49 protein-coding genes and 1 riboswitch (1 of these 50 running past the window's edge) are annotated in these 57,671 nt (G+C 68.9%); of the genes, 23 read left to right on the top strand and 26 right to left on the bottom strand.

The window, feature by feature from the left end; all coding sequences use genetic code 11:
• Together M6444_RS17675 and M6444_RS17680 are read right to left on the bottom strand one after the other, a co-directional pair.
• On the bottom strand, nucleotides 1–698 hold a 698-nt coding region (locus tag M6444_RS17675), incomplete at its 3' end, for a fumarylacetoacetate hydrolase family protein (protein ID WP_298330428.1).
• A gap of 82 nt (nucleotides 699–780) precedes the next feature.
• A complete protein-coding gene (locus M6444_RS17680; protein ID WP_298330431.1) occupies nucleotides 781–1,662 on the bottom strand; it encodes a hypothetical protein in 882 nt (293 codons plus the stop codon).
• A 108-nt stretch (nucleotides 1,663–1,770) separates the two neighbouring features.
• Between M6444_RS17680 and M6444_RS17685 the strand changes: the two genes are divergently transcribed.
• Together M6444_RS17685 and M6444_RS17690 are read left to right on the top strand one after the other, a co-directional pair.
• Nucleotides 1,771–2,973 carry a cupin domain-containing protein gene (locus M6444_RS17685; RefSeq protein WP_363326416.1) on the top strand — a complete coding sequence of 401 codons (1,203 nt, stop codon included), beginning with the start codon at nucleotides 1,771–1,773 and terminating at the stop codon, nucleotides 2,971–2,973.
• A 471-nt stretch (nucleotides 2,974–3,444) separates the two neighbouring features.
• Entirely contained in the window at nucleotides 3,445–3,783 is a 339-nt protein-coding gene (locus M6444_RS17690; RefSeq protein WP_298330436.1) for a hypothetical protein, read from the top strand.
• Between the two features lie 25 nt (nucleotides 3,784–3,808).
• On the opposite strand, the gene M6444_RS17695 is transcribed toward M6444_RS17690, so the two are convergent.
• From M6444_RS17695 to M6444_RS17705, 3 genes are all read right to left on the bottom strand, one after another.
• Nucleotides 3,809–6,022, bottom strand: a complete 2,214-nt coding sequence (locus M6444_RS17695) for a hypothetical protein (RefSeq protein ID WP_298330439.1) — start codon at nucleotides 6,020–6,022, stop codon at nucleotides 3,809–3,811.
• Nucleotides 6,023–6,038: 16 nt separating this feature from the next.
• Nucleotides 6,039–6,575, bottom strand: coding sequence for a hypothetical protein (locus M6444_RS17700; RefSeq protein WP_298330442.1), 537 nt, complete (start codon nucleotides 6,573–6,575; stop codon nucleotides 6,039–6,041).
• 233 nt (nucleotides 6,576–6,808) lie between these two features.
• Entirely contained in the window at nucleotides 6,809–8,005 is a 1,197-nt protein-coding gene (locus M6444_RS17705) for a hypothetical protein (protein ID WP_298330447.1), read from the bottom strand.
• A 295-nt stretch (nucleotides 8,006–8,300) separates the two neighbouring features.
• Between M6444_RS17705 and M6444_RS17710 the strand changes: the two genes are divergently transcribed.
• Entirely contained in the window at nucleotides 8,301–11,618 is a 3,318-nt protein-coding gene (locus M6444_RS17710; protein ID WP_298330450.1) for a ThuA domain-containing protein, read from the top strand.
• A gap of 21 nt (nucleotides 11,619–11,639) precedes the next feature.
• Here the strand turns inward: M6444_RS17710 and M6444_RS17715 are convergent, their stop codons facing one another.
• Nucleotides 11,640–12,566 (bottom strand): hypothetical protein, encoded by a 927-nt coding sequence (locus M6444_RS17715; protein ID WP_298330452.1) that lies wholly within the window; start codon nucleotides 12,564–12,566, stop codon nucleotides 11,640–11,642.
• Complete coding sequence (locus M6444_RS17720; protein ID WP_298330454.1) at nucleotides 12,566–13,486, bottom strand: ABC transporter ATP-binding protein; 921 nt, start codon at nucleotides 13,484–13,486, stop codon at nucleotides 12,566–12,568. Before M6444_RS17720 ends, M6444_RS17715 begins: the two co-directional genes overlap by 1 nt.
• Nucleotides 13,487–13,641: 155 nt before the next feature.
• On the opposite strand from M6444_RS17720, the gene M6444_RS17725 reads away from it, so the two are divergent.
• The 5 genes from M6444_RS17725 to M6444_RS17745 all read left to right on the top strand — a co-directional run bounded on the left by M6444_RS17725 (nucleotide 13,642) and on the right by M6444_RS17745 (nucleotide 18,575).
• Nucleotides 13,642–14,820 carry a sensor histidine kinase gene (locus M6444_RS17725; protein WP_298330457.1) on the top strand — a complete coding sequence of 393 codons (1,179 nt, stop codon included), beginning with the start codon at nucleotides 13,642–13,644 and terminating at the stop codon, nucleotides 14,818–14,820.
• Nucleotides 14,817–15,515: a response regulator transcription factor gene (locus M6444_RS17730; RefSeq protein ID WP_298330459.1), complete on the top strand. Its 699-nt coding sequence runs from the start codon at nucleotides 14,817–14,819 to the stop codon at nucleotides 15,513–15,515. The genes M6444_RS17725 and M6444_RS17730 overlap by 4 nt, the downstream gene beginning before the upstream one ends.
• 20 nt (nucleotides 15,516–15,535) lie before the next feature.
• The gene (locus M6444_RS17735) at nucleotides 15,536–16,312 is read left to right on the top strand and encodes a Cof-type HAD-IIB family hydrolase (protein ID WP_298330463.1); all 777 of its coding nucleotides are present in this window, start codon (nucleotides 15,536–15,538) and stop codon (nucleotides 16,310–16,312) included.
• Nucleotides 16,313–16,384: 72 nt separating this feature from the next.
• Nucleotides 16,385–18,103, top strand: coding sequence for a ubiquinone-dependent pyruvate dehydrogenase (gene poxB / locus M6444_RS17740; protein ID WP_298330466.1), 1,719 nt, complete (start codon nucleotides 16,385–16,387; stop codon nucleotides 18,101–18,103).
• Between the two features lie 22 nt (nucleotides 18,104–18,125).
• Nucleotides 18,126–18,575 carry a hypothetical protein gene (locus M6444_RS17745; RefSeq protein ID WP_298330469.1) on the top strand — a complete coding sequence of 150 codons (450 nt, stop codon included), beginning with the start codon at nucleotides 18,126–18,128 and terminating at the stop codon, nucleotides 18,573–18,575.
• Here M6444_RS17745 and M6444_RS17750 read toward each other — a convergent pair.
• From M6444_RS17750 to M6444_RS17760, 3 genes are all read right to left on the bottom strand, one after another.
• Nucleotides 18,572–19,168: an AAA family ATPase gene (locus M6444_RS17750; protein WP_298330472.1), complete on the bottom strand. Its 597-nt coding sequence runs from the start codon at nucleotides 19,166–19,168 to the stop codon at nucleotides 18,572–18,574. The two genes, M6444_RS17745 and M6444_RS17750, sit on opposite strands and share 4 nt — an antisense overlap.
• Nucleotides 19,169–19,552: 384 nt before the next feature.
• Complete coding sequence (locus M6444_RS17755) at nucleotides 19,553–20,152, bottom strand: nicotinamidase (RefSeq protein ID WP_298330475.1); 600 nt, start codon at nucleotides 20,150–20,152, stop codon at nucleotides 19,553–19,555.
• Nucleotides 20,149–21,447 carry a nicotinate phosphoribosyltransferase gene (locus M6444_RS17760; RefSeq protein WP_298330479.1) on the bottom strand — a complete coding sequence of 433 codons (1,299 nt, stop codon included), beginning with the start codon at nucleotides 21,445–21,447 and terminating at the stop codon, nucleotides 20,149–20,151. Before M6444_RS17760 ends, M6444_RS17755 begins: the two co-directional genes overlap by 4 nt.
• A 185-nt stretch (nucleotides 21,448–21,632) precedes the next feature.
• Between M6444_RS17760 and clpS the strand changes: the two genes are divergently transcribed.
• The 5 genes from clpS (at nucleotide 21,633) to M6444_RS17785 (ending at nucleotide 24,378) form a co-directional block, all read left to right on the top strand.
• Nucleotides 21,633–21,929, top strand: a complete 297-nt coding sequence (gene clpS / locus M6444_RS17765) for an ATP-dependent Clp protease adapter ClpS (protein ID WP_298330482.1) — start codon at nucleotides 21,633–21,635, stop codon at nucleotides 21,927–21,929.
• Complete coding sequence (locus M6444_RS17770) at nucleotides 21,893–22,525, top strand: DUF2017 domain-containing protein (RefSeq protein ID WP_298330484.1); 633 nt, start codon at nucleotides 21,893–21,895, stop codon at nucleotides 22,523–22,525. The genes clpS and M6444_RS17770 overlap by 37 nt, the downstream gene beginning before the upstream one ends.
• A gap of 137 nt (nucleotides 22,526–22,662) precedes the next feature.
• Complete coding sequence (locus tag M6444_RS17775) at nucleotides 22,663–23,076, top strand: M67 family metallopeptidase (RefSeq protein ID WP_298330487.1); 414 nt, start codon at nucleotides 22,663–22,665, stop codon at nucleotides 23,074–23,076.
• A 65-nt stretch (nucleotides 23,077–23,141) separates the two neighbouring features.
• Entirely contained in the window at nucleotides 23,142–23,423 is a 282-nt protein-coding gene (locus M6444_RS17780) for a MoaD/ThiS family protein (RefSeq protein ID WP_298330490.1), read from the top strand.
• Nucleotides 23,424–23,430: 7 nt separating this feature from the next.
• Nucleotides 23,431–24,378 (top strand): cysteine synthase, encoded by a 948-nt coding sequence (locus tag M6444_RS17785; protein WP_298330493.1) that lies wholly within the window; start codon nucleotides 23,431–23,433, stop codon nucleotides 24,376–24,378.
• Nucleotides 24,379–24,568: 190 nt separating this feature from the next.
• On the opposite strand, the gene M6444_RS17790 is transcribed toward M6444_RS17785, so the two are convergent.
• Nucleotides 24,569–25,495: a hypothetical protein gene (locus M6444_RS17790; RefSeq protein WP_298330496.1), complete on the bottom strand. Its 927-nt coding sequence runs from the start codon at nucleotides 25,493–25,495 to the stop codon at nucleotides 24,569–24,571.
• Between the two features lie 512 nt (nucleotides 25,496–26,007).
• Between M6444_RS17790 and murI the strand changes: the two genes are divergently transcribed.
• Genes murI through rdgB form a run of 5 tightly spaced genes read left to right on the top strand, consistent with a single transcriptional unit; the run spans nucleotide 26,008 to nucleotide 29,727 of the window.
• A complete protein-coding gene (murI, locus tag M6444_RS17795) occupies nucleotides 26,008–26,838 on the top strand; it encodes a glutamate racemase (protein WP_298330498.1) in 831 nt (276 codons plus the stop codon).
• Between the two features lie 2 nt (nucleotides 26,839–26,840).
• Nucleotides 26,841–27,593, top strand: a complete 753-nt coding sequence (locus tag M6444_RS17800) for an MBL fold metallo-hydrolase (protein ID WP_298330621.1) — start codon at nucleotides 26,841–26,843, stop codon at nucleotides 27,591–27,593.
• Nucleotides 27,593–28,333 carry a PIG-L deacetylase family protein gene (locus tag M6444_RS17805; RefSeq protein WP_298330500.1) on the top strand — a complete coding sequence of 247 codons (741 nt, stop codon included), beginning with the start codon at nucleotides 27,593–27,595 and terminating at the stop codon, nucleotides 28,331–28,333. The genes M6444_RS17800 and M6444_RS17805 overlap by 1 nt, the downstream gene beginning before the upstream one ends.
• Nucleotides 28,334–28,384: 51 nt before the next feature.
• Nucleotides 28,385–29,107, top strand: coding sequence for a ribonuclease PH (gene rph / locus M6444_RS17810; RefSeq protein ID WP_298330503.1), 723 nt, complete (start codon nucleotides 28,385–28,387; stop codon nucleotides 29,105–29,107).
• Complete coding sequence (rdgB, locus tag M6444_RS17815) at nucleotides 29,104–29,727, top strand: RdgB/HAM1 family non-canonical purine NTP pyrophosphatase (RefSeq protein WP_298330506.1); 624 nt, start codon at nucleotides 29,104–29,106, stop codon at nucleotides 29,725–29,727. The genes rph and rdgB overlap by 4 nt, the downstream gene beginning before the upstream one ends.
• Nucleotides 29,728–29,803: 76 nt before the next feature.
• Here the strand turns inward: rdgB and M6444_RS17820 are convergent, their stop codons facing one another.
• A complete protein-coding gene (locus M6444_RS17820) occupies nucleotides 29,804–30,556 on the bottom strand; it encodes an SDR family oxidoreductase (protein WP_298330509.1) in 753 nt (250 codons plus the stop codon).
• A 180-nt stretch (nucleotides 30,557–30,736) separates the two neighbouring features.
• On the opposite strand from M6444_RS17820, the gene M6444_RS17825 reads away from it, so the two are divergent.
• Nucleotides 30,737–32,326 carry a molybdopterin-dependent oxidoreductase gene (locus M6444_RS17825; RefSeq protein WP_298330512.1) on the top strand — a complete coding sequence of 530 codons (1,590 nt, stop codon included), beginning with the start codon at nucleotides 30,737–30,739 and terminating at the stop codon, nucleotides 32,324–32,326.
• 24 nt (nucleotides 32,327–32,350) lie between these two features.
• Here the strand turns inward: M6444_RS17825 and M6444_RS17830 are convergent, their stop codons facing one another.
• The 10 genes from M6444_RS17830 to M6444_RS17875 all read right to left on the bottom strand — a co-directional run bounded on the left by M6444_RS17830 (nucleotide 32,351) and on the right by M6444_RS17875 (nucleotide 44,883).
• On the bottom strand, nucleotides 32,351–33,451 hold the full coding sequence (locus tag M6444_RS17830; protein WP_298330515.1) for a glycoside hydrolase family 172 protein: 1,101 nt from the start codon (nucleotides 33,449–33,451) through the stop codon (nucleotides 32,351–32,353).
• A gap of 120 nt (nucleotides 33,452–33,571) precedes the next feature.
• The gene (locus tag M6444_RS17835) at nucleotides 33,572–34,303 is read right to left on the bottom strand and encodes a carbohydrate ABC transporter permease (RefSeq protein WP_363326417.1); all 732 of its coding nucleotides are present in this window, start codon (nucleotides 34,301–34,303) and stop codon (nucleotides 33,572–33,574) included.
• A 148-nt stretch (nucleotides 34,304–34,451) separates the two neighbouring features.
• Nucleotides 34,452–35,411 carry a sugar ABC transporter permease gene (locus tag M6444_RS17840; protein WP_298330522.1) on the bottom strand — a complete coding sequence of 320 codons (960 nt, stop codon included), beginning with the start codon at nucleotides 35,409–35,411 and terminating at the stop codon, nucleotides 34,452–34,454.
• Nucleotides 35,408–36,763, bottom strand: a complete 1,356-nt coding sequence (locus M6444_RS17845; RefSeq protein WP_298330524.1) for a sugar ABC transporter substrate-binding protein — start codon at nucleotides 36,761–36,763, stop codon at nucleotides 35,408–35,410. The genes M6444_RS17840 and M6444_RS17845 overlap by 4 nt, the downstream gene beginning before the upstream one ends.
• Before the next feature lie 81 nt (nucleotides 36,764–36,844).
• Nucleotides 36,845–37,879: a glycoside hydrolase family 43 protein gene (locus M6444_RS17850; protein ID WP_298330527.1), complete on the bottom strand. Its 1,035-nt coding sequence runs from the start codon at nucleotides 37,877–37,879 to the stop codon at nucleotides 36,845–36,847.
• Nucleotides 37,876–40,176: a family 43 glycosylhydrolase gene (locus M6444_RS17855; RefSeq protein ID WP_298330529.1), complete on the bottom strand. Its 2,301-nt coding sequence runs from the start codon at nucleotides 40,174–40,176 to the stop codon at nucleotides 37,876–37,878. The genes M6444_RS17850 and M6444_RS17855 overlap by 4 nt, the downstream gene beginning before the upstream one ends.
• Nucleotides 40,177–40,184: 8 nt before the next feature.
• Complete coding sequence (locus M6444_RS17860) at nucleotides 40,185–41,078, bottom strand: carbohydrate ABC transporter permease (protein WP_298330531.1); 894 nt, start codon at nucleotides 41,076–41,078, stop codon at nucleotides 40,185–40,187.
• A complete protein-coding gene (locus M6444_RS17865; protein WP_363326418.1) occupies nucleotides 41,066–41,914 on the bottom strand; it encodes a sugar ABC transporter permease in 849 nt (282 codons plus the stop codon). The genes M6444_RS17860 and M6444_RS17865 overlap by 13 nt, the downstream gene beginning before the upstream one ends.
• Nucleotides 41,915–41,974: 60 nt before the next feature.
• The gene (locus tag M6444_RS17870; protein WP_298330537.1) at nucleotides 41,975–43,321 is read right to left on the bottom strand and encodes an ABC transporter substrate-binding protein; all 1,347 of its coding nucleotides are present in this window, start codon (nucleotides 43,319–43,321) and stop codon (nucleotides 41,975–41,977) included.
• A gap of 29 nt (nucleotides 43,322–43,350) precedes the next feature.
• Nucleotides 43,351–44,883, bottom strand: a complete 1,533-nt coding sequence (locus tag M6444_RS17875) for an alpha-N-arabinofuranosidase (RefSeq protein WP_298330540.1) — start codon at nucleotides 44,881–44,883, stop codon at nucleotides 43,351–43,353.
• A 224-nt stretch (nucleotides 44,884–45,107) separates the two neighbouring features.
• On the opposite strand from M6444_RS17875, the gene M6444_RS17880 reads away from it, so the two are divergent.
• On the top strand, nucleotides 45,108–46,127 hold the full coding sequence (locus M6444_RS17880) for a LacI family DNA-binding transcriptional regulator (RefSeq protein ID WP_298330542.1): 1,020 nt from the start codon (nucleotides 45,108–45,110) through the stop codon (nucleotides 46,125–46,127).
• Between the two features lie 106 nt (nucleotides 46,128–46,233).
• Here the strand turns inward: M6444_RS17880 and M6444_RS17885 are convergent, their stop codons facing one another.
• On the bottom strand, nucleotides 46,234–46,689 hold the full coding sequence (locus M6444_RS17885; protein WP_298330545.1) for a DoxX family protein: 456 nt from the start codon (nucleotides 46,687–46,689) through the stop codon (nucleotides 46,234–46,236).
• 110 nt (nucleotides 46,690–46,799) lie between these two features.
• On the opposite strand from M6444_RS17885, the gene M6444_RS17890 reads away from it, so the two are divergent.
• Nucleotides 46,800–47,735 carry an aldo/keto reductase gene (locus M6444_RS17890; RefSeq protein ID WP_298330624.1) on the top strand — a complete coding sequence of 312 codons (936 nt, stop codon included), beginning with the start codon at nucleotides 46,800–46,802 and terminating at the stop codon, nucleotides 47,733–47,735.
• Nucleotides 47,736–47,739: 4 nt separating this feature from the next.
• On the opposite strand, the gene metE is transcribed toward M6444_RS17890, so the two are convergent.
• From metE to hrpA, 3 genes are all read right to left on the bottom strand, one after another.
• A complete protein-coding gene (gene metE / locus M6444_RS17895) occupies nucleotides 47,740–50,025 on the bottom strand; it encodes a 5-methyltetrahydropteroyltriglutamate--homocysteine S-methyltransferase (RefSeq protein ID WP_298330547.1) in 2,286 nt (761 codons plus the stop codon).
• Between the two features lie 57 nt (nucleotides 50,026–50,082).
• Nucleotides 50,083–50,309, bottom strand: a riboswitch (cobalamin riboswitch).
• Between the two features lie 76 nt (nucleotides 50,310–50,385).
• Nucleotides 50,386–52,542, bottom strand: coding sequence for an alpha-galactosidase (locus M6444_RS17900; RefSeq protein WP_298330550.1), 2,157 nt, complete (start codon nucleotides 52,540–52,542; stop codon nucleotides 50,386–50,388).
• Nucleotides 52,543–52,611: 69 nt separating this feature from the next.
• The gene (gene hrpA / locus M6444_RS17905; protein WP_298330553.1) at nucleotides 52,612–56,544 is read right to left on the bottom strand and encodes an ATP-dependent RNA helicase HrpA; all 3,933 of its coding nucleotides are present in this window, start codon (nucleotides 56,542–56,544) and stop codon (nucleotides 52,612–52,614) included.
• Nucleotides 56,545–56,690: 146 nt separating this feature from the next.
• On the opposite strand from hrpA, the gene M6444_RS17910 reads away from it, so the two are divergent.
• Nucleotides 56,691–57,602 (top strand): ATP-binding cassette domain-containing protein, encoded by a 912-nt coding sequence (locus M6444_RS17910; protein ID WP_298330556.1) that lies wholly within the window; start codon nucleotides 56,691–56,693, stop codon nucleotides 57,600–57,602.
• Nucleotides 57,599–57,671, top strand: partial view of a hypothetical protein gene (locus M6444_RS17915; protein WP_298330559.1) — the start only. It continues 731 nt past the right edge of the window; only the first 73 of its 804 coding nucleotides appear in the window; its start codon is at nucleotides 57,599–57,601; its stop codon lies off the right edge, out of view. Before M6444_RS17910 ends, M6444_RS17915 begins: the two co-directional genes overlap by 4 nt.

Raw genomic sequence — 57,671 nt, forward strand, 5'->3', positions numbered from 1 at the left:
TCGAACTTCTGGATGTCCCGCGCCGACCAGTCGTTGACCAGCACGAGGCCGAACACGTGGTCGGTGAACTCGGCGACGGAGACAGGGCTGCCCAGCTGCGATCCCGTGCCGACGACGAACCCGACCTCCGGCTCGATGTCCAGTCGCGTCGACGGGCCGTACTCGACGCCGTCGCCCATCGTCCGGAGGCCGCTGGGTCGCACCACGTCGCTGCCGGAGACCACCACGGTTCCGGCGCGACCGTGATAGCCGATGGGCAGATGCCGCCAGGCCGGCGGTAGCGCCGGGGAGTCCGGCCGGAAGATCTTGCCCATGTTCTCGGCATGCGCCTGGGACGAGTAGAAATCGACGTAGTCGGCGACGACGAACGGCTGATGCATCGTCGCCCGGGTCAGCGGAATCAGGTGCGGCTCGACGAGGTCGCGATTCGGCTCTTCGGTGACCAGTTCGGTGACCCATCCGCGGACCGCCCGCCAGGCGTCGGGGCCGAGGGCCATGAACGGGTTCAGGCTCGGCTGGGCGAACACGTGCGCGCCGTCGACCGCGGACACCGCCGCCAGCGGCGCCAGATCGAGAACATGATCGCCCACCGCGACGCCGACACGATGTTCCTCACCGTTGGCCGAGAACACGCCGTAGGGCAAGGTGTACGCGTCGAACGCAGCGTCGTCGGTGATGTCAAGCCAACTCGTGCTCACGTGTTCAGCTCCGCTCTCGCGTCTGGCTCCTGGTGGTTGCGCATGACCGTACCGGGCGCTGTCGCGCGGCACCGACGGCGGTTCACTGCGGGGGTGTGACCAGACCGAGGTCGATCAGGTCGGTCAGCGGCTCGTCGATGCTGCATGATCCGTACGACGCGAACCACCGGCGTAGGCGCGTCGTGTGCTCGGGCGACAGGTCGCGCACCTGGGCGACGAGCTGGTCGGCGTCGTCGAGGTCGAGGACGGCGACGATGTCGTCATGGTCGCCGCCGTCCAGCCCGCGGGCGACGCCGAGCAAGACGTTGAGGAAGCCGTGCTCGGTCGCGCCGTCCGGGCCGGGATGGCGTACAGCGCGGTGCAGGCCCGCGGTGAGTTTGACGGCGACGCCGCGATCGAGGCAGGCCAGCACGAACGCGGCGACTTCGCTCGACGACGGGTAGGCCGACGCGTCGGCGCCGCCGGTACGCAGCTTCGCGCGATAGCCGGACTCCGCGATGACGTCGAGGGCTGATTCCCAGCCCGGCGCTCGCGGCACCTCGAGGTAGGCCGGTTCCTCGTCGTCCGAGCCGCCCATGGCGGCGTCCAGCGCGGCGACGATCCGGCGCGCGGAGTCGGCGAGCGGCTCGCCGCGGATCGGGATCTCGACGCTGCGCAGGGTGAGTTGAGAATCGTTGGCGACCTCGTCGACGGCTTCGAGGACGCCCGCGGTCCCGGTGTCCACGATGACCGTCACGCCCAGCGGCTCGTCGCCGTCGTCGGCCAGGCGGCGCAGGTCTGGCAGCTGCGACGCCGGGCACAGGAGCGGGCCGACGAGCGACGAGTACCAGGCGCTGCGGTGGCGGCGATGGGCTGGCACGGCATCGGCGAGCGGCATGTTCCCGGGCGGGAAGACGGCGGCATCGTCGACCAGCCGGTCGAACAGCGGGGGCACCGTGGGCGGCATCGGGGACGTCGTGGTCATGGCCTCATTCTCTCGCTCGCACTCGCTTGACAGCATTCGCCCTATCGCCGACGCTGGTCGATATATGGGAAGCTATGTCCGATAATCGGATTATCGGTGGTGTCCGAGATGTACTACCGCACCGTCGGGGAGATCCCGCCCAAGCGGCACACCCAGTTCCGTCGACCTGATGGTGCTCTGTACTACGAGGAGCTGATGGGCGAAGAAGGCTTCTCGTCGGATTCGTCGCTGCTTTACCACGCCGGCGTTCCCTCGGCGATCGTCGACTCCCGAGTTTGGGAGCTGCCCAACGCCCGCACCGTGGCGAACCATCCACTCAAGCCGATGCACCTCAAGACGCACGATCTGTTCCCGCGCAACGAGTGGAAGTCCCAGGACGTCGTCACCGGTCGCCGGATGCTCCTGGGCAACGGCGACGTTCGCATCGCCTACGTCGCCGCCGGCGAGTCGTCGCCGCTGTACCGCAACGCCATCGGCGACGAATGCGTGTACATCGAGGACGGCGAGGCCACCCTGGAGACCATGTTCGGCGTGTTGCAGGTGCGCGCCGGCGACTACGCGATCATCCCGCGCGCCACGGTGCACCGGTGGGTGCCGACGAGCGAGGGCCCGCTGCGCGCCTACTGCATCGAGGCGAACTCGCACATCGCCCCGCCGAAGCGGTACCTGTCCAGGTACGGGCAGTTCCTCGAGCACGCGCCGTACTGCGAGCGCGACCTGACTGCACCGAGCGAGCCGTTCATCACCGAGGGCCGCGACGTCGACGTGTACACCAAGCACCGCGGCCACGGGCCGTCCGGGCTGGTGGGCAGCATCGTCACCTACCCGACGCACCCGTTCGACGTCGTCGGCTGGGACGGCTGCCTGTACCCGTACACGTTCAACGTGGCCGACTTCGAACCGATCACCGGACGCGTGCACCAGCCCCCGCCGGTCCACCAGGTTTTCGAGGGCCACAACTTCGTCATCTGCAACTTCGTGCCCCGCAAGGTCGATTACCACCCGCTGGCCGTGCCGGTGCCCTACTACCACTCGAACGTCGACTCCGACGAGGTCATGTTCTACTGCGGCGGCGACTACGAGGCGCGCAAGGGCTCGGGTATCGGCCAGGGTTCGATCACGTTGCACCCCGGCGGGCATTCGCACGGTCCGCAGCCCGCGGCCATCGAGCGGGCCCTGGGCAAGGACTACTTCGACGAGTTGGCGGTCATGGTCGACACCTTCCGTCCCCTCGAGATCGGTGAAGCCGGGACCGAAACCGACGACGGCGCCTACGCGTGGAGCTGGAGCGGCCGCGGCCCGCAAGGCTGAGCCGGCGCGACGCGTCGGCGTTCGGCGTGGCACGGCGAAAGTGACCTCGTGGCACGGTGAAAGTGACCTCACGCGCCCGATATGTCCCCGTTTGTGGAACGCTTCAGCGTGCCACGCGATCCGGCGGCCTCGGTTGATCCCGGGCGACGGCGTCGGGTCAAGCCGGTGGATCCGGCCGGGACAGGCTGGGAAAGCGGCAAGCAAGCGACACCGGACATGATGCCCGCGGTATCGGACCGACTGATGAGGATCTTGTGGTGAAACGGGCATCGTTGTCCGCCCTTCTGCTCGTCTCTGGCCTGCTCGCGGCTGCGGCCGCATCACCGCCCGAGGCGTTGTCGCTGCCCGCCGAGGCATCGCCTCCTGACCAGGCCGAGGGCGTCGACGTCCCCGGACGCGCGGTTCCAGTCGCGGGCCGCGGCGTGAGCGGCTACTCCGGCGACGGCGGCGTGGCGGTCGATGCCTGGCTGCATGAACCGAACGACGTCGGACGGCATCCGCTGGATCGACCCGGACGGCACGATCACCACGACGCTGCGGCGCGACACCGACGAGGGCGACACATCGATCAGGCCGGCCGAGCTCGCGATCGGCCCGGGTGACGATCTCTACGTCATGGATTCCGCGCATCGGCAGGTCCTGGCCGTCGTCCGTCCTGGCGAGATGGCCGGACCGTTCCCGTGGGCGCCGGTCGGGTTGGCGTCCGGCGGTGTGCTCGTGCTCGGCGTCGCAGCCGTGTTCCTGGTGCGCCGACGGCGGCTCGACGCAGCGCAAACACCGGAGTCGGCGCAGGCCCGGTCCTTGGCATGAGCCGGCGGTGTGGCCCTGACCGGGTCTACTGGGCGCGCGAGCCGCGGCGGAGGAACATGATCACCGCTGCGCTCGCCAGCACGAGCACGACTGCGCCGGTCAGGGCCCACCGCAGCGTCCAGTCGTTCCCGCCGAGTGCGCCGGGCCGAACCAGAACGCGGACCCGTTCGGCTTCCGGGTCGACGAAGTAGAGGTTGCCGTGCGGGTCGAAAGCGAGCCCCGCCGCCTGCGGAGACCCGCTGAACCCGCCGTGCTCGCCTCTCGGCTTCTCCAGGACGGTCGTGATGGTGCCGTCGGCGACGCGGTGGATGCCGCCGTGGGTGCTGACGTAGACGGCGTCGTCGGGGCCGACGGCCACGTCGCTTTCGTTGAACAACGCCACGTGCACGTCTGCTGCGGCCTCGCCGTCGATGTCGTCGAACTCCTCGTCGAGCGCGGCAGCGTCATCGCCGGTGAGTGGGACCGTCTCGCCCGGTGCGTCGACCCGGTAGACGCCGTCGTTCGCCGAGCCGTAGGCGACGACGTAGGTGCGCCCGTCCGGTCCGACGTCGATGCCGTTGACCCGCCCGCCGTTGTCGGCATCGGTGAACTCGTCGGCCACGGTCGCGACGGTTCCGTCCGGCTGAAGTGCGAGCAGCCGCCCGCTCCGGAGGTCGGCGACGAGCAAGCCGTCGTCCGGTCCGCAGGCCAGATCGGCGGCGTTCAAGTGCGCTGCGTACGTGCGATGGCCGTCCGTCGCGGCTTGCTCGGTGGGGGATCCGCCACCCACGGTCACGACCTCGCCGTCCGGATACACCTTCACGACTGAGTTCCCTGCCGCCGCGTACAGTACGTCGTCGCCCGTGGTCATCGTGCGCACGAACTCCAGCGGGTGCCCGTGGTCCGGGTCGCCGGCGACCGGCGTGATGGTGCCGTCCGGCGTGATCCGCAGCAGCCGGCCGACATCGGCGAGGTAGACGACGCCGTCGTCGTCGACATGCAGCGTGGCGCTGCTCGGTCGGTCGAGGACGAGTTCGGTGCGTTCGGCTCCGGAGCTGTCAGGCTGCTGCGCGGTGAGCGTGACGAGCGTGCCAGGTTCCTCGTCGGCCCACGGATCAGCCGGCCGGTCGCCGTCGTCGGTGGTTTCGGTTGCGCAATCGCCGGCCAGCGCGTCACCGTCCGGCACCAGCGAGATCTTTCGCACCTGGCCGGGGGTGCTGGCATAGAGCTCGCCGTCCGGGCTGACGGCCACGTCGTCCAGACCCATGATGGCGGGGCCGACGGTGGTGACGGTGCCGTCCGGTTCGACCCGGCGAACATGACTGTTGTCGTGGTCGGCGACGTAGAGGCGATCATGCGAGTCGACGGCGATGCCGGCGATCACGGCGCCGAAGCGGGCCTGGGTGACCGGGCCGCCGTCGCCGTCGAAACCCACCGGATTCAGGCCGGTCACGGTGCTGATCGTGCCGTCCGGCGCGACTTGACGCACCACCTCGACGGTCTCGCCGTCGGCGCCGGTCTCATGAACGATGTACACGTTTCCGGCCGAGTCCGACGCGACCCTGGTCGGACTGGTGATCTTCGCCTCGGTGGCCGGGCCGCCTGCGCTGTCCTCGAGCCCGCGATCGCCGCCACCGGCGATCGCGGTGACGTTGCCGTCGGTGTCGATCCGGTAGACGCGGTCGGCTTTGCGGTCAGCCACGTAGATGCCCCCGGCGCCGGCCGCGAGGTCGGACGCGTAGAACTCGGCGGGGGTGGAATCTTGCTGATCAGCAGAGGCGACAGTGGTGAACGTGCCGTCGGGCTCGGGCCGGATGACCCCGAATGCGCCGCCGAGCAACACCGTTCTCTGCTCGTCGACGGCGACGGCTTGCGGATGATGCCCCGGTTCGAACGGTGCGGAGCCGTCGTCGCGGACGAGCGCTCGCACCTGCCCGCCCGGTTCCACGGCCCACACCCGTTCGTCCCAGTCGGCGATGATGTAGAGCTGACCGTCCGCGTCGACGTCGATCTTCACGTCGTCGGTGAACTTGAGGTCGCGCGCGTCACCACCATCAGGGACGTCGTCGGCATCGCCTCCGCCGGCCACCGTGACGACCTGGCCCGGTCGGAGGTCAGTGGGGGAGTCGGATTCATGGTCGTCCGCGCTTGGGGCAGCGACGGCCGCGGCGGCCGGGCCGGGTACTGATCCCGTCCCGGCCGCCGCCACCGTCAACAGTGCCGCAGCTGCCAGCAGACCCCAGGTTGGTCGAGCAGCCATGATCTTGTCGAGATCGTCAGGCGCACTCGTCCTGGACGTGCTGCTGGATGCGCTGGCCGGCCTGATCGATGTCACCCATCGCGTCGAGCTCGGCCACAGCGTCCGGGTCGGTCAGGTCGATGGTCGAGATCGTTTCGTACATGTCGGCCAGTGCCTGCCAGTCCTCGGCGATCTCCGCGGGAGCGACGGCGGCAATGCCTTGCAGCTGCTCGGCGAACTGGGAGTCGCCCTCGCCCGGAGCGGCGTTCATGCCGCTGAGGAAGTCGTTGCCCATCTCTTCGAGCGCCGCGCAGTAGTCCGAGGCGGAGCCGCCGTCGTCCGCTGCATCGTCGGCGTCCTCGGCGTCGTCGGCCTCCTCGGCCGCCGCGTCGTCCTGGTCGTCGGCTTGTTCCTGGCTGCTGTCGTCGGCGGCCGAGGCGGAGTCGTCGGAGTCGTCGGAGCCACACGCGGACGTGAGCAGCATGCCGAGGCCGATGATCGCGGCGGCTGCGCCGCGCAGGGCACGCCCGCGGCTGGACGTGAGGCTCGTGCGCGCCGGAATCGTCGAACTCATAGGTTTAGGTCTCCCTCATGTTTCATCATGGTGATGTCGTAGCGCCAGGTGCGTGACCGGCACGGTCAGTACAGCTGACTGTGGTTTCCAGTCGGTTCCTGGCAGCTTTCACCGCAAGATCGGATGCGGTGAGCAGCGTCGAGGAGTACCTGATGGTGGCTGTCGCGAGACCTCAGAGGTCCGACACGACGTCGTTGAGCTGGGACGTCGGCTGGATCAGTCAGCCGGACCGGTCACCAGTCGGCCTCTCGTGAGGCATACACGTAGCGCTGGCCGGGGTACTCGCTCTGCGACCAGATCTCACCATGCTGTGACCAATACGACACGTCCTCAGGGCCGATAGGCACCGCGCCGTTGTGCGGCGTCGCGTAGTCACCCGGCTGCCAGATGAACACGTCGCCGCGAGTGGACGAGCCGTTGCTGCGATGGATGTGGAAGGTTCCGTCGACCGACACCGCGCCTTGCATGCCCCGGATACCCACTGTGTACGCCCAGTCGGCGCGGGCGTAGCCGTCGGCGTCCGCGGCGATGTGGTGCGTGGCTTCGTCCATGTCGTAGCGCGCCATCCGGGTGTCGGTGCCGGGGTTGCCGTACTCGCTGACCAGGATGCTGTCCGGGCTGGTCGTGCGATCGAGCGACACCATGGAGTACCGGAACCGGGGTACGCCGCCGGCCGCGCTGGGCTCGTAGTGCGCCTGTTGAGGGAGGACGTAGCGGTAGTTGTGCGCGTGGTAGCTGCCGTCGGGTTGCCGGCCGATCGCGTTGCTGTCGCCGGTGGAGACCTGCATGAGGTCGTCCATGTCGAACACCCGCAGCCCGTTGTAGGTGTTGGCGACGTAGAGCTGGTCGCCGTACCACACGATGCCGCCGGCGTGGGCGTTGACCGGCCCGAACGACGCCTCGCCGTCGTCCCAGCGGGGTTCGACCAACAGCACGTGGCGGTAGTCCGGAGTCGTGCGGTCGGCCATGTCGACGAAGCTGATGCGTACCCCCATGTCGCGCCCGCTGTCCTTGTCGTACCAGCTGCTCAGGAGGGCTTCGCGCCCGTCGATCAGACCGGAGGCGTCAGCGTCGCCGGTGGTCGTGATGCCTTGGGGCATCCAGTAGCTCACGGAGTCGTCGCCTGAGTTCCAACAGAAGGACGCGCTGCGATGAGTGACGCTGGGCGTGCAGGCCCGGGCCGTACGGTTCGCGGAGTCCAGGACGTCGGCGACGTCGACGGTGCCGAGTTCGGTGCGCAACTCGTCCAGCAGGCCCGGATCGGTGTCGACACGTTCCAGTCGGATGCCGTCCGGGTCCGGCTGCGCCGCAGCGGGCTGGGCGGATTCGGCAGGGATCGTGACGAGCGCCGTGACGAGGGCGGTGATCAGCAGGGCGACGGCCGCGAGACGGCGGCGGACCGGGCCTGACGGTGCGTGCGCGAGGGTCATCGCGGGGCTCCCGAGCTCGGGGCTTTACCGCGAAGATTGCCACATTTGTCGATCTTCGTAAAGATCTAGGCCGTCATCCGGCTCATCGCTTGCGAGGTTGAGGCGCAGATCACGAGGCGTTCTGTCGTATCACCATGCGTGCATGGGTGGTGCGGCAGGGATTCGCATAGTGAACATGATCATTCAGGTGGGTGAAGGTCACTCTTGACCGATCAACTACCGGGTCTCTAGGCTGCGCGAAGGCGCTTGGAAAACGCTTACCAGTATTCGACCGCCCTGACCTGGGAGGACGATCATGGACCGTAACCTCGCCCCTCGACCCCCGGCCCGGACGGTCCGCAAGGCCGCCGTCGCGCGCTGGATCGCCGCGCTGGCCGGAACCGTTCTTGCCCCCTTCCTCGCCGCTGGGCCGCCAGCTCAGGCCGGCGCCGTCGACGCCGAGCCGGTCCAGCCCGCAGCCGACGAACCACGCTTCGACGTCCTGGTGTTCTCCGGGGTCACGAACTTCTACCACGACTCGATTCCGGCCGGGATCGACGCCGTGCAGCAGCTGGGTGCGGACCACGACTTCGCCGTGACCGCCACCGACGATGCGAGCATCTTCACCGACCAGGGTCTCCGGCCGTTCGACGTGGTCGTGTTCAACAACACGAACTCGACTCCGGACCAGGGCAATCTGCTCGACGCCGAGCAGCGTGCGGCGTTCCAGCGCTTCATCAACGGCGGGGGCGGGTTCGTCGGCTGGCACTCGGCCACCGGGACCGAACGGGACTGGCCGTGGTACGCCGAGCTGGTCGGCGCGAAGTTCCAGAACCATCCGGCTCCGCGGCCCGGACGGGTCGAGGTGCTCGACCAGGTGCACCCGTCGACGGCGGGCCTGCCGCAGCTGTGGGAGCGCACCGAGGAGTGGTACAACTGGCAGGCCTCGCCCAACGGTGACGTGCACGTCCTCACCGAGATCCGCACCACCGACGACCCCGAGGGCCTGACCGAGGGGCCGGAGCACGCGCATGCGTGGTGCCAGGTCTACGACGGCGGACGCTCGTGGTACACCGCAAGCGGCCACCACAGCGAGACGTTTTCCGAGCCGTTGTTCCTCGAGCACATTCTCGGCGGTATCGAGTGGGCGGCCGGCGTCGCACCGGGCGACTGCGCCGCCACCGAGTGGGACAGCTTCGCCAAGGTCCAGCTCGAAGACGACACCGACCTCGCCGACCCGTACGAGCTGGCCCCGTTGCCCGACGGCCGAGTGCTCTACATCCAGCGCACCGGCCAGATCAAGCTCATCCACCAGGACGGCGACCAGCCGACGACCACCCTGGCCGGCGACCTGGAACTCGACCTGCCGACCACCCGCACCGCGGACGGGCTGACCGGGCTGACCATCGACAACGACTTCGCCGACAACGGCTGGATCTACCTTCTCTACACCGTCCCGCCCGACGAACCGATCTATCGGCTGTCGCGGTTCACCCTGGTGGGCGACACCGTCGACATGGACAGCGAGCAGGTCATTCTCGAGTTCCCCATCTGGCGCAACGAGCTGCTGGCCAACGTGCACATGGCCGGCTCGCTGACCATGGACGACGACGGCAACCTCTACATCGCCACCGGTGACAACACCGACCCGTTCAACTCCGACGGGTACGCGCCGATCGACGAGCGCGACGGCCGCCGCGCCGCGGACGCCCAGGCCACCGCGGCCAACACGAACGACCTGCGCGGCAAGATCATCCGCATCCACCCCGAGGACGACGGCAGCTACACGATTCCCGAGGGCAACCTGTTCACCGGCGACGAGGACGGCGGCGGCAAGACCCGCCCGGAGATCTACGCGATGGGCTTCCGCAACCCGTTCCGGATCAGCTACGACGAGGCCAACGACGCGCTCCTGGTGGCCGATTACGGCCCGGACGCCGGCAACGACGACCCGCAGCGCGGCCCGGCCGGCCTGGTCGAGCAGAACCGTATCCTCGAGGCCGGCAACTACGGCTGGCCGTACTGCCTGGGCCCCAACATCGCGTTCGTCGACTACGACTTCGCCACCGGCGAGTCCGGCGCGGAGTTCGACTGCGCCGCCCCGGTCAACGACTCGCCGCACAACACCGGGCTGACCCAGCTGCCACCGGCACAAGAGCCGCTGATCTGGTACAGCCACCCTGGCCAGGGCAGCAACGGCGCCGACTTCCCCGAGGTCAGCGGCGGTGCGCCGATGAGCGGTCCGGTGTACGACTACGACGAGGACCTCGAGTCCGCCACGAAGTTCCCCGAGTACTACGACGGCCTCTGGTTCATCTACGAGTACGGCGGCAACTGGTACAAGACCGTGAGCGTCATGGGCGAAGCGGCGCCCAGCGACCGGTTCGAGCCGGCTGAGCCCGGTGACCTCCACTCCATCAACTCGTTCCTGTCCGCCGCGACGTTCACGTCTCCGTTCGAGGCCGAGTTCGGTCCCGACGGGTCCCTGTACGTCATGGACTTCGGCAGTGGTTCCGGGGTCGGGCGCGGCGACCACAACGACGGTTCGGGGATCTATCGCATCGACTACGTCGGCGGCGAGCAGGTCACCGAGCCGCGCGACCGGTGCTACGCGGGCTATCCCACCGACGTGCCGGTGTGGTTCGGTGAGCAGTCCGACTCCGGCGTGCCGAACTACGACGTCGGCGACGGCTGCACGATCATGGACGTGATCGAGCACGAGCAGCCGTTCGACAACCACGGCCACTTCGTCCGCACCGTGGGCGAGCTGACCAGCCGGCTACGCACCGAGGGCGTCATCACCGCACGCGAGCGGGCGGCCATCGTGAGCGCCGCCGCGTCGTCCGGCATCGGGACGGACCCAGTGCGCGACGATCCCGACCGGGCCGTGCCCGACGACAAGATCGGCGTCGTCGGGTACACGGTGCGAGACACCATGCCGGCTCCGGACACCGAAGCGACCTTGCAGGCCCTGGCCGCCTGCGGCTATCGGAACATCGAGCCGTCCAGCGGGCTCTACGGCTACACCGGCGCCGAGCTCGGTGCTCTGATCACCGGCGCCGGCATGGCAGCGCCGTCGGTGGGGCTGGGAGCGGACCAGATCGAGAACGACATCGACGGCGTCATCGAGACCGCGAAGGGCCTCGGCGCGTCGTACGTCCGCATCTCGGGCTCGGGCTCGTGGAGCCTGGCGGACTACCACCACATCGCCGACGTCCTCGACGAGGCCGGCGCGGTGGCGAAGGCCGCCGGTATCACGCTGGCCTACCACAACCACGGCTTCGAGTTCGAGATCCAGGACGGGGTCCGGCCCTACGACGTGCTGGTGCGCGAGACGGACCCGAACCTGGTCACCATGGAGCTCGACCTGTACTGGGCGGTCGACGCCGGCGCCGATCCGGTCGAGCTGTTCCGGCAGTATCCGGGCCGGTTCGCCTTGCTGCACGTGAAGGACCGGGCGGCCGACGGCTCGTTCGCCGACGTGGGCGAGGGGACCATCGACTTCGCCCGGATCTTCGCCTACGGCCGGCTGGCCGGTGTCGACTACTACTTCACCGAGCACGACCAGCCGGAACCGGACGGGATCTCGTCGGCGTGCGACAGCTACGCCAACCTGCGGGAGCTGCGCTACTGACGCCCGCACGCATCGGGGGGATCAGGCGAGGTCGCGGCGGCGCATGAGGATCGCCGCGGCCACCGTGAACACGACGATGTACACGGTCACGACGATCGCAGCGGTGGAACCGTCGAGGATGGTCTGCACGCCCGGCGCGCCGCCGTCGTCGGCCTGGGTGGCCTGACCCAGGGCCCCCGCGACGGAACCGGAGGCCGTGCCGGGCATCACGTCGGTGACGTACGACATGGCATCGAGCAGTCCGGACACGCCGCGCAGCAGGTTCTCGACGACGAGCGACCAGACCAGGCCCAAGCCGATGGCAACGGCCGGGCTGCGCGTCAACACGCCGATCAGCACACCTGCCGCCGCCCACATCGTCATGATCAGAGTCCCGCCGCCGACCGACAGCGCCAGCTCACCCCACGCGGGCCACGTGATCGGCTGCGACTCGACGGCCGCGATCAGCAGGGATGCGCCCAGATCGACTGCGAGGGTCGCGGCGATCACGACGAGGACCATCCCGGCCACGGCGGCCAACGTACCGCCGAACGCCGCCAACCGGCCCGGTCCCTGCGTCAGCACGGTCTTCCACGTGCCCCAGCCGTAACCGCTGCCGCTGGCCAGTGCCCCGAGGATCATCACGATGGCACCGCCGAACATCGGCATGCCATTGGCGAAGATGTCCGGGACGGCAGCCGGCAGGATGTCGGCGAGAAGTGCCTCGGGCGGCACGCCCTCCGAGGCGAAGTTCGCCGAGTCCGTGGCGTAGGCGATGTAGTTGAACACATAGCCGAACGTGAGGTTCAGCAGCAGCCAGGTGCCGACGAGTACCCACACCGCCGGCCACTTCCGCAGCCGCAGCCACTCGGCTCGGCTGCTGGCGATCAGTGCCGCCCCTGGCCGGCCTACTGGCTGCGCCGGCGCGCTGCTCGGGGCGGGCGATTCCGGCCTGGTTTCGGTACGCATCACACGACCTCCTCGGTCGTTGCGGAGTTTTCGGTCGAGGTCATCTCGAAGAAGACGTCCTCGAGGGATCGTTCGGAAAAGCGGACCTCGTACACGGCCGTGTCGGCCTCGATCAGCGCGCGGACGAGCTCCGGGGCGCGCTCCGCGCCGACCTCGACGTTGACGCCGTCGTCGAGCAGCTGCACCGCGTCCTCGCCGGCCACCTGCATCGACACCGCGAGAGCGCGATCCACGGGGGTGGCTCGGACGAACAGTGACCGCCCGCCGCGCAGGTCGTCGACGGTGCTTTCGGTCAGCAGGCGCCCGTCGGAGATGACGCCGACCCGGTCACAGATCTCCTGGACCTCGCTGAGCAGATGGCTCGAGAGCAAGACGGTCTGGCCCTGCTGAGCAAGCTCGACGATGAGCCGGCGCATGTCAGCCATGCCGGCGGGGTCGAGCCCGTTGGTCGGTTCGTCGAGGATCAGCAGATCCGGGCCGCCGAGCAGGGTCGAGGCCACTCCGAGACGCTGCTTCATGCCCAGCGAGTACGAGCGGAACGCGTCGGCGCCCCGCGCGGCCAGGTCGACCCGCTCGAGCGCTTCGTCGACGTCTCGGTCGCCGGCTTGCTGGTAGCGCGCCATCACGCGGAGGTTGTCGCGACCGGACAGGTACGGGTAGAAGCCCGGCCCCTCCACCAGCGCACCGGTGCGTGCGACGGCCATGGGGTCGCCCGGGGCGCTCCCGAGGACACTCGCGGTGCCGCTGGTGGGCCGGATCAGCCCGAGCAGCATCCGCAGCGTCGTCGTCTTGCCGGCTCCGTTCGGCCCGAGAAAGCCGTACACCTCGCCCTGGCGCACCGTGAGGCTCACGTGGTCCACGGCGAGGCGGTCGCCGTAGCGTTTCGTCAATCGGTCGGTGACCACGATGGTGTTCGTCATGACCCGAGCATGCGCGCCGGCGGTACTCGTGCGCGTCCGGCAGCAAGCGGCATCGGACGTACGCAGATCGGCGTAGGCGGGGTACGCGGGCCGACCGATGCCGCTGCCCACCTGCGGCGCTTAGGGTCGTCAGGTATCAGGGCAGGGATCCGGAGGTGTCAGTGCAGCGGCTCAAGGCGTGGGGCGCCGACGTCGGAGTGACGGTGGTGTTGCTGCTGGTCACGCTTGGTGGCATGGGTCCGGCCGGTGAGGACCAGCTCGACTGGGCGCGCGAGTTGGACGTGTGGGCCTACCTGCTGGCGGTGCTCGCCATCGTCCCGTTGGTGCTGCGCCGCAGGTACCCGGCGGCCGTACTGGCCGCCAACGCGCTGGCCGTGTCGGCCTACCTGGCCATCGGCTACCCCTACGGGCCGATCATGTTCACCATCCTGGTCGCGGCCTACACCGTCGGCTCCCGGCTGCCGCTGTTCCGCGCGGCGCGTTGGGTCGCCGCGTACTGGCTGGTCGTGTTCGCCCTCACGCTCGTACGCCACCTGGGCGACAGCCCGGACAACGCGTGGAACGCGATCGCCTTCATGACCATCGGCACCTTGGCCGCGTTCGCCGCGCCGCTGGCGATCGGCGCGGCGCTGCGGACCCGCCGCGAGTCCGAACGGGACGTGCGTGCGGCGATGGCGCGCCGAGCGGTGTCCGAGGAGCGCCTGCGCATGGCACAGGAGCTGCACGACTCGGTGGGGCACGGGCTGGCGGTCATCGCGATGCAGGCGGGGGTGGCGCTGCACGTCCTGGAGAAGAATCCGGTCAAGGCCCGCGAGGCGCTGATGGCGATCCGTGACACCAGCAAGGAGTCGCTGGACGGGTTGCGCGCCGAACTGCAGGCGCTGCGCACACCCGACGACACCGACGCGCCGCGCCGGCCCGCGCCGGGCTTGGCCGAGGCGGACGTATTGCTGGAGCGCATCCGCGCCGGCGGCATCGAGGTCGACGCCGAGATCGACGTCCGCGACGACGCCCTCCCGCCGGACGTGGCCGTCGCCGCGTACCGCATCATGCAGGAATCGCTCACCAACGTGTTGCGGCATTCCGGGGCGAGCCGGGCCCAGGTCCGAGTCCGGCGCGACGGCGCGGAGCTCACGGTCGACGTCGTGGACGACGGTTCCGGCGGGACGACCCGCCCGGGCGCCGACGGCGGCGGGACCGGTATCGCCGGGATGCGCTCGCGCGCCGAGGCGTTCGGCGGCACCCTGGACGCAGGCCCGGGTGTGGGCGGCGGCTTCGCGGTGCGTGCCCGGATCCCGATCCGGGAGGTTTCCGTGCCAGGATCGGCGTCATGACCGAGCCCAATACGCCCGGAGACGGCAGGCCTGGGCCGATCCGCGTGGTGATCGTCGACGATCAGACCCTGGTCCGCATGGGGCTGCGGACCCTGCTGGAATCCGAGGACGACACCGAACTGGCCGGCGAGGCCGACGACGGACGCACCGGGCTCGACGTCGTGCGCCGCGCCGCGCCGGACGTCGTCTTGATGGACATCCGGATGCCGGGGATGGACGGGTTGACGGCGCTGCGCGAGATCACCGCCGATGCTGCGCTGACCGACGTCAAAGTGATCATGCTGACCACGTTCGAGCTGGACGAATACGTCTTCGAAGCCTTGCGCAACGGCGCGAGTGGCTTCGTCCTCAAGGACTCCGCGCCCGACGAGCTGCTGCAAGCCATCCGGGTGGTCGCCGACGGCGCGTCGCTGTTGTCGCCGTCGGTGACGCGCCGGGTCATCGACCGGTTCAGTGCGCGAGACCTGCCGGCGGCCACGCCCCATCCGGAGCTGGACCGCTTGACCGAGCGCGAGCGCGAGATCGTCGCATGGGTCGCCACCGGCAGGTCGAACGACGAGATCGCCGAGGAGCTCGTCGTCAGCCCGGCCACCGTACGAACCCACGTCAGTCGGGCCATGGTGAAGCTGCACGCGCGCGATCGCGCGCAACTGGTGGTCTTCGCCGTGCAGTCCGGCCTGACTCAGCCGGGGTGAGCCGCGTCGTGGTGCCACGGGTGATCGCCACCGATCTCGACGGAACCTTGCTGCGCTCCGACGGGACGGTCTCGCCGCGCACCCGCGCTGCCTTGGCCCGTGCCGAGCAGCACGGTTGTACGGTCCTCTTCGTCTCCGCCCGCCCGCCGCGCTGGATCGACGAACTGGCCGACGCCGTCGGCGACCACGGCCTGGCGATCTGCGCGAACGGTGCACTGATCTACGACGTGCACGCCCGTGCCGTCATCGAACGACACAGCCTGGCCGGCGATGTCGCGCTGACCGTCGCCCAGGCGATTCGCCAGGTCGCACCTGGCGTGAGCTTCGCGATCGAACGCGACCTGGGGTACGGGCACGAGCCGGACTTTCCGGGGCGCTGGCCGGCGCCCGAGGACACCGTCGTCGCCGAACTCGACGCGCTGCTGATCGAGCCGGTGGCCAAGCTGCTCGCCTTGCACCAGAAGCTCGACGCTCAGGAGTTCATCGCGCTGGCCAGCGCCGCCGTCGGTGATCTGGCGGCTGCGACCCATTCCGGCCACGCCGCGGTGGTGGAGATCAGCGCAGCGAACGTGTCGAAGGCGACCTCGCTGGCCCGGTTCTGCGCCGAGCGCGGCATCGGCCCTGCCGACGTCGTCGCCTTCGGCGACATGCCCAACGACGTCCCGATGCTGGCCTGGGCGGGGAAGTCGTACGCGGTTGGCAACGCGCACCCGGCCGCGGTGGCCGCCGCCGATCACCGGTGCGCGAGCAACGACGAGGACGGCGTGGCCCGGGTCGTCGAGGGATGGTTCGGCTAGCGTGAAATCCGGCCCGCTGGGTAGGTGCGACACCAGGCGGGCCACGGGGTCCGCGGTTCTCGAAGGAGACTGATGGCCACCGTTGCCGATTTCATCGCCGACACTCTCGTCGCCAGCGGTGTACGCCGCGTCTACGGCATCCCCGGTGACTCTCTGAACGGGTTCACCGAGGCTCTGCGCACGCGTCCGGAGCTGGCGTGGCTGCTCGTCCGCCACGAGGAGGCCGCCGCGTTCGCCGCCGCGGCGGAGGCCGAGGTGACCGGCGAGCTCGCGGTGTGTGCCGGAAGCTGCGGGCCCGGCAACCTGCACCTGATCAACGGTCTGTACGACGCGCAGCGATCGCGCGTTCCGGTGCTGGCCATCGCCGCGCACATTCCCAGTGAGGAGATCGGGTCCGGCTACTTCCAGGAGACCCACCCGCAGGAGCTGTTCCGCGAGTGCAGCGTCTACGTCGAGCACGTCGCCCATGCCGAACAGGCGCCCCGCCTGCTTCGCATCGCCATGCGCGAGGCCATCTCCAAGCGCGGTGTCGCCGTCCTGGTCATTCCCGGCGACGTCGGGTTGAGCAAGGTCGACGCCGAACCCGAACGCATCACCGCCGCGCCGGCCCGCACGGCGCCCGATCCCGGCGCACTGGCCGGTGCGGTCGACGCGCTCGACGCCGGATCGAAGGTGACCATCCTCGCCGGTGCGGGCTGCCGCGACGCCCACGACGAGTTGGTCGAGTTGGCCGGCGTGCTCAAAGCTCCGGTCGTGCATGCCATGCGCGGCAAGGAGTTCGTGGAGTACGACAATCCGTACGACGTCGGCATGACTGGCCTGCTCGGGTTCTCGTCGGGCTATCGCGCGATGGAGCGCTGCGACACGTTGCTGATGCTGGGCACCGACTTCCCGTATCAACAGTTCTTTCCCCGCAATGCGACCGTCGTCCAGGTCGATGTGCGCGGCGCGCAGCTCGGTCGCCGGACCAAGGTCGACATCGGCCTCGTCGGCGGCGTGAAAGAGACCATCCAGGCGCTGTTGCCGCAGCTGACGGTGAAGCAGTCGAGCAAGCACCTCGACACCATGGTCAAGCACTACGCACGGGCCCGGAAGGAGCTCGACGCGCTGGCTACGCCGAGTCGTGGTTCGGCGCCGATCCACCCGCAGTACCTCGTCCGGCTCATCGACGAGGCCGCCGCCGACGACGCCGTGTTCATTCCCGACGTCGGCTCACCGGTGGTGTGGGCTGCGCGCTACCTGCACATGAACGGCGCCCGGCGGCTGATCGGGTCGTTCAACCACGGCTCTATGGCCAACGCGCTGCCACACGGCATCGGCGTGCAAGCCGCCTTCCCGGATCGCCAGGTGGTGGCTCTCGCGGGAGACGGCGGGCTGAGCATGCTCATGGGTGAACTGATCACGCTGACCCAGACGCGGCTGCCGGTGAAGGTCGTCGTGTTCAACAACTCCTCCCTGAACTTCGTCGAGTTGGAGATGAAGGCCGCCGGGTTCGTGACCTTCGGGACCTCACTGGACAACCCGGACTTCGCCAAGGTCGGTGACGCCTTGGGGATCAAGGGTTGGCGGGTGGAGCGCTCCGATGATCTCCCGGCCGCGGTCAAACAGTTCCTCGCCCACGACGGACCGGCCATTCTCGACGTGCTGACCGACCGGCAGGAGCTGTCGATCCCGCCGGCCATCACCTTCGAGCAGGCCAAGGGGTTCGCCCTGTTCGCCGTGCGCACGGTGCTGTCCGGCAAGGGCACCGAGCTCATCGACCTGGCCCGGACGAACATGCGCCAGCTCTAGGCACCCACATCGAGGAGTCGTCATGCATCCGACCCACCTGCCACTTCGCGCCGCGACCGGCGCGTACATCCTCAACTCCGGCATCAGCAAGCTGGGCGCCGACGACGACACGGCCAACTTCCTGCACGCTTCGGCGGCTGGCACCTATCCCGCGCTGTTCCGGAACATGCAACCGAAGAAGTTCGCCCAGCTGCTCGCCTACAGCGAGATGGCCGTCGGCGCCGCCCTGCTCGTGCCGATGGTGCCTGCCACCCTCGCCGGGGTCGCGCTGACCGGGTTCGGTGCCAGCCTCGTCGGTATGTACTTCAAGACGCCGTCCATGACCCTCGACGACGGCATTCGGCCCAGTCATGAGGGCATGGCCTTGGCCAAGGACATCTGGCTCGTGGGGGCCGGGCTGACGCTGGTGGGTCAGGGCATCCTCGGCGCGCCGGAGCCGAAGAAGAAGACTCGGCGCAAGCGGCGTCGCTAGGTCGTTCCCTTCACGGGGCCGGTCGCGGCGTGCAGGCGTTCGACCTGCTGGTCCAGTGGCGGCGCGCCGTGCCGGTTGTCGATCTCGTGATGGGGGACCGGCGGGGGCTCGTCGGGCCGCGTAGCGGCAGTGAACGCATCGAAGTTGGCGAGTTTCTGCGCGTCGCGGTCGTTGCCGCGTTCGACGATCCGGGCGCGTAGCGTGCCGGGGTCCGAGCGCACCCAGACCAGCCGCACCGGGTCACCACCGAGGCGCTCGACGTAGTCGGCCCAGCGGTCCTTGTGACGGATCTGCTCGGAGAACGGCGCGACGAGCAGGGCCGGGCAACCGGCAGAGCGGATCTCGCGCGCGGTGTCGGCGATCCCGGTGTACTCGTGCACCTTGATGTGCTCGTCGTACCACGGCCCCTCACGCTCGCCGAACGGTCGCCCCGCGGCAGCCAGCGTCGCCACGACGAACGAGGCGTAGATGGTGTCCTTGTCCAGCAGCGCCGGAACGGGCTCGAGCCGGTCGGCCAGCATCCGGGCCACCGTCGTCTTGCCCGCGCCGGGCGCGCCGGCGATCAACCATGCCGCAGGGGTGCTGGTGCTCACCCGCGGGAGACTACCGACCCCGGTGTGGGGCGAGGCAGCCTGGAGCGCCTGGCGTCCTGCCCGCGTCGTGAAGATCGTCGTGTGGTTGGTTGCGGGGTTCGGCTGGTCGTGAAGATCGTCGTGGCTGAATTTGCCGGTATAGGGTGCGGATCTTCACACGACGATCTTCACGACCGGCGGATTCGGCTCGAGGTCACACGACGATCTTCACGACCGGCGGATTCGGCCCGAGGTCACACGACGATCTTCACGACCGACCGGATTCGGTCGGGGCTCACACGACGATCTTCACGACCCACCAACACAGCCCTCTGGTGGAGGGTTGTTCACCCTTCCGGCGCGCGGGATGAGTGGAAAAGTCTCCAGGAGTGGGGCGACGCCCGCCTACGCCGCGCGGACGACCGGTTTGCCCTCCAGCTGGACTCCGGCGGCGCGCATGTCCTCCAGCGCTCGCTGCGTCGTCTGGCTCGACACCCCGGCGGTGAGGTCGAGCAGCACGCGCGAGTTGAAACCCGCACGGGCTGCGTCGATGGAGGTGGCGCGCACGCAATGGTCGGTGGCGATACCGACCACATCGACATCGGTCACGCCGCGCGAGCGCAGCCATTCCTCGAGGCTGGACCCGTCCTGGCACCGTCCTTCGAAACCGGAGTAGCCGTGGGAGTACTCGCCCTTGTTGAACACGGCGTCGAACGGCTGTGGGTCGAGATTGGGATGTAGGGCTGCGCCGTCGGTGCCCGCCACGCAGTGCGGCGGCCAGCTGGTGACGTAGTCGGGATCGTCAGAGAAGTGGTCGCCGGGGTCGATGTGGTGGTCACGAGTGGCGACCACGTAGTCGTAGCGGCGCTCGCCCTCGTCCGCTTCGACCCACTCTTTCAGCACCTCTGAGATCGCGTAGGCGGTGTCGGCGCCGCCGTTGACGGCGAGCGCTCCGCCTTCGCAGAAGTCGTTCTGCACATCGACGACGATCAGTGCGCGCGTCATGAAGACTCCTCGTACAGCGTGGGGATCGCGGGTTCTCCGCGGGACATCTGCAACGCGGTCGGGGGGAGTTCGGCTCGCGCGGCGGCATGGCGACGGCGGGCGGCGTCGAGGGGCTCGTGCCCGACGATCTCGCCCGAGCGGACGAGTGGACGCAGCAACGGGCGGTCGTCGCCGTCGTCGGCGGGTTCGTGACCGACACCGAGGACCTCGGCGCGGGCGATGCCGCGCGGGTCGCGTCGGCGCATCGCGTACTTCCGCCCGCCCCTGCTGGATTTGCCGGGGCTGCTCTTCTCGACCGAGATCATGTCGCCGTCGTCACTTTCACGAGCGACCAGCTTGTAGACCAGCCCGGCCGTCGGCGCGCCGGCCCCGGTGACCAGCGATGTGCCGACGCCGTAGACGTCGACGGGCGCCGAGGCCAGCGCGGCGATGGCGTGCTCGTCGAGGTCGCTGGTGACGACGATGCGGGTGGCGGTGGCGCCGAGCGCGTCGAGTTGCGCCCGGACCTCGCTGGCCAGCGACACCAGGTCGCCGGAGTCCAGGCGCACCGCACCGAGGTCCGGCCCGGCGATGCGGATGCCGGTCTTCACCGCTTCGGCGACGTCGTAGGTGTCGACCAGCAATGTGGTCTTCTTCCCGAGGGAGTCGACCTGGGCGGTGAACGCGTCGTGCTCGGAGTCGTGCAGCAGGGTGAACGAATGTGCGCTGGTGCCGCGGGTGGGCACGCCGTACTGCCGGCCGGCTTCCAAGTTGCTCGTGGACTCGAAGCCGGCGATGTAGGCCGCTCGGGCCGCTGCGACGGCAGCGTGCTCGTGGGTGCGTCGCGAGCCCATCTCGATGCAGGGGCGTTCGCCCGCGGCTCCGGTCATCCGTGAGGCCGCCGACGCGACGGCGGAGTCGAAGTTGAGGATCGACAGCGCGAGCGTCTCGAGCAGGACCGCTTCGGCGAACGTGCCTTCGACCACGAGCAGCGGCGAGTACGGGAAGTACGCATCTCCTTCGCCGTAACCCCAGATGTCGCCGGTGAAGCGGTATTCGGACAGCCACTCCACGGTCGCGTCGTCGACCACGTCGGTCTCGCGCAGGAACGCCAATACGTCGTCGTCGAAGCGGAACGACTCGATCGCCTGGAGCAGGCGGCCGGTTCCGGCGACGACGCCGTACCGGCGGCCCTCGGGTAACCGCCGGGCGAAGACCTCGAAGACCGACCGGCGCTGACCGGTCCCCCTGGCCAGCGCGGCCTGGAGCATCGTCAGCTCGTACTGGTCGGTGAGCAGCGCAGTCGTACCCGACACAGGCACCAGACTATGCGCTAACCGGCGTACGAGCCCAGCAGCGCGCCAGACTGGCGCCGGGACGGTCTCAAGAGGGATGATGGGGTGTTGGCTCGTGCGGAGCGACGTGAGCTGTGCATGTACACCACCTGCCGGGGCGGGCAAACGCCGGGTGATGGCCGGAGATGACACCATAGGGGGTCGTGATGACCGCACCCGTTGAGATCGAGCGCCCGGAGGCCGAGGAGGCCCCCGTGGCCGACGTGCCATGGGTCACGGTCGTCTGGAACGATCCGGTCAACCTCATGTCCTACGTGACCTACGTTTTTCAGACATACTTCGCCTATCCGAAGGTCAAGGCCGAGAAGCTCATGCTCGAGGTGCATGAGAAGGGTAAGGCCGTGGTGTCCTCCGGGACGCGGGAGGAGATGGAACGGGACGTGGAGGCCATGCACTCGTATGGCTTGTGGGCGACGTTGCAGAAGGCGGGGGACCGAGTCTGAGTACCGCGTTCCGTCGGGCCCGAGGCGGCGGTGTCGCCGCTTCCTTCCACACCGTCGAGATAGAGCTGCTGCGTTCGCTGGTCGGGCAGCTACTCGAACTGGTCCGCGACGAGCACGCCGCCAGTCCTGGCGACACCGGCTGGGCCGCCGAGCTCGGACTCAGCGACGAAGAACAAAAGCGCCCCACCGACCCCGTCCTGCTACGGCTGTTCCCCGATGCCTACCCCGACGACGACGAAGCCGCCTCGGACTTCCGCCGGTTCACCGAGCGCGGCCTGCGCGAGGCCAAGGCCGGCACGGCAGCCACCGTGCTGGCGTCGCTGGCCACGGCCGAGGACGGGCTGGCCAACGATTCCAGCAAGCCGCGCGAGAAGATCCGGATCGAACTGGACGGCGACGAATCGCAGGCGTGGCTGCGGACGTTGACCGACCTGCGCCTGGCCCTGGGAACCCGCCTCGGGGTCAGCGAGGGCGACGACGAGCAGTGGCAGGCGCTGGACGAGAACGACCCGCGCCGTCACGTCCACGACGTCTACGACTGGCTCGGCTGGGTCCAGGAGACGCTCGTGCGCACCCTGTCTGCCGGCCTCGACTGACTTCTCCGCCGGCTCGACTCCGAAATGATCATGTTCACTTGGCAATTGCCTGCCACACCACCCGTGCACGCCTGGTGATGCGACAGAACGCCTGGTGGTGACCCGGTCGCGCGGCCGCCCACGTATCCTTGGGAGCCGTGCTGACCATCCGCCGCGACCTCGTCGACGCCATCATCGCCCACGCCCGCCGGGACCACCCGGACGAAGCCTGCGGTGTCATCGCCGGCCCGGCCGGTTCCGATCGGCCAGAGCGGTTCATCCCCATGATCAACGCCGCGCGCTCGCCAACGTTCTACGAGTTCGACTCGATGGATCTGCTGCGGCTGTACAAGGAGATGGACGAGCGCGACGAGGAGCCCGTCGTCATCTACCACTCACACACCGACACCGAGGCTTACCCGTCGCGGACCGACGTCGCCTACGCCTCCGAGCCGAATGCGCACTACGTGCTGGTCTCGGACGCCATCGAGGGCGAGACGCAGTTCCGATCCTTCCGCATCGTCGACGGCGAGGTGACCGAAGAAGAGGTAAAGATCATCGATGGGGAATGATGGCACCGCCTGCCATCGTTTCCACTGTTGAAGGTCCGTCTACCCATCACTCAGGAGCGCGTCCCATGGCCGTCGAGGTCCGAATCCCCACGATCCTGCGCCAGTACACCGACGGCGCGAAGTCTGTCGAGGGCCACGGTGACACCTTGGCGGCCCTGATCGACGATCTCGAGTCGCGGCATGCCGGACTGCGTGACCGGCTGATCGAGAACGGCACGTTGCGTCGGTTCGTGAACGTCTATCTCAACGACGAGGATGTCCGCTTCCTCGAAGGGGAGAAGACGCCGGTGTCCGACGGCGACGTGGTCACGGTGCTGCCGGCCGTCGCGGGCGGCGGGCCTGCGTGACGCCCTGATGCGGTACCCGTCGCTACTGCACTCCGTTGGCCGGACGCCGCTGGTCGGGCTACCGAGCCTGTCGCCGTCGCCCGACGTTCGCCTCTGGGCCAAACTCGAAGACCGCAACCCGACCGGATCGGTGAAAGACCGCCCGGCGCTGCGGATGATCGAGGCCGCCGAAGCTGACGGGCGGCTGGCCCCCGGCGCCACGATTCTCGAGCCGACCTCGGGCAACACTGGGATCTCGCTGGCCATGGCGGCCAAACTCAAGGGGTATCGGCTGATCTGTGTCATGCCGGAGAACACCTCCGAGGAGCGCCGTCAGCTACTGCGGATGTGGGGCGCGGAGATTATCGCGTCGCCGGCGGCCGGCGGATCGAACGAAGCGGTGCGGGTGGCCAAGGGGCTGGCCGCCGAGAACCCGGACTGGGTCATGCTCTATCAGTACGGCAACGCCGGCAACGCTCTCGCCCACTACGAGACGACCGGCCCGGAGCTGCTCGAGGACTTGCCCGAGATCACGCACTTCGTCGCCGGACTCGGAACCACCGGCACCTTGATGGGTGTCGGCCGGTATCTGCGCGAGAAGCTGCCCGACGTGCAGATCGTCGCCGCGGAACCGCGCTACGGCGAACTGGTTTATGGGCTGCGCAACCTCGATGAAGGGTTCGTCCCCGAGCTCTACGACGAGTCGGTGCTGACCTCGCGCTACTCCGTCGGCCCGCGCGAGGCGGTACAGCGCACGCGCGAACTGCTCGAACGCGAGGGCATCTTCGCCGGCATCTCCACCGGAGCGGTCCTGCACGCCGCGTTGGGCATGGCCGGCAAGGCGGTCGCCGCGGAACGCAGCGCCGACATCGCGTTTATTGTCGCCGACGGCGGCTGGAAGTACTTGTCCACCGGCGCCTACGAAGGCACGCTCGACGAAGCCGAAGACCGCTTGGACGGCCAGCTCTGGGCCTGACGTGGGCGATGGTTCGGCGTCGGGTTGGTGATGGGGTTCGGCGCGATCATGAGGCGTTTCCGGCGTTACGGCGCCGCGGTTGACTCATGATCCTGCTTTGAGCGGCGACGTCAACGAGCGATTCTGCGTTGGTTGCGGGTCAAGACCGGAATGGCAGTCCGAGCGCCCGGGTCGTCAGGACGTCACCGGCTCAGCCTCGCCAGCCGCCGTGGCGCAAGGCATCGGTGAGCAGGGTACCGACGCGTTCGCGCTGATGACGCACCGCGTGCGACGTGAACTGGAGCACTCTGCGGCCGTGGGCGGCGATGACCGCCAGACGGTCCAGGTCCGCATTCCAGGTGACGACCTCCAGGTGCTGGCTGCCGTGAACTTCCGCGGTGACACCGAATACCGGCCAGTCCGCGTCGAGGTAGTGACGACCGTCGGGACCCTGCACGATCGCCTGACGTCGGGGTTCGGGGAGCCGGCATCGGCGCCGGATCAGGTCGAATTCGCGCTCCGGTAGCGACGCGATGCCGCCTTCGGCGTCGTCGATGGATTCCACGATGAGCGCATGCCGAAAGCACGGCCCGCGCCGGCTCAGCGCGTCGCGCAGGTCGGCGCACCGAACCAGCCGCTGTTGCACGCCGGCCAAGATGATCGCTCGGGCGTAGTTGTCCGATGTGCTCCACGAGGCACCGTCGACGAGGCTGCGCGCCATTCGCGTGCGGCGGGGCTCGCGTGCGGGATGCACGTCCTCGGGGCCAAGCCAATGAGACAGCTTGGTGATCAGACCTGGCCGCTCGGGGCGTCGCAAGCCGGCCGGAACGACGAGATAGGCGTCGTTCACGCTGAACCCTTCGAGCCCGTCCAGCTCAGCGGCGGTCAGACCGGCAAGGGCGGAGCCAGGTGGTGCTGCGAGCAGGCAGATCCGGCGTTCTTGCTGCCTGGAAACGGGGCCGTTGTGCGCGACGTAGATGCCTCGGTGCACGCGTCGCCAGCGGCCGGCTCGAATCTCCTGCCGGACCTGTGACCACGTCAGCCAGGCCGACACATCGCTGTAGCGAAAGACGAAGTCCTGGCGCCGCAGGAGGTCATGGACTTCCTGGGCGTGATCGCCGTGCTGCGGGGTGTTCACGGTGACGATGATCAACACGCGCCTGTCCGGGTAACAGGCGCTCGCGGCGAATTGTGGACAACGCCGGCCGCATCGACGGCTTGTGGACAACCAAGCGGACGCGGTCGGGCCGTGAGCCGAGACAACATGCGGATTATGGGCGCGGCGTCAATCATGAGTCACCTGTGGCGCTGTGGCGCCGGAGGTGACTCATGATCGCCAGAGGTGTTGTGCGTTGGCGCCGGCGATGCCTCATGATCACGCCGCAGCGGAGATCATGGGTCGCTTGTGGCGCGGTGACGCCGGTAGTGCCCCATGATCGCCGCAGGTGTTGTGCGATCGCGCCGGCGATGACTCATGATCACGCCGCATGCGCGATCATGAGGCAACCACCGCCGATAAGCACGCCCCCACGATCACAGGCAACGATCACACGACGACCACCGCCCGGAACGACCGGAAACGTGGCCTTCGACACGTCGGCACCCGGGTGATCGTCGTCCGCGGACGTGGCGGCGTACGCTCGTGCAGCGATGAACGACGCACCTATCGGGATCTTCGACAGCGGCGTGGGCGGTCTCACGGTCGCTCGCGCCGTGCTCGATCAGCTCCCGCACGAGCCGGTCCTCTATGTCGGCGACACCGCCCGCGGGCCGTACGGCCCCAGGCCGATCGCACAGGTGCGGTCGTACGCGCTCGACGTCATGGATTCCCTCGTCGCCGAGGGTGTGAAGATACTCGTCATCGCGTGCAACTCGGCGAGCAGTGCGGTGTTGCGCGACGCCCGCGAACGCTATGACGTCCCGGTGGTCGAGGTCATTCAACCGGCGGTCAGACGTGCCGTCGCGGCGACGCGGAACGGGCACATCGGTGTCATCGGTACGACGGCGACGGTGACGTCGCGCGCGTATGAAGACTCTTTCGCCGCGGCGCCGCATCTGCGCATCACCACCCGCGCCTGCCCGAGCTTCGTGGAGTTCGTCGAGCAGGGCGTCACCCACGGGCCTGACCTCGAGCGGGTCGCTCACGAGTACCTCGACCCGGTCCGCGAAGCCGGCGTCGACACTCTCGTCCTCGGCTGCACGCACTATCCGCTACTCACCGCCGTCATCGCCTACGTGATGGGCGACCAGGTGACCCTGGTCAGCAGCGCGGAAGAGACCGCCAAGGACGTGTTCCGCGTGCTGGCCGAGCACGACCTCATGCGTGCGGACCGCACCGAGCCGCCGCGGCACCAGTTCCGCTCGACCGGCGACCCGCGTCCGTTCCTCCGGCTCGGCAACCGGTTCCTCGGGCCCGAGATCGCCTCGGTGGAAGAGACGAGTGAGATTCCGGTGGTGCGACGCGCAGGCGAGGAGGCGTGACGATGCGGTTGACGGTGCTGGGCTGTTCCGGCTCGATGCCCGGCCCGGACTCGCCCGCCTCGGGTTATCTGATCGAGGCTGACGGAGCGCGGATCGTCGTCGATCTGGGTAACGGTGCGCTGGGTCCGTTGCAGCGTCATGTCGGCACCGAAGGCCTCGCCGACGTCGACGCGGTCGTGCTCAGCCACCTGCATCCCGACCACTGCATGGACCTGTGCGGGCTCTACGTGGCATTGCGCTACGGGGTGGGGATCGACCGACGTATCCCGGTGTACGGGCCGGAAGGTTCGGCGAAGCGGATGGCCGCGGCCTACGGGCGCGAACCGGAGCCCGGGTTGACCGGCGTGTTCGACTTCGCCACCCATCCCGACGGCGCCTTCGACGTCGGCCCGTTCACCTTGCGTGTCGTGCGCGTGGCCCATCCGGTGCCGGCCTACGCCATCCGCGTCGAGCGTGACGGCAAGGCGGTCGTGTACTCCGGTGACACCGGACCTGCCGCGGCGTTGGTCGAGCTCGCCCGCGACGCCGATCTGCTGCTGTGCGAGGCGGCGTTCGACGACGGCGACGAGCATCCGCCGGACATCCACCTGACGGGCCGGCAAGCCGGTGAGCACGCCGCCGCGGCGGGCGCACAGCGGCTGGTGGTCACGCACGTGCCACCATGGGGCGATCCGCACCGGGCCGTCACTGCTGCTCGGGCCGTGTACGACGGGCCGGTGGAAGCGGCCGTGCCCGACGCCACCTGGGAGGTCTGATGGCCGACGTCTCGCCACTGGAGCCGCTGCCGGAGGACTGGCAGTCCGCACTGGTGATCGCTCCGCATCCGGACGACATCGAGTACGGCGCCGCGGCCGCGGTCGCGCGCTGGACCCAACAGGGCAAGCAGCTGGCCTATTGCCTCGTCACCAGCGGTGAGGCCGGCATCGACTCGATACCGCCGGAGACGGCCGGCCCGCTGCGCGAAGCGGAGGAGCGCGAGTCTGCGCGCATCGTGGGCGTCGACGACGTGGAGTTCCTCAGGTATCCCGACGGCGTCGTGGAGTACAGCTTGGCGCTACGCCGTGACCTGGCGCGCGTGATCCGCCGGCACCGGCCCGACATCGTCATCACGGGAAACCCGCGTGAGACCTACGGCGGGACGATGCTCAACCAGGCCGATCACATCGCCGTCGGGCGCGCCGTCATCGATGCCGCCCGTGACGCCGGCAATCGCTGGGTGTTCCGCGAGCTCGTCGACGAAGGGTTCGAACCGTGGAACGGCGTCCGCGCCGTCTGGGCGGCCGGATCGCCCGAGGCACAGCACGCGGTCGAGATCACCGACACGTTCGAGCTCGGCGTCGCTTCGCTGCGCGCCCACGCAGCGTACTTGGAAGCCCTCGGCCCCGATCATCCCGACCCGGCGGAGTTCCTCGAGGGCTTGGCTCGTGAGGCCGGGACCCGCCTCGGGTGCCGCTTCGCCACGTCGTTCGAGGTGTATCCGCTGCACTTGTACTGATCGGGCACGTCGCTCGACCGCCGCTGTAGCCGAACCGATAGCTTGGAGCCCATGACTCGCACCGACGGCCGGCAGGCCGACCAGCTCCGCCCGGTCACGATGAACCGTGGCTGGCTCGACAACGCCGAGGGATCGGTTCTCATCGAGTTCGGCCGTACCCGCGTGCTCTGCGCGGCCTCGGTCACCGAAGGGGTGCCGCGCTGGCGCAAGGGTTCCGGGCTCGGGTGGGTCACGGCCGAGTACGCGATGCTGCCGCGCTCGACGAACACGCGGTCCGACCGCGAGTCGGTCAAGGGTCGTATCGGCGGGCGCACACACGAGATCTCGCGGCTGATCGGACGCTCCTTGCGCGGCATCATCGACACTGCTGCGCTGGGCGAGAACACCCTGGTGCTCGACTGCGACGTGTTGCAGGCGGACGGCGGCACGAGGACGGCTGCCATCACCGGTGCCTACGTCGCCCTGCACGACGCCGTGTCGTGGATGCGCGAGCGTGGTCTGCTGGCGTCGGACACCGTGCTCACCGACTCGGTCGCGGCGATCTCGGTCGGTGTCGTGGACGGCGAGCCGTTGCTCGACCTGTGCTATGAGGAAGACGTGCGCGCCGAAACGGACATGAACGTCGTGCTGACCGGCGACGGGCGCTACATCGAGGTGCAAGGCACCGCCGAGGGCGAGCCGTTCGATCGCTTCGAGCTCGATTCGTTGCTGGGGCTGGCCGAGGCGGGTTGCCGGGAGCTCACCGAGTTGCAGAAGAACGTCTTGGCATCGTGACCGGCACTGCCTCGCGGGTGGTGCTGGCCACTCGCAACGAGCACAAGGTCGTCGAGATCCGCCGCATCCTGGCCGAGGCCGGTGTCGTCGTCGACCTGACGAGTGTCGCTGAGTTCCCCGAGGTCGGCGACGTGGTCGAGTCCGGCCTGACGTTCACCGAGAACGCGCTGCTGAAGGCCCGGGCCGTGGCTGCGGGCACCGGGCTGCCGGCGCTGGCCGACGATTCCGGCATCACCGTGGCCGCGATGAACGGCATGCCCGGGATCTTCTCCGCGCGGTGGGCCGGCCCCGGCGCCGGCGACGCCGCCAACCTGCACCTTCTGCTCGCTCAGCTGCAGGACGTGCCGGACGAGCATCGCGGCGCCGCCTTCGTCAGCGTCGCGGCTCTCGTCCGGCCCGACGGGCGCGAGTTCGTGGCGGAAGGCCGGGTCGAGGGCAGGCTGATCCGAGAACCGCGCGGGGCGAACGGCTTCGGCTACGACCCGATCTTCGTACCCGAGGGCGAGTCACGCACCACCGCCGAGCTCTCCGCGGCCGAGAAGGACGCGCTGAGTCATCGCGGCCGCTCGTTCCGCGCCATCGCTCCCCACGTCGCCGCCGTAAATGATCATGTTCACTAGGCAATTCCCCAGTGCACCACCCATGCACGCCTGTTGATGCGACAGAAATCCCAGGGGTGCGCCCGCCAAGTCCGGTCTAGTCCACGATGGCGCCGCAGGTGATGTTCAACTCCGAGCCGGTGATCGAGGCCGCCCGATCCGACGCGGCGAAGGCGGCCACGTCAGCGACGTCTCGGAAGGTGGCTGTACGGCCCAGCATCGTGGGTTGCACGAGGGACTCGACGAGAGCGTCTCGACCCGGGAAGTCCTCCGGGATGGTCTCGGCAATGCCGCCGGTCTTCAAGCCGACGACGCGGATGCCGTGCGGGCCGAGCTCGGCGGCCAGCTGTTTGCGAAGCATGTCGACGGCGGCGAGTGACACCTGGAAGCCGCCGATGAAGTAGTCCTGCATCGGATCGCCGACACCGCCGAACGTCAAGATCACCCCCGATCGCTGCTCGATCATGTGGCGCGCAGCCGCCCTCGCCGTCAGGAACGTCGTCCGAACCGCGGTGTGAATCGGCTGTTCGAAGTCGGCCACCGACATCTGCGCGAGTGGTGTTCCCTGGATGTCGCCAACGGAGATCAGGTTGATGGAGACGTCGATGCGTCCGGCTCGGGCGGCGACGGCGTCGGCATGCTCGGCGACGGCTGTTTCGTCGAGCGCGTCGAGCTGTGCAGTCTCCACGGCGCCGCCGGCCGCACGAATCTCGTCGGCCACGGCCTCGAGTGGTTCCGCCGTGCGACTGGCCAAGTGGACCGTGGCGCCTTCGCCGGCGAAACCGAGGGCGACTGCTCGCCCGATCGCTCCGGCGCCGTAGACGATGGCGTTCTTGTTCTCGAGAAGCATGTCGCTACCTCACGGTGTGATCAGAATGCGCGCGGATGGTCCCTCGAGCCAAGACTCCCACTGGGCTTGCTCTTGTCCAGCGGGTCGGCCCGCGGCGCTTGCACCGGCAGATTCTGAACAATCGATGACGATCATGCTCGGGCTGTGTCATCGATCAGCGCGGCGGCGCATGATCGTGGTGTGAGTACTTCGTCCCGTCCATCCACGCGGCCGCAGCCTTCGGCGAGCACGCCGCAGACGCCGCGCTGGCGCTCGGCGTTGGCTGGTGTGCTTGCCCTCGCTGCGGGGTTGGCCGCAGCCGAACTCGTCGCCGGAGCCTTGGCGCGCGGAACGACGCCGTTCGTCGCGGTGGGTGAGACGTTCATCGACATGACGCCGGGCTGGCTGAAAGATTTCGCCATCGAGTGGTTCGGTACCGCCGACAAGGCCGTCCTGCTCGGCGGTATGGCTGTGGTGCTGGTGGCCCTCGGCGTCGGGGTGGGCGTGCTCAGCGAACGCAGGCCAGGCGCAGGCCACCTGGCCGCATTGGCCCTTCTGGCCGTGGCGGGTATCGCCGTGTGGAGCCGGCCGGACACCACCGGCGCCGACCTCATTCCGGTCGGTGCTGCCGGAGTCGTGGCGCTGCCGGCGCTGAGTTGGCTGGTCGGACTCTCGCGCCAGGTCGATCAGCCGACCGCACAGACACCAGCGTCCTCGCCTGAGGCGACGAGCCGGCGGGCGTTCCTCACCGCCGCGACGGCCGCTGCGGCGTTCGCCGTCACCGGCACCGGTGTCGGACGGTGGCTGGCCTCCCGGCGCGTCGGCGTGGAAAGTTCCCGCGAGGAGCTGGCCGCCAGCATCGACCTGCCGACGCCGGACGTACCGGCCAGCGTCGACCTCGGCGTCGACGGCGCCGAACCGTGGCGCACGCCGAACGCCGACTTCTACCGCATCGACACCGCGCTGTCCGAGCCGCTGATCCACCCCGCCGACTGGACGCTGCGTATCCACGGCATGGTCGAACGCGAAGTCGAGATCGACTACGACGCATTGATCGAGATGGGCTTGGTCGATCGGTGGCTGACGTTGAACTGTGTCTCCAACGAGGTCGGCGGCGGTCTGATCGGCAACGCGCTGTGGACGGGCGTGCCGATCGCCGACGTCCTCGCGCTGGCCCGCCCGTTGCCTGACGCCGACGCCGTCCTGTCGACCTCCGACGACGGATGGAACGCCGGTACGCCCCTTGAAGCGCTCACCGACGGTCGCGATGCGCTGCTGGCCGTCGGGATGAACGGCGAGCCGCTGCCCCTCGAGCACGGGTTCCCGGTGCGGATGATCGTGCCGGGCCTGTACGGCTACGTCAGCGCCACCAAGTGGGTGGTCGACCTCGAGGTGAGCCGGTTCGACGCGTTCGAGGCGTACTGGACGACCCGCGGCTGGGCTGAGCGGGGCCCGGTGAAAGTCGCCTCGCGGATCGACGTCCCGGCTTCCGGCGACGACGTCACCGCAGGCACGGTCGCCGTCGCCGGCGTGGCCTGGGCACAGCACCGCGGCATCGAGCGCGTAGAGGTCCGCGTCGACGACGGATCGTGGCAGCCGGCCCGCCTGGCCGACGTCCCGAGCGCCGACACGTGGCGCCAGTGGATCTACGAGTGGGACGCCGAGCCAGGCGATCACACACTGCAGGTCCGCGCGGTCACCGCGGACGGCGAAGTCCAGACCAGTGAGCAGGCGCCGCCGGCGCCGAACGGCTCGTCCGGCCGGCACGGCATCGACGTCCACGTGACTTGACCTCGGCCGTCCGCGGGTCGGGCGTCAGTCCACCTCGAGGTCGATCAGTCCCGGTGTTTCCGGCCGCGACGGCGTGCTCGGCCGGTCCAGGTAGAACCACGCCGTGGAGGCGATGTCGTCGCTGGTCGGGCGGTAGCGGTGAGGGAGCCCGTTGTGATGCCCCGGCCCGATGCCCAGGCTCTGCACCGTGACCCGGAGGTCCTCGGCGAACCGGATCGGGTCGGGGAGGTGCCAGCGATACATCCCGAAACGCTGCTGACTGGCGTAGAGGCCGTCCGGGCGCAGCACCTGGTTCAAGCCGAGATACGGCGTGGTGAACGCGGTGTACCCGGTACCGGGGACGTCGAAGTTCCAGGCACCGCCGAAGTAGTCCTCGGTCCCGGTACCGCAGATGGTGGGGAACTCGTCGTCGCCGTCGAGGTAGAACTTCACCTCGCCCTCGCCCCACCAGCCGGGGTCGTTGACGCCCCACGCCAGGTAGGTGCCGACGTAGTGACCAGCGCCCTGCACGCCGTCGAGCAGCGTGTGCACCTCGCCGCGGGGGACGGGGTGGCTGCGCCGCCACTGCGCGTGCAGGTAGCTGGCGTCGTCGGGAACGTCGTCGAGCTCGTAGTCGATCTGGTAGTAGAGGACGATCTCGGCGGCGGACAGGTTCTCCAGGGTGATCCGGGCCGAGCGCCGGAACGGCATCGGCCAGTACGCGTTGAACCCGCCGTTCGGGTTCGCCGCCACCGGTACCGAACTGACCTGGCTGAAGATGTTCCAGCCGTTGCAGAAGAAGTCACCGAGCGGGACCTCGACGGCGGGTTCCTGCTCGCCGTCCCAGTGGATGCGCAGCAGCGTACGCCGCCACGCCTGGTGCGGCGCGGTGGTGCACCAGATGTGGGTGATGGTTCCCGGGCCGTCGATCTCGCCGAGCACGGCGGTTTCACCAGGGGCGATGTGGATCGAGGGGGAGATCTTCCACCCTTGGCCCAGTCCGGTGGCCGCTCGCGCGCCGGTGCCTTCGGTCGCCATGCCACCTGCGCCTTTCGCGCCGGTGAAGTTCTCGGCCGAGATCGAGCGGGTGACGGCGGAGGTGCGCAGGGCGATGCCGCCGAGGCCGGAGGACAGACTGCTGGTCACGTGGTGCGCTCCTGACGTTTCGTTGATGTGCGGTGGGTGCGGTGCACCCCTAGGCGTTCTGCCGCATCACGAGGTGTGTACGGGTGGTGGGGCAGGGGATTGCCTAGTGAACATGATCATTTACTTCATGCCGGAGGTCTTGACGGATTCGACGATCTTGCGTTGGAAGAAGCCGAAGATGATGAGGGTCGGGATCGCGGCGACGAAGGCCGCGGCGAGGACGTAGTTCCAGTCGGCGGAGTGTTCCTCGAAGAAGCTGACGATCCCGAGTTGCACGACTTGGAGGTCCTGGTCGGTCGTGGCGACCAGCGGCCACAGGAAAGAGTTCCAGTTGGCGAGGAAGAACAGCACCGCCAGCGCCGCGAAGATCGACTTGCTCATCGGCAGGATGATCTTGCGATAGATCATCCAGTACCCGCAGCCGTCCAAGATCGCCGCCTCTTCGAGTTCGGCCGGGATCGTGAGATAGAACTGCCGCAGCAGGAAGATGCCGAATGCGCTGAAGATCGCCGGGATGATCAGCCCGGCATAGCTGTTGAGCAGCCCGAGGCGATGCACCACCAGGAACAGCGGAACCAGCACCACCGGCGCGGTCACCAACAGCGTCGAGAACACCGCGATGAAGATCGTGTCGCGGCCCCGGAACTTCAGCCGAGCCAGGGCGTAGGCGGCCATCGAGTGGAAGAACAGCGCCACCACGGTGACGGTCACCGAGATGATGAAGCTGTTGAACAGGTACCGGGTGAAAGGCACCGAGGTGAACACGTAGTCGAAGTTGTCCACCGTCGGCGCGCTGGGCAGGATGTCGGTACTGAGCACCTCGTCCGGGCCCTTGAACGAGCTCGTGATCATCCACAACAGCGGAAACGCGGTGATGATCGCGATGATCCCCACGACGGTGAACAGCGCGGCCTTCTTGCGGTGGCTGCGGCGGACCAGGAAGCGTCGCTGTCCGGTGGGCGGCGCCGGCGCGTGCCGGGCCGGCGGTGCGGTGGCGGTGTCAGTCGGCATGGGTGAACCGGCCTCCCCGGGTGAGGGCGAACAGCAGCGCCGACCACGCCAGCAGGATCAGGACCATGATGGACCCGATCGCGGACGCGTAGCCGAATTCTCCGTACACGAAAGCCTGCTGGTAGACGTAGTAGACGATCAGCGTGGTCGAGTTGGCGGGACCACCGGAGGTGAGGATCACCAGCATCTCCAGCCCGCCGGTCATCACCGCGATGGTCGACGTCAGCAGGATGAAAAAGCTCGTCGGCTTGAGCATCGGCCAGGTCACGTTGCGGAAGGTCTGCCACGGCCCGGCGCCGTCGATACTGGCCACCTCGTAGAACTCGCGGGGGATGTCCTGCAGCCCGGCGAGGAAGATCAACATGTAGTAGCCCATGGAGAACCAGATCGTGATGACCATGACGGTGCCCAGGGCGTAGCTCGGATCGCCCAGCCACGACGGCGCGGTGATACCGAGCCGGCCGAGCAGCTTGGCGACGAAGCCGACGTCGTCGGTCAGCAGGAAGTTCCAGATCAGTGCGACGACCACGAGGCTGACGACGTTGGGCGCGAACAACGCGGTGCGAAACAGCCCGACCAGCGGGAACTGGCTGCGCACCAGCAGCGCCAAGCCCAACCCGGACAGGAACAGACCGGGCACCAGCACGAACAGGTAGATCATCGTGCGGCCGAGGCTGTCGATGAACTGCGGGTCGCCGACCATGCGCTCGAAGTTGGCCGTGCCCACGAACGTGTAGCCGCCGAAGCCGTCGACGCTGAAGAACGCCAGCACGATCGACAGCAGCATCGGCACGGCGACGAAGACGGTGAGCCCGATCAGGTTGGGCGACAGGAACAGGTAGGCCGCGCGCCGTTCCCGCTTGGCCAGGTCGCTGGCGGCGGCGCGGGATCGGCCGGGACGCTTGTGCGTGGCGGGCGCGGGCCCGGCGGTGTCGATGGCTCCGGTCACAGCTGCGCCCCCTCGTAGGTTTGCAGGTACGCGTCGATCGCCTGGGCCCCGGTCGCGGCTTGGTCGGCTGCGTCGCCCCCGGCGAGTTGACAGGACTGGATCGCGTCCGAGACCGCCTTGTAGATCACCGGTGGGAAGCGTGGTTCACCCCGGCCGCTGGGGAAGATGTCGTCGCGGAAGGTCCGCATGAGCTCGGTGTCGAATCCGCCCATCTCGTTGGCGCGGTCCAGCGCGGACTGCCGCGGCGGAATGTCGGTCTTGGTCTGCACGCACCACTCGGCCACCCGAGTGATGCCGGCGTCGTCGGTGGAGCCCAGCGCCCAGGCGCAGAACCGGGCGGCGGCGTCGGGGTTGCGGCCCATCGCGTTGGCGGCGAAGGCCCAGCCGCCCAGTGACGTGGCCGGCTCTCCACCGGGTGGGACGGGCAGGGGGAACACGCCCAGGTCGAAGTCCGGCGCCTTGCGCTGAAAGTCGGAGATCGACCAGATGCCGCTTTGCCACATGGAGGCGTAGCCCTCGACGAACGAGCTGACGATGTCGTCTCCGGCCGGTTCCACGCGCGGGGTCAGGCCCAGTTCGACACCGGATTTCCACAGCGTCAGCGCGTCGATGGTGGCTTGCGAGTCGAACGCGGCGCTCATGCCGTCGTCGGACATGACGCGTCCGCCGCCTTGCCACATCCACGGGTACCAGACGAAGTTCTGGTAGTAGCCCTGGGTGGTGGGTACGACCCAGCCGCCCTGACCGGCCGAAACGAGCTTGTCGGCGATGTCGAGAAGCTCGTCCCAGGTGGCGGGGATGTCGCCTTCGGAGAGTCCGGCCTGCTCGAAGGCCGGGCGGCTGTAGTACAGCGCCAGCGGCTCGATCTCCATCGGCAGGGCGAAGACTTGGTCGCCGACGACGCGGGTGGCCATGTTGTCCGGGAAGAAGTCGTCGATGGCCTCCTGGCTCAGGTACGGCTCGAGGTCGACCAGGACGTCGCCGTTGATGTAGCGGATGATGTCGCCGGGACTGATCAGGAAGATGTCCGGCCCGGTGCCGGCGGCGAAGGCCGTCGACAGCTTCTCGCTGCCCAGGACGGGAGCGAAGACGAGCTCGATCTGCTCGGAGTTCTCGGCATTCCACTGGTCGACGGTTGCTTGCATCCATTGCGCCCGCGCCACCGTGGCGGGATCGTCGCTGGGCGGAGGTGCGTAGAAGTTCCAGAACTGCAAGGGGCCTTCGGCTGCTGCGCTCGAAGACCCGCAGCCGCTCAGGGAAGCCGCCGCGGCGGCGCCGGCGAGGGCCATGGAACCACCGAGGAACCGCCGACGGCTGATCGCTCCGGGCGGTCGTGGACCGTGAGGAGGCATGCGCAGACTCCTGAGCAATCGATTTCTGACCGAACGTAGCGACGACCGTAACCGGGTGTTACTGGGGCGTCAACCCCGCGGTCAGGGAAGAATCGGGACCTCGGCCCTGGGGCCGTCGAGCACGGGCCGGCCGTCGTCCCATGTCAGCTCGGTCAGCCACATCGTCCGGCCGGGTACGGCCGAACCCACGGCGTCCGGCGGCCAGGCGTGGTGAACCATCCACGTCCGGCCGTCCTTCTCCACCACGACGCAGTGTCCTGGCCCCGCCGCGTCCTCGGTGGTCGTCAGAATCGGCCCGGCCGCGCTGCCCGACGGCTTGACGCACGGTCCCATCGGCCCGTCGCACACCGCATAGCCGACGGCGTAGGCGTCCGAGCCGTAGTCGTTGGCGGAGTAGAACAGGTAGTAGCGCCCGTCGTGAAGCCACAGGAACGGCCCTTCCACCAGGGCTCCCTCCCAGGCCTGGTCCTGTTTGATCAGCCGGACCGGCGCACCGGTCAAGGTCAAGCCGTCCGGGCTGAGTCGCTGGGCATAGATCCACGTGTCGACGCCGATGGCGTTGCCGTCGTTCTTCCACAGCAGGTACCGCGTGCCGTCGGTATCGGTGAACGGGCTGGCGTCGATGGAACCGCCTTCGTCGGCCTGGCAGATCAGCGGTTCGGCCGACTCGTCGACGAACGGGCCCTCCGGCGACGACGCCACGGCTCGCCCGATGCACTGGCGCCCGCTGTCGGTGCCCAACGCGGTGTAGTACGCCACATAGCGGTCCGGGCCGTGCACCGCCACTTCCGGGGCCCAGGTGCGCCCGGCGGTCACCCAGGGCGCCAGCTCCGGCATCGCGTCTCCGACCGGATCCCAGGTCACCAGGTCTCTGGAGCGCAGCGCCGGCATGTGTCCGGCGCGGGAGTTGGTGGCGTAGGCGAACCAGGTGCCGTCGACCGAGATGACGGCGGGGTCGGGGAAGTCGCGATCGTGGACGGGGTTGGTGAAGCCCATGGCGTTCTGCTCTCTGGTCGGCAGGGTCGTGGCGGTCGACGGGTTGTCGTCACCGGCCGGGGCGGTGCAGGCGACGAGCGCCAGCACCGACCCGGCCAGCCCGGCAAGGATTCTCCTCACGAAGCGTGGTGGATCCGGAAGTAGTCGAACGACGCCACCGTGGCCGGATTCGCGCCGCCACCGGCGTAGAGCCCGATCTGCGGGTCGGTCGAGGCGGGCAGTGTCCAGGTCGCACCCCAGCGCCAGCTCTCGCCGTCGCGAGAGGTCGCCGACCGGTACCGGTGCTCGCCGGTCACCGGGTCGGTGGAGTGGGCGATTCGCAGCCACATCGTCTCCGCGGTCGGCCCGCCGAGGTGGGCGCCCCAGCGCAGGGTGCCGTCTTCGTCGATCTCCTTGCCGAACTCGACCTGCCGGGTGCCCCAGATGGCGACGTTGCCGAGCCGGAGCAGATGGTCGTCGTCCACCCGGACGATCATGCCGGCCTGCTGGTAGTTCCGGAACGTGTCGGTGCCGAGGTCGAGGTGGAGTTTCGTCTCGGCGATCCAGTCGCCGGCCGGCTGATCCCGCAGCAGCAGAGCACCGGTGTTGTCGCTGCCGACGATGTCGCCGTCGGTCAGCGGCCAGCTCAGGGCGCCGTCGCCCACGGTGATGGCGTCGTCCGGACGCAGCCACGTCCACGAGTCGTCGAGCGCGCCGTCGAACTCCTCGGCGAACGACTCCCGGCCGGCCGTGGGCTCGGCCACCGGCTCGCTGACCGGATCGTGGGCCGTGACGACGGTGACGTTGTCGACATGGACCTCAGCGCCGGTCGCCGTCAGCCGCACCGGGCGTGGCTTGGCCGTGCCGCGCGGCAGGTCGAGCGTGACTTCCGCGTCGACGTCGCCGAGCCTGCTCTCGGCCACGACAGCGTGCAGGCTGCCATCGCGGACCTCCACAGCCAGCGCCGACCACACGGCCGGGTCGAAACGCTGCGGCAGTGGAGCCGACTCGCGGGTCACCTGCCGCCCCCGCCTGACTTCGACCGTCAGCTCGCGCTCGACCGGGTCGACGGTCGTGGTGATGCCGTTGCGGCCCGCTCCGGCCAGTTCCACGGCGAAGATGCCATCGCCGCGGACATCCGCCTCGAACCGAACCTCGCGGGGTGCGCGCTGCGCGGAGGCCACGGTCGCAGCTTCGCCGTCGCCGGGGACGAGGCGAGCGAAGGCGCCCGCGCCGTCCTCCTCGCCGGTGCTCCATTCGCCGGACACCGGTCGGAACGCCTCGCCGGAAGCCGGATCGGCGCTGTCGATGCCGAGTTCGCTCGCGGTCACCGGCGCGGGCTGCGGACTGTCGCTCGGCCCGGCGCCGGCCCGGGCCACGGGCCAGCCGTCGATCCAGTCCAGCCGGTCGATCAAGGTGGGCCGGCGGTTGACCCCACCAGGCTCGTTCAGCCATGGATCGGTGCGGTCGATGGCGTGGTACAGGATGTGGTCCTGACCGGACACGTCGGTGAAGATCGAGTGATGCCCGACGCCGATCCACCGGTTTCCGTTCTGGGTGACCACCTGCGTCCCGCCGACCCGCGAGTCGAGCAGTGAGACCCCCTCGTGGTCGACGAACGGCCCGAGCGGACTCGTCGAGCGCCCGGCGTACACGCTGTAGCCGGTGACCGGGCCCGCGCAGCAGTTGGCCGACGAAGCCATCAGGTAGTAGTAGCCGTCGCGCTTGACGACGTACGGCGCCTCGTAGCGTTCGTCGTGGGCTACCTGGACCGGCTCGCCGATGGCTCGGGTGCCGGTCTCGTCGAGCTCAGTGACCCAGAGTCCTCCGACGTAGCTGCCGAAGTACAGGTAGCGCTTGCCGTCATCGTCGGTGAACCCGGCTGGATCGATGGTCCAGTTGTAGTCCCCGTCGCCCCGAGGGCGAGGCCCGACGACCGGTCCGCCGGTGTCGGTCCACGGCCCGACCGGTGTGGGTGCCGTGGCCGCGCCGATGGCGTAGTTCCACTCGCCGGGCTCGTCGACGGTGTCGGTGACGGTGTAGTACAGCACGTACTGCCCGTCGATGTAGCGGATGTCCGGTGCCCAGAAGAACGACGAGTCCGTCGCCCAGCCCGGCCGGTTCTCCTCGGAGAAGACGTTGCCGATGTACTCCCAGTCCACGAAGTCGCGGGTCCGCGCGATGTGCATCAACCCGAACGGGCTCTGGCCCGCGTGGAGCGGGTCGCTGGTGGCGTACAGGTACCACCAGCCGTCTTTGCCGCGCAGGATCGCGGGGTCGGCATAGGTGTCGGAGAACGGCGACGAGATCGGGTTCTGCGTGCTCACCTCGGCATCGGCCTCCTCAGGGGCAGCTGAACCGGCAGGGACGAGTGAGATGGTCAAGGCGAGCGCGGCGGCGACGCCGAGAAGGGGACGGGCGAGAGAAGCTGGGTGCACGGAGGAGATCATCCTTTCAAGCCGCTGCGCGAGACGCCTTCGATGACGTAGCGCTGGGTGAACAGGAACAGGATCAACACGGGAACACTGGCGATGAAGGCGCCGGCCATCATGACCGGATAGTCGGTGGTGTAGGCGCCCTGTAGCAGCCGCAGCCCGGCCGGCAGCGTGAGCCGCTCCGGGCTGAACAACACGTAGATGGGCCAGATGAAGTCGTTCCAATTGCTCAGGAACGACAGCACCGCCAAGGTGGCCAGCGCCGGCTTGGAGTTGGGCAGCACCACGCGGGTGAAGATCTGCCACTGGTTGGCGCCGTCGATCAGGGCGGCTTCTTCCAGCTCACCTGGCAGCATCGCGAAGAACTGGCGCAGGAAGAACACGCCGAACGCGCCGGCGGCACCCGGCACGACCAGCGCCCAGATGGTGTCGAGCCAGCCGAGGCGGTCGATGATGATGTAGTTGGGCAGCAGGAATACGAAGCCGGGCACGAACAGCGTCGAGATGATCACGACGAAGAACAGCCCGCGCAGCTTGAACTCCAGGCGCGCCAACGCGTAGGCCGCGGTCGAGGCGACCGTGAGAACCAGCAGCATGTGCAGGGTCGCGGCCACCAGGCTGTTGAGGAACCACCGCAGCACCGGGTACGAGCCGCCGACGTGCAGCAGGTCTTCGTAGGCGCCGAAGGTCACGTTGTCCGGCAGGATGGTCGGCGGGATCGAGGTGGCTTCCGGATTGGTCTTGATCGAGGTGAGGAACATCCACACGATCGGCCCGACGAACACCAGCGCCAGGACCAGCAGGAAGATCCAGAACACCGCCGAGCGGACCAGCGATCCCGGCGGCTGTCCGGGTTGCGAAGGCGCAGCCGACGTGTGCTGCTCCGTGCGCGTCAGGAGCGCCATTTCGGCCTCCTTCTCTCTCGCATGGCGAGGACGTTGATGATCGAGACGAGCCCGAGAACCACGGCCAGCAGGTACGACATCGCCGCGGCGCTGCCCATGCGGAACGCGCCGAGGCCTTCGTCGAGAAACACCATCAGGGCCGTGCGGGTGGAATCACCGGGGCCGCCGTTCGTGACCAGGTCGGCCTGGCCGAACATGTTGGCTGAAGCGAGCACGGTGATCGTCACCACGAAGATCATCACCATCCGCATCCCGGGCAGCGTGACGTGGCGGAACTGCTGCCACGCCGATGCGCCGTCGACCTTGGCCGCGTCGTAGAGCTCGGTCGGAATGTCCTGGAGGCCGGCGATGTAGATGACCGTGTTGAAGCCCAACGTCCACCACACCGTCATCGCCACGAGGCTGATCCAGGCCCACGGCTGCGCGGTGATCCACGGGATCGACCAGCCGGTCAACCCGTTCACGATGCCGATGTTGGGATCGAGGATGAACCGGAACAACAAGCCGACCACCGCGACGCCCAGCACGTAGGGCATGAAGAACACCGCGCGGAAGAACGTGCGGCCCTTGAACCGCCGGTTCAGCAGGACCGCCAGCGCCAACGGGATGGCGACCAGGAACGGCACGCTGGCGACGGTGAAGATGCCGGTGGCGCGCATGCCGTTCCAGAACATCTCGAACGCCGCTGACGACGAGTCGAACAGGACGAGGTAGTTGTCGAAGCCGACGAACGGCTTCGCCTCCAGCATGTAGTCCCAGTCGTGCAGGCTGATCCACAGCCCCATCACGGCCGGGAACCCCACGAAGGTGAGGAAGATGAGCAGGAACGGGGCCATGAACGCATACGGCGTCCACGGCGCGTAGCGGCGGATTCTCGGGGGCGAACTCGCCACGGGTCACTCCCCGTATTTCTTCCGGTTCTCTTCCAGCTTCTTGTTCGCGCGTTCGGCCGCGTCGGACAGCGCCTGGGCGGGCTCCTTGGTCAACAACACCGCCTCGTTGAGCGCCTGGTCGAAGTCGGCGAAGGCGTCGTCGATGCCGGGAATCGGCGGCGGGAAGCGCAGGTAGTCGACCTGCTCGGCCAGCGTCGACTGTTCCGGCAGCGCTTCGAACTCGGCGGACTCGCGCACGGAGTTGCGGGCGGGCACCTGGCCGCCCTCGGCCCAGGCCAGCGACTGCTGGCTGACCCAGTTGATGAACACTCGGGCGGCGGTGAGCCGGTTCTCGTCCGGGGTGCGCTGCTTGGGGAGCACGAAATTGTGCGATCCGGCCCAGGCGGCCTGCTCGCCACCGATGTTGGGCAGCGGCGCCACGCCCCAGTCGAGGTTCGGCACTTCCTTCAGGGTGTTGATGTGCCAGATGCCGTTCCAGTTGAAGGCGGTCTTGCCGTTTTGCAGCGCGATGGCATCGGCGTCCTGCCCGACGTCGGTGGGGCTGTAGCCAGTCTTGATAGCGTCGACCATCCAGGTCAGGGCCTTGACGCCGGGCTCTTCGTGCCACGTCGCCTCGGTGCCGTCGTCGCTGAACAGCTGGCCGCCGAACTGCCAGATCAGCGACTGCAGGGTCTGCCCGCCGGTGAACGGGTGCGGCGACATCCAGTGGCCTTCGATCCCGGCGGACTTCAACTGCTCCAGCGCCGCCATGTAGGAGTCGTGGTCCATCGGCGGATTCTCCGGATCGAGGCCCGCGGACTCCATGACGGTCTTGTTGTAGAAGAACCCCAGCGGGTGCACGTCGAGCGGGATGCCGAACCGCTGCCCCTCGTACACGCCGGCGTCCCACACGATCTCGGCGAAATCGGATTTCTGCAGCCCGAGCGCATCGGCGACGTCGTCGAGCGGGACGATGACGTTGCGGGCGGCGTTGGTCGGGACGGAGTCGAGGTGCATGATGCCGACGTCCGGCCCGTTGCCCGACGAGACGGCCGAGGGGATCTTGGCGTAGTAGTCCGCCCACTCCATCACCGTCATCTTCACGGTGATGTTCGGATGCTCGGCGTTGAACGTGTCGACGAGTTTCTGCATGACCGGCCCGTCGCCGCCGGTGAAGCCGTTCCAGAACGCCAGCTCGACGTCGGGCCCGTCGTAACCGCTGGCGCCGCCGCCACCGGATTCCGGCTGCGCTCCCGGCGCGTTCGAGCCGCCCCCGCAGGCACTCAGGACGGCGCCAGCGCCGATCATGCCGGTGGCGGTGAGAAATCGTCTGCGAGACAGGGTGTTCAACGGGGGATGGGTCGCGTTCATGGCTGCTCCTTCGCAGGGTGGGTTCCGGTTCACGCGCCGGGCGCGTAGCTGAGTCGGATGACGTGCCAGGACTGGGGCGGCAGGGTGGCGCTCAGCTCATGGTCGGCGACGGTCGTGCCCGAGGCCGGCCGCGGGACGACGCGGTCGGGTTGCTCGGCGGAGTTGGTGGCGTTCGGGTCGTCATCGCTGATCGACAGGTGCTCGGTGAGGGTGATCGAGCCGGCCCCGCGGGGGTCGAATCCCCGCAACCCGACGCTCAGGCGGGCCGGGTTCATCCGGTCGCGGTTCGCTGCGAGGATGACGAGCTCGCCGCGGTCGGGGTGGTGCACGGCGGTGACCCGGGTGGCGGGGACGTCGCCGTGGGCACTGGTGGACAGCATCGGGGTGCGTAGCGCGCTGCGCAGTACGGTCCCGCCGGCGTGCCGCGCGGTCAGCGCGAACGGGTGGAAGATGCTCTGCCGCCAGGCGGGGCCGCCGGGCTCGGTCCGGATCGGCGCGATGACGTTGACCAGTTGGGCCTGGCAGGCGATGGCGACGCGGTCGCAGTTGTCGAGCAGCGCCATCAGCAGGTCACCGACGACGACGGCGTCGGTGACGCTGTAGGTGTCTTCGATCAGTGCTCCGCCGTCGCGCACCTCGAGGCCCAGCTCGCCGGGGAATCGGGACTGATACCAGACGTTCCACTCGTCGAAGGAGATGGTCAGCTGCTTACGGCTGCGGGTGGCCGCGGCCACGTGGTCGGCCGTGGACGCGATCGCGCCGATCGAGCGGCGCATGCTTTCCGATGAGGTCAGGAAGCTGTCGATGTCGCCGTCGACGGGTTCGTAGTAGTTGTGCAGCGAGATGTGATCGACCAGGTCGTAGGTGTGCTCGAGCACGACGCGTTCCCAGGTGCCGAACGTCGGCATGTCGGAGTTCGAGCTGCCGCACACGACGAGCTCGATGTCCGGGTCGGCGCGGCGCATCGCGCGAGCGGTCTCGGCGGCGAGCCGGCCGTACTCGTCGGCGGTCTTGTGGCCCATCTGCCAGGGGCCGTCCATCTCGTTGCCGAGACACCACGTGCCGATGGCGTGCGGATCCTTGTGCCCGTGCGCGACCCGGCGGTCGGCCAGCGTCGTGGTCCCGGCACCGAAGTTGCAGTACTGGAGCAGGTCGACGGCGGCGCTGACGCCTCGCGTCCCGAGGTTGACCGCCATGATCGGGTCGATGTCGAGCTCGCGGGCCCATCGGCAGAACTCGTCGACGCCGACGGTGTTGGGTTCGATCGCGCGCCAAGCCAGGTCGAGGCGGCGCGGACGCTCGTCGAGCGGGCCGACGCCGTCCTCCCACCGGTACCCGGACACGAAGTTGCCGCCGGGGTAGCGCACCGTGGTGACACCGAGCTCGCGGACCAGCTCGGCCACGTCGCGGCGGAATCCGTGCTCGTCGGCGGTGGGGTGGTCGGGTTCGAAGATGCCGCCGTACACGCATCGGCCCATGTGCTCGACGAACGTGCCGAACAGGCGTTCGCCCACCTGACCGACCGCGAACGCGGGATCCAGCTCGACCTTGACGTCGTACACGCTGCACCTGGCCCTTATCCAGAAATCCTGTGGTCGAAGTCCTTACAACGGATAACCGTGCGACTAGTTTTACAACGGATAACCTAGGAGTGGAAGCTTCGTTGCCGTTTCGTTTCTCAGCGTGCCGCAACCGGCCACTGGCCCGGCGAAGGCGAAAATGGGCCTGCAACGAGCCGGGCGTGACTGGCAGAGTCACTGAGGACACCGACGTGAGGGGGTGCAGCGTGGGAGCTCGGTTGAAGGACGTCGCCGACCGCGCCGGCGTGTCGTTCAAGACGGTCTCCAACGTCATCAACAACCATCCCAACGTCACCGAGAAGACTCGCGCCAAGGTGCTCAAGGCGATCGAGGAGCTGCGGTACCGGCCGAACCTGACCGCGCGTAGCCTTCGGCACGGCAGGTCGGGCTTCCTCACGATCGCTCTGCCCGAGCTCACCTCGCCCTACTTCGCCTCGCTCGCCTCGGCGATCGGCGCGGTGGCCAAGGAGCAGGGAATGGTCGTCCTGATCGAGGAGACCTTCGGCGAGCCCGAACGTGAGCAGATCGTGCTCGACCGCCTCGGCTCGCATCTGATCGACGGCGTCATCTTCAGCCCCATGGCCACGCCGGCCCGCGACGTCGCAGCGCGGCGAGAACCCGACACGCCGTTGGTCCTGCTCGGCGAACGAGGACACCCGGTCGGGCACGACCACATCGCCATCGACAACGTCGCCGCCGCCCGCGAGGTCACCGAGCATCTGATCGGCCTGGGGCGGCGGCACATCGCCGCCGTCGGCGTCGAGCGGGGAGCCGGGACCGGTGGCCTGCGCGCCCGGGGCTACCGAGCCGCGCTCGACGCCGCAGGCATCGACGTCGATCCCTCGATCATCGTGTCGCAGCTGCGCTACCACCGCGCCAGCGGCGCGCAGGCGATGTCGGATCTCCTCGACAGCGGCCGCCCGTTGGACGCCGTGTTCTGCTTCAACGACCTCATGGCGCTCGGCGCGTTGCGCGTGCTGCGTGAGCGTGGTTACCGGGTTCCTGACGACATCGCGGTGGCCGGATTCGACGACATCGAGGACGGACGCTACTCCTCGCCGTCGCTGACCACGGTGGCGCCCGACGTTCCGTTCCTCGCCGAACAGGCGGTGCGGCTCATCGTGCGTAGGCTCGCCGACCGCGACGCGAAGGCCGAACGCATCGAGGTCCCGTTCACCCTCCGGGTCCGCGAAAGCACCACCGGTGTGAATGATCATGTTCACTAGGCGAATCCCTGCCCCACCACCCATGCACGCCTGGTGATGCTGCAGAACGCATGGTGGCGTGACTGCAGCCGCGACCCAGCACCCGCAGCTGAGACCCGGCGCCGCGTCAGGACCGACGCGTACCGGACCTACCCCGCGGCCGTCCCTGCATCAAGCCCTGCGCGATCGCGTGGTCGGCGCTGACCCGTCCCGCCCCGATCGCCGCGATCAGCAGGCTGGACACACCGAGCGCGAGAACCAGCTCCGCGCCGCCCTGATCGACGAACAGGCCGTTGCCGGCGTGCACGAAGAAGTAGGCGCCGAGCATGTCCAGCGCCAGCAGCACCCCGACCAGCTGGGTCAGCACACCGAGCACCAGCGCCCCGCCGCCGACCAGTTCGACCAGCGCGGCGCACCACGCCGCGAGCGTGGGGAGGGGGACGTCGGCTTGCTCGAATCCGGCGGCGACGGCGTCGATGCCGAGCGTCGCCAGCTTCTGCCAACCGTGAGCGATGAAGACGGCGCCGATGCCGATGCGCGCGAGCAAGGTGGCGAAGTCACGCAGAGCGGATTGCAAGACCATTTCTCCGGGTGGACGATCCGATCTCCGTCATGTTTTCACACGTCCATGACGCATCAAACGGTCGACGCGCCGGAACGCCTGGCCGGATAGGCTCGACGATCGTGACCGACATGACCTATCGCCAGCTCGGCGACTCCGGTTTGACGGTGTCGGCGGTCGGCATCGGCTGCAACGCCTTCGGTTGGCGCATCGACGCCGAGACCACCACCGAGCTGGTCCACCGCGCGGTCGATCTCGGAGTCACGCTCTTCGACACCGCCGACACCTACGGTTTCGGCGAGAGCGAGACGCTGTTGGGTGCGGCGCTGGGCCAGCGCCGCGAGGACGTCATCGTCGCCACGAAGTTCGGCATGGACACCCACGGCGCCAACGGCCCCGACTGGGGCGTGCGAGGGTCGCGGCGCTACATCCGCAAGGCCGTGGAAGCCAGTCTGCGTCGCCTCGGCACCGATTGGATCGACCTGTACCAGATGCACACGCCGGACCCCAACACGCCGATCGAGGAGACGCTGGCCGCCCTCAGCGAGCTCGTCGCCGAGGGCAAGGTCCGGTACGTGGGGTCGTCGAACTTCGCGGCCTGGCAGGTCGTCGACGCCGACTGGACGGCTCGCAGCAGCGGCTACGAGCGGTTCATCAGTGCACAGAACAAGTACTCCCTGTACGACCGATCGGCCGAGGCCGAGCTGATGCCGGCCGCCGCACGGGCCGGTGTCGGGCTGCTGCCGTACTACCCGTTGGAGTACGGCCTGCTCACCGGCAAGTACCGGCGTGACGAGCCGGCGCCGGCCGGCACGCGGCTCGCCGAGCCCCGTCAGGCCGCCCGGCTCCGCGACGCCGACTTCGACCGGATCGAGGCGCTGGAACGATACGCCGCCGAACGCGGGGTCGGTCTTCTCGACGTGGCGATCGCCGGGCTCGCGGCGCAGCCGGGGGTGGCCTCGGTCATCGCCGGCGTGACCAGCGCGGCGCAGGTCGAGGCGAACGTCGGGGCGCTGGCCTGGCGCCCCACGCCGGCCGACCTGGCCGCGCTGGATCAGCTGGCCTGACGGTTCAGGGACGTACCCGGTGCACTGCGGCCACCATCGCCGTCAGCGCCGGTTCCACCTGCTCGTAGCTGCGCGTCTTCAGCCCGCAGTCGGGATTGGCCCACAGCCGGTCGGCGGGCACGGCCTCCAGTGCTGCCTTGAGCAGCACCTCGATCTCGTCGGTGTCGGGCACTCGAGGCGAGTGGATGTCGTACACGCCCGGGCCGATGCCGCGCGCGAAGCCGGAGGCGGCCACGTCCGGCAGGATCTCCATCCGTGAGCGCGCTGCTTCGATGCTCGTCACATCGGCGCCCAGGCCGTCGATCGCCGCGACGACGTCACCGAACTCCGAGTAGCACAGGTGGGTGTGGATCTGCGTGGAGTCGGCGACGCCGGAGGTGGCCAACCGGAAGGCGTCGACCGACCACGTCAAGTACGCGTCGTGGTCGGCCGAGCGCAGCGGCAACAGCTCGCGCAGGGCCGGCTCGTCGACCTGGATGATCCGGATGCCGGCCTGCTCCAGATCCACCGTCTCGTCGCGAATGGCCAGCGCGACCTGCCGCGCGGTGTCGCCCAGCGGCTGATCGTCGCGGACGAACGACCACGCGAGGATGGTGACCGGGCCGGTGAGCATGCCCTTGACCGGACGGTCGGTGAGCGACTGGGCGTAGGTGGCCCAGTCCACCGTGACCGGGGCCGGGCGCGACACGTCGCCGAACAGGATCGGCGGGCGCACGCAGCGCGAGCCGTACGACTGCACCCAGCCGTTCGTGGTGACGGCGAAGCCGTCGAAGTGCTCGGCGAAGTACTGGACCATGTCGTTGCGCTCGGGTTCCCCGTGGACCAGCACGTCGAGCCCGAGACGCTCCTGGAGCCGGATGACGCGTTCGATCTCTGCCCGCATGCGGGCGGTGTACTCGTCTTCGTCGATGCGGCCGTTGGTGAACGCTGCTCGCGCTGCCCGGATGTCGCTGGTCTGCGGGAACGAGCCGATGGTCGTGGTCGGTAGCGGCGGCAGGCCGAGCACGGCCTGCTGGCTCTCGCGGCGCGTCGCGTAGTCGCCGCGCTGCAGCTCGGCACTGGTGACGCGACCGAGCCGGGTGCGGACCCGCTCGTCGACGACGCCAGGTGCCGCGGCACGGTCGGCGAGCGCGGCCCGGGTGGACTCCAGCGCCGCGGTGATGGAGCCGCGGCCTTCACGCAGGCCGCGCGCGAGCGTGGCGACCTCGGCCACCTTCTGCTCGGCGAAAGCCAGCCACGACTTCAGCCGGCGGTCGAGCTTGGTCTCGCCGTCGACGTCGTAGGGGACGTGCAGTAGCGAGCACGACGTGCTGACGGCGACGTCGTCGGCCACCGCGCGCACCTGTTCCAGCTGGGCGAGCGCGGCATCGAGGTCGCTGCGCCAGATGTTGCGACCGTCGACGACGCCGGCGACCAGGGTTTTCTCGCTCAGCCCGGCCACGTCGACAAGAGACGTCGCGCCTGAGCCTGCGACGAGGTCGACGCCGAGCGCTTCGACCGGAGCGCTGGCCAGGGCCGGCAGGGCCGGACCGAGATCACCGAAGTACGAGGCGACGAAGATCTTCGGCCGGTTCGTCAGCCCGCCCAGGCGGTCGTAGGCTCGGCGCAGCGCGGCGATCTCGTCCGCCGAGCGATCACCGACGTAGGCCGGCTCGTCCAGCTGAACCCAGCTCGCCCCTGCTTCGGCGAGCGCGCCGAGTAGGTCGACGTAGATCTCGACGAGTTCGTCGAGCCGGTCGATGGGCCGGAAACCGGCCGGCGCGTCGTCGGACGGCTTGGACAGCAGCAGGAGCGTCGCCGGTCCCAGGAGGACCGGGCGGGTGTCGATGCCCTGGTCACGGGCTTCCCGGTACTCCGCGATCGGCTTGTCTCCGGCCAGCCGGAACGTGGTCTGCGGGCCGATCTCGGGCACCAGGTAGTGGTAGTTGGTGTCGAACCACTTCGTCATCTCCAGCGGTGCGACCGCTGTCGCGCCTCTGGCCATCGCGAAGTAGGTGGCGGTCTCGTCGAGACCGAGCGTGGCGAATCGCTCCGGCACGGCGCCGACCAGCGCCGCCGCGTCGAGTGTTTGGTCGTAGAGCGAGAACGTGTTGGACGGCACGCTGTCCAGGCCGAGATCGAGCAACCGGCGCCAGGTGCGCGCACGCAGGTCGGCGGCGACGCGGTGTAGCTCGTCCTGGGTAATACGACCGGCCCAGTGGTCTTCCAGCGCGCGTTTGAGTTCGCGCTGCGGGCCGATGCGCGGGTACCCCAGGACGGTGGCGCCGATGGATGCGGAAACAGGTGTCACGTGGCTCTCTCCTCGCGAGCGCAGGTGGTGGGGCCGCGGACGGCCCGGCGCGCGCCGACGGCACGCGCCACCGGCGGCAGGTCTTCGGGCTCACGAGCACGTACCCGAGCGCGGGCTCGTGCACGCCTACTCGCCGCCGCTTCCCAGGCCCGGCCGGCCCAGTGCGATGGCGGCTTTCGTTCTCGTTGACCGCTGCGGGGGCAGCCCCGGACTCGCACCGGGTTCCCTCTTGCGTCGCTCGGCGGCTTTCACCGCCGAGCAGAACCACCAGTCGTCGCGATCATAGGCACATGGCCGGGCTTTAATCGACTGTTGTCCCAGTCTGTGGACGAATTCGTCTCAAAATTAGAGACTCCTTGGTTACGCGAGGCGTTGCGCCTGGACGAGGACCAGCCGCTCCGGGTGCAGAGTCGGTGCTTGCACGCCGTTCTCGGCGAGCATCCGGCCGGGCAGGATCACGCCGTCCGCCCACCATGGCAACGACGATCGCGTGTGGCCGGCGACGACGTCGCCTGGGGGCAGCGGGGTCAGGCGGTACCGCGCGTGCGGATCGAGCCCTGGCAGTTGAACCGGGCCGACCGGAGCGTGCAGGCTGGTCGCGGTCTGCACGATCGCGAACACCGCCTGCGAGCGGTCGGGCGCCACCACGCCGTGCACGTTGAGCGCGGGGTCCGGGTGATCGGCGTGGACGACGTCGCCGGTGTGCAGCAGGGGTCTGATCCGCTTGTACAGCTCGACCCACGCCGTCAGCTCGGCCAGCTCGTCCTCGGTGGCGGCGGTGAGGTCCCACTCGATGCCCAGGTGGCCGAACAGCGCGGTGCCGGCCCGGAAGCCCACGCCATGATGCCGGCCGGTGCTGTGCGACGTGCTCGGACCGACGTGGGCGCCCATCATCTCCAGCGGCACGAGCAGGTTCGTCCAACGCTGGATCTGCTGGCGCTCCACCGCGTCGTTGCAATCGGAGGTCCAGATGCGCTCGGTCCGCTCGAGAATCCCGAGGTCGACTCGGCCACCGCCGGACGAGCACGACTCGATCTCGACGCCGGGATGGCGGGCTCGCAACTCGTCCAACAACCGGTACACCGCGGCGGTCTGGCGATGAACGCCGGCCACGGCGACCGCCCCGCCCGGAGCATGGCCGGCTTCGACGAGGTCGCGGTTGTGGTCCCACTTCAGGTAACCGATGCGGTACTCCGACAGCAGTGCGTCCAGGCGCTCCAGGATGTATGCGTAGGCGGCCTCATTGCCGAGATCGAGGACCTGCTGCTGCCGGAACTCCGGCGGCAGCCGATCGCCGGCCCGCATGATCCAGTCCGGATGCGCGCGGGCGAGATCGGAGTCCGGGTTGATCATCTCCGGCTCCACCCAGAGGCCGAACTCCATACCGAGCTTCGTGACGTGATCGACCAGCGGGTGCAGGCTGTCGGGCCACACGGCCTCGTCGACGTACCAGTCGCCGAGCCCGGCGGTGTCGTTCCGACGATGCCTGAACCAGCCGTCGTCGAGCACGAACCGCTCCACCCCGACCTCGGCGCCCAGCTCGGCCAGGCGCTTCAGCGTGGGAACGTCGTGATCGAAGTACACCGCCTCCCAGGTGTTCAAGGTCACTGGCCGGGCCGACGTGGGATGGTGGGGCCGAGAGCGCAGGTGGGTGTGGAAGCGGCGGGACAGCTCGTCGAGCCCGTCGCCGTAGGCGCCGTAGATCCAGGGCGTGGTGTACTCCTGGCCGGTGGCGAGCCGGACCTCACCCGGGAGCAATAACTCGCCGGCGCTCAGGACGCATTCACCGTTGGGCATACGTTCGGCGAGCATGCGGTGGTTGCCGCTCCAGGCCGCATGGACGCCCCACACGTCGCCGCTGCGATGGCCGAATCCGGCGGTGCCGGCCATCATCAGCAACGACGCGTCGAGCGCGGTCCGTCCCCGGCGGTTTTCACGCACGTGCGTGCCGACGGTGAACGGTGCGCGCTGCGGACTGCGTTCTCGCAGGTGGCGCCCGGTCAGGTCGAGCAGTTCGGTGGCCCGCGCCGGTACCGGGAACGCGAGGACGAGGCCGTCGAGGGTGTAGGTGCCGGAGCCGGTGTTGCGGACGGTGGCCCGCTGGCGGAGCAGACCGGCCGGGGTGAGCTCGATTCGCAGGTCCAGGTCGAGTTGCGCGGCGTCATCGGTCGCGGCGACGACGAGGCGATGGCCGTGGTCGGCGTCGACAGTACTGGACGTGACCTGGAACAGCGCCGAGAACGCCGTGCCGTCGCGGTGCCCGCTGAGCCCCGGTGTCCCCATCCAGCCGTGAGCATGCTCGGGCAACACTGCGACCGGGGTGAATGTGTCGAGGGAGTTGGTCACCCGCTGCGGGATCTGGGCCAAAGCGTAGGCGCTGAGGTCGTCGTCGGTGAGTTCACCCAGGTCCGGCCCCCAATGCAGGATCCGGGGCAGCGCGTCGCCGCGGCGTTCGATGATCAGACTGATGTCCGCGGACCGGAAGTGAACGAGGTCGGGCGCGTGGGTGTCCGGCATTCGCTGGCTCCATGGGGACGGTTGCTGGGTCGTGGCTGGGGATGGATCGTCGGCCCCCACGCTAGGTGATCACGATGTGGTGACGGCGTCGATGGCGCGCATGATGCGCTTCTCCGAGACCGAATGCGCAGTCCCCAGCTCCTGCGCGAACAGGCTGATTCGGAGCTCCTCGATCGACCAGCGGATCGCGAGGTGCTCCGCGCTCGGCTCCTGCCCGCGCGGCAGCGCGTTGATCGAGTCTTCGTACGCGGCGGTCACTCGTTCGATGACCGCTGCGTTCGCCCGGTCGCGCTGCGGGCTGGTCGGCAGCTTCTCGAGCCGGCGCTCGATGCCGCGCAGGTAGCGAACCAGGTCAGGCAGGCGGCGCCGGCCCGTCGCGGTGACGAACCCGGGCCGGATCAGCCGCGCGAGGTGCGCCTTGGCATCCACCAGCGACGGCGCCAGGGTCAGGCTGGACGTGCTCTTCAACGCGGCCTCGACGCGATGGGCCACCGTCAGCGCCTTCTCGATGTCGGCGGTGATCGCGAAGACCTCGTCGATCAGTGCACCGCGGACCTTCTCGCGCAGCGCGGCGAACGCGGCGGCATCCCAGGCGGGTCCGCCGCCGTCTGCGATCAGCGCGTCGACGGCGCAGTCGGTCGCATCGGCGAGCAGGTCGGCGACCGAGCCGTCCGGGTTGCGGCTGAGCACCAGCTTGGTCTGGTTGGTCAGGTGCCGCTGCACGAACGAGACCGGCGAGGGGACGCTGAGCAGCAGCAGCCGTCGGTTTCCGGCCCACATGGCCGCGGCCTGGGCGGCCTCGGTGTCGAGCACGCGGATCGCGACGCTGTCGCCGTCGTCGACCAGTGCCGGATACCCGGTGACGACGTGATTACCGCGGCGTTGCTCGAAGGTGCGTGGCAGGTCGCCGTCGGGCCATTCGCGCAGGCCGGAGCGTTCGATGCTGCTGGCGGCCGCCGCCATGGTCGAGCGCAGCTGCCGACGCAGCTGGTGTTTCAGGGCGTGCAGGTCCTTGCTCTCGGCGACGGTGCCGCCGTCGTCGACGACGCGGAAGGTGACCTTCAGATGGTCCGGTACCCGGTCGAAATCGAAGTCGTCAGGGCTCACCGGGACACCGCGCATCCGGGTCAGCACCCGCGCCAGTGCCACCGTGACCGGCTCGTCGCTGTCGTCGAGCAGCCGGGCGGCTTCGGCCGCGGTGTCCGGGGCCGGCACGAACTGGCGCCGCAGCGCCTTGGGCAGCGACTTGACCAGCGCGGTGATCAACTCGGTGCGCAGGCCTGGCACCTGCCGGTCGAAGTCGGTCGGCTCGACCTGGTTGAGCACCTCGAGCGGGATGTCCACCGTCACGCCGTCGGCCCGCGTGCCCGGCTCGAACTGGTACGTCAGCGGCAGCTCGACGCCGGTCGTCGTCCAGGTATCCGGGTAGTCGTGCTTGCTGATCACCTTGTCGGCGTCGTCGTCCCTGATCAGCATGTCCGTGGAGAACGTCAGCAGGTCGGGATCGTCGTGGCGGGCCTTCTTCCACCAGGCGTCGAAGTGCCGCGCGGAGACGACGTCAGCCGGGATCCGCTGGTCGTAGAAGTCGAACAGGGTGTCGTCATCGACGAGGATGTCGCGGCGCCGGGCGCGGTGCTCGAGCTCTTCCACGTCGTCGAGCAGGGCCCGGTTGGCGTGGAAGAACTCGTGGTGGGTGCGCCAGTCGCCCTCGACGAGAGCGTGGCGGATGAACAACTCGCGGCACAGTTCCGGATCGACGCGCGCATACGGAACCTTGCGGCGGGGCACGATGACCACGCCGTAGAGCATCACCTTCTCGAAGGCCATGACAGCGCCGGCCTTCTGCTCCCAGTGCGGCTCACTGTAGGTGCGTTTGACCAGGTGCTCGGCCAGCGGCTCGGCCCAAGCCGGATCGATGCGCGCGTTCACCCGCGCCCACAGCCGCGACGTCTCGACCAGCTCGGCCGACACGACCCAGCGCGGCGGCTTCTTGAACAGCGCCGAACCGGGGAACACGGCGAACTTCGCGCCCCGCGCGCCCTGGTACTCGTTGCCCGTCTCCTCCCGGACGCCGATCTGTGAGAGCAGGCCCGCCAGCAGCGACCGGTGAATGTCCTCCGGCTTGGCCGGGGTGCTGTTCAGCGTGATGCCCAGCGGCTTGACCAGCGATCGCAGCTGGCTCTCGAGGTCTTGCCACTCCCGCACGCGCAGATAATTGAGGTACTCCGCGCGGCACAGCTTGCGGAACTGATTCGACGACAGCGCCTTCTGTTGTTCACGCAGGTACCGCCACAGGTTCAGGAAGGTCAGGAAGTCCGACGTGGGCTCGGCGAACCGGGCGTGGTGCGCGTCCGCGGCGTCGCGATGCTCGGCCGGGCGCTCCCGCGGATCCTGGATCGACAAGGCCGCGGCGATGACGAGCACCTCCCGCACGCAGCCGTTGCGGTCGGCTTCGAGGATCATCCGGCCCAGGCGGGGATCGATCGGCAGGTCGGCCAAGGCGCGCCCGATCCGGGTGAGGCGATCGGTGCGGTTCGGGCCGCGGGTGTCGGTGCTCAGCGCGCCGAGCTCCACGAGCAGGTTGACGCCGTCGGCGACGGCGCGCCGATCCGGCGGGTCGAGGAAACCGAAGTCGGCGACCTCGCCGAGGCCCAACGCCGTCATCTGCAGGATGACCGACGCCAGGTTGGTGCGCAGGATCTCGGGGTCGGTGAAGGCTGGGCGGGACTCGAAGTCCTCCTCCGAGTACAGCCGGATGCAGATGCCGTCGGCGACCCGTCCGCATCGTCCGGCCCGCTGCCGCGCCGAGGCCTGAGAGATCGGCTCGATCGGCAGGCGCTGGACCTTCGTCCGGTTGCTGTAGCGCGAGATCCGTGCGGTGCCGGGATCGACGACATACCGGATGCCGGGCACCGTCAGCGACGTCTCGGCGACGTTGGTGGCGAGCACGATGCGCCGGCCGGTGTGCGGCTGGAAGACGCGGTGCTGCTCGGCCGCGGACAGCCGCGCGTACAGCGGCAGCACTTCGGTTTGCGCCGCGACCGGCCCGGCTCGCTCGAACCGTTTGCGCAGGGCGTCGGCGGTGTCGCGGATCTCGCGTTCGCCGCTGAGGAAGACCAGCACGTCGCCGGGCGGTTCGAGAGCCAGCTCGTCGACGGCGTCGACGATCGCGCGCACCTGGTCGCGCGGCTCCTGCGTGTCGTCACCGTCGTCGTCTTCGGCCTGCAGCGGGCGGTACCGGATCTCGACCGGGTAGGTGCGCCCGGAGACCTCGATGACCGGGGCGTCGAAGTGTTCGGCGAAGCGGTGCGGGTCGATGGTGGCCGAGGTGATGATGACCTTGAGGTCGGGGCGGCGGGGGAGCAGTTGGGTGAGATAGCCCAGGATGAAGTCGATGTTGAGGCTGCGTTCGTGCGCCTCGTCGATGATCAGCGTGTCGTAGCGGCGCAGCATCCGGTCCTGGGTCATCTCCGCCAGCAGGATGCCGTCGGTCATGAGCTTGACCAGGGTGTCGTCGCCGGCCTTCTGGGTGAATCGCACCTGGTAGCCGATCGCGGTGCCCAGAGTGGTCCCGGTCTCTTCGGCGATGCGTTCGGCGACGGTGCGGGCGGCCAGTCGCCGGGGCTGGGTGTGCCCGATGGTGCCGCGCACTCCGCGGCCGAGTTCCAGGCAGATCTTCGGCAGCTGCGTCGTCTTGCCCGACCCGGTCTCGCCGGCGACGATCACCACCTGGTGGTCGCGGATGGCCGCGGCGATCTCGTCGCGACGGGCACTGATCGGCAGCTCTTCGGGGTAGGTGATGGCCGGCACGGCCGAGCGCCGACGCTCGACTCGCCGTTCGGCCGCCGCCACCTCCGCGGTGATCTCGTTCACGGCGGCGGCTCGCGCGGCGGCGTCGCGGACCTTGCGCAAGCCGTCGAGTCGCCGAGCGAGGCGCCGTTCGTCCCGGAGCAAGAGCTCGGGCAGGCGAGCACGCAGGTCGGTGAGTGGGGAGGTGGACATACCGGCGTCCAGCTTACGGCGCGGACGGTCGTCGGTTCATCCGCATTTCGCGCAGCTGGTCGTACGACTCCAGGCTTATGCGCCGGTCGGATTCCTGGCCGGCAGACGGATGCCGGGCCGTCCGGTGCCTCCGTAGCGTGCTGAACATGATCGAGATCTCGGGACTGACCAAGCGATACGGCGACAAGGTGGCCGTCGACGACCTGTCTTTCACCGTCCGGCCCGGCCAGGTGACCGGGTTTCTCGGGCCGAACGGAGCGGGCAAGTCCACGACGATGCGCCTGATCGTCGGGCTGGACCGGCCGACGGCCGGCTCCGCGCACGTCGACGGGGTGCGCTACGACGAGCACCCTGCACCGCTGTGTGCGGTGGGAGCGCTACTGGAGGCCGGATCCGTGCACAACGGCCGCAGCGCCTACCACCACGTGCTCGCGCTCGCCCAGACTCACGGCATTCCGGCCGCGCGCGTCGACGATGTGCTCGCGATGGTGGGCCTCGACTCCGCCGCCCGCCGCCGTGCCGGGGGGTTCTCGCTGGGCATGGGCCAGCGCCTGGGCATCGCCGCAGCCCTCGTCGCCGACCCGGCGGTGGTAATCCTGGACGAGCCGGTGAACGGGCTCGATCCCGACGGCGTGTTGTGGATGCGCACCCTGCTCAAGCAGCTGGCCGCGCAGGGACGCACCGTGCTGGTCTCCAGCCATTTGATGAGCGAGATGGCGGTGACCGCTGAGCACCTGGTGATCATCGGCCGCGGCCGACTGATCGCGGACACGACGGTCGAAGAGTTGATCTCCGAAGCGGGTGTGGGTGACGTGATCGTGCGTTCGCCGGACGCCACCGACCTGCACGACCATCTCGTGCGCGTCGGCGCCGCTGTCACCAGCGAGCATCCCGGTCTGCTGCGCGTCTCGGGATTCTCAGCCGATCAGATCGGTGACCTCGCGTGCCGGCAGGGATTGGCGGTGCATGAGCTGACACCTCAGCGGGCGACGCTCGAACAGGCCTACATGGAACTCACGCAGGAATCGGTGGAATTCCAGAATGCGAGTGCGGCATGAACACATCGCGTCAGATTGAATACCGGGTCACGCTGGCGCGGGTGACCCGGGCGGAATGGACCAAGTTGC

It is taken from the genome of Haloactinopolyspora sp., assembly GCF_027324685.1.
GTDB lineage: Bacteria > Actinomycetota > Actinomycetes > Jiangellales > Jiangellaceae > Haloactinopolyspora.

Excerpts from the sequence above, each read along its gene's own strand:
- M6444_RS17680 (WP_298330431.1), bottom strand. The coding sequence starts at position 1,662 with ATGACCACGACGTCCCCGATGCCGCCCACGGTGCCCCCGCTGTTCGAC.
- M6444_RS17685 (WP_363326416.1), top strand. The coding sequence starts at position 1,771 with ATGTACTACCGCACCGTCGGGGAGATCCCGCCCAAGCGGCACACCCAG.
- M6444_RS17690 (WP_298330436.1), top strand. The coding sequence starts at position 3,445 with ATGAACCGAACGACGTCGGACGGCATCCGCTGGATCGACCCGGACGGC.
- M6444_RS17695 (WP_298330439.1), bottom strand. The coding sequence starts at position 6,022 with ATGGCTGCTCGACCAACCTGGGGTCTGCTGGCAGCTGCGGCACTGTTG.
- M6444_RS17700 (WP_298330442.1), bottom strand. The coding sequence starts at position 6,575 with ATGAGTTCGACGATTCCGGCGCGCACGAGCCTCACGTCCAGCCGCGGG.
- M6444_RS17705 (WP_298330447.1), bottom strand. The coding sequence starts at position 8,005 with ATGACCCTCGCGCACGCACCGTCAGGCCCGGTCCGCCGCCGTCTCGCG.
- M6444_RS17710 (WP_298330450.1), top strand. The coding sequence starts at position 8,301 with ATGGACCGTAACCTCGCCCCTCGACCCCCGGCCCGGACGGTCCGCAAG.
- M6444_RS17715 (WP_298330452.1), bottom strand. The coding sequence starts at position 12,566 with ATGCGTACCGAAACCAGGCCGGAATCGCCCGCCCCGAGCAGCGCGCCG.
- M6444_RS17720 (WP_298330454.1), bottom strand. The coding sequence starts at position 13,486 with ATGACGAACACCATCGTGGTCACCGACCGATTGACGAAACGCTACGGC.
- M6444_RS17730 (WP_298330459.1), top strand. The coding sequence starts at position 14,817 with ATGACCGAGCCCAATACGCCCGGAGACGGCAGGCCTGGGCCGATCCGC.
- poxB (WP_298330466.1), top strand. The coding sequence starts at position 16,385 with ATGGCCACCGTTGCCGATTTCATCGCCGACACTCTCGTCGCCAGCGGT.
- M6444_RS17745 (WP_298330469.1), top strand. The coding sequence starts at position 18,126 with ATGCATCCGACCCACCTGCCACTTCGCGCCGCGACCGGCGCGTACATC.
- M6444_RS17755 (WP_298330475.1), bottom strand. The coding sequence starts at position 20,152 with ATGACGCGCGCACTGATCGTCGTCGATGTGCAGAACGACTTCTGCGAA.
- clpS (WP_298330482.1), top strand. The coding sequence starts at position 21,633 with ATGACCGCACCCGTTGAGATCGAGCGCCCGGAGGCCGAGGAGGCCCCC.
- M6444_RS17780 (WP_298330490.1), top strand. The coding sequence starts at position 23,142 with ATGGCCGTCGAGGTCCGAATCCCCACGATCCTGCGCCAGTACACCGAC.
- M6444_RS17785 (WP_298330493.1), top strand. The coding sequence starts at position 23,431 with ATGCGGTACCCGTCGCTACTGCACTCCGTTGGCCGGACGCCGCTGGTC.
- murI (WP_298330498.1), top strand. The coding sequence starts at position 26,008 with ATGAACGACGCACCTATCGGGATCTTCGACAGCGGCGTGGGCGGTCTC.
- M6444_RS17800 (WP_298330621.1), top strand. The coding sequence starts at position 26,841 with ATGCGGTTGACGGTGCTGGGCTGTTCCGGCTCGATGCCCGGCCCGGAC.
- M6444_RS17805 (WP_298330500.1), top strand. The coding sequence starts at position 27,593 with ATGGCCGACGTCTCGCCACTGGAGCCGCTGCCGGAGGACTGGCAGTCC.
- rph (WP_298330503.1), top strand. The coding sequence starts at position 28,385 with ATGACTCGCACCGACGGCCGGCAGGCCGACCAGCTCCGCCCGGTCACG.
- M6444_RS17820 (WP_298330509.1), bottom strand. The coding sequence starts at position 30,556 with ATGCTTCTCGAGAACAAGAACGCCATCGTCTACGGCGCCGGAGCGATC.
- M6444_RS17835 (WP_363326417.1), bottom strand. The coding sequence starts at position 34,303 with ATGATCACGAGCTCGTTCAAGGGCCCGGACGAGGTGCTCAGTACCGAC.
- M6444_RS17845 (WP_298330524.1), bottom strand. The coding sequence starts at position 36,763 with ATGCCTCCTCACGGTCCACGACCGCCCGGAGCGATCAGCCGTCGGCGG.
- M6444_RS17860 (WP_298330531.1), bottom strand. The coding sequence starts at position 41,078 with ATGGCGCTCCTGACGCGCACGGAGCAGCACACGTCGGCTGCGCCTTCG.
- M6444_RS17865 (WP_363326418.1), bottom strand. The coding sequence starts at position 41,914 with ATGGCCCCGTTCCTGCTCATCTTCCTCACCTTCGTGGGGTTCCCGGCC.
- M6444_RS17870 (WP_298330537.1), bottom strand. The coding sequence starts at position 43,321 with ATGAACGCGACCCATCCCCCGTTGAACACCCTGTCTCGCAGACGATTT.
- M6444_RS17885 (WP_298330545.1), bottom strand. The coding sequence starts at position 46,689 with ATGGTCTTGCAATCCGCTCTGCGTGACTTCGCCACCTTGCTCGCGCGC.
- M6444_RS17890 (WP_298330624.1), top strand. The coding sequence starts at position 46,800 with ATGACCTATCGCCAGCTCGGCGACTCCGGTTTGACGGTGTCGGCGGTC.
- M6444_RS17900 (WP_298330550.1), bottom strand. The coding sequence starts at position 52,542 with ATGCCGGACACCCACGCGCCCGACCTCGTTCACTTCCGGTCCGCGGAC.
- hrpA (WP_298330553.1), bottom strand. The coding sequence starts at position 56,544 with ATGTCCACCTCCCCACTCACCGACCTGCGTGCTCGCCTGCCCGAGCTC.
- M6444_RS17910 (WP_298330556.1), top strand. The coding sequence starts at position 56,691 with ATGATCGAGATCTCGGGACTGACCAAGCGATACGGCGACAAGGTGGCC.